This window comes from Simiduia sp. (genome assembly GCF_058345725.1).
The window spans coordinates 1-43066 of the sequence record NZ_JBTUOC010000022.1; the positions used below are offsets into that span (position 1 = coordinate 1).

Sequence of the window (43066 nt, forward strand, 5' to 3'; positions counted from 1 at the left end):
GGGCGTCTGCTGAAAGTTTTCTACCACGTAGCGGCCTCGATTAGCCGCCGCTAAATATGCGCCGCGCTTAAAGTAATAGTTGGCTACGTGAATCTCATAGCGCGCCAAATTATTGCGCAGGTGAATCATACGTTTGCGAGCATCTGGCGCGTACTGGCTGTCTGGGTAGCGGGCCAGCAGTTGGGCAAAATGGGCAAAGGATTCGCGCGCCGCACCTGGGTCGCGGTCGGTCATGTCTGTGGGAATAAAGCGCTCAAACAAACCCTGATTTTGTGTATAGGAGGTCAGCCCCTTCATGTAGTAGGCATAATCCGTATTGCGGTGCTGCGGGTGCAGACGAATAAAGCGATCCGCTGCCGCAATTGCTGCCTCGGGCTGATTGCTTTTGTAATAGGCGTAAATCAGCTCCAATTGCGCCTGCTCGGCATAGGCGCCGAAGGGGAAGTTTTCCTCCAGCAACTGCAAATTCCGGATTGCCACTTCCCACTGGCTGCTATTTAGCATGCGTTGGGCAACGTCGTAGAATTCTTTTTCTGTGGATTGCTTGGGCTGTTCGTCGGTACTTGAACAACCGGTCACCAACAGCGCTACCAGCAGCGCCAAAACGGGGGTAAGACGGAGGATCATGTTACTACTCTTGGGGGCTATTAGGGGTCTTAGAGGCCATGTCGTGTTGTTTGTTCCGTGATCTGCTGGGTTTTCTGGGCCGAAGGCCTGGTTAACCAACAGCGCGCCCGGCTCCGATTCACCAATGACTAGGGTTATCGAGCGCCAGCGCGTAAACTAGACGGCCATTTAAACACAGCCGCACAAGATACCAAACCCCCATGCCAACGGATAGCCAACAAATCCAGCTCGAAGCTCGAATCCCCCTAAACGCCGGCGGCGCGCGCGTCGACGCCCTGGCCAGCAACCTGTTTCCCGATTACTCGCGCGCCCGGCTGCAAAGCTGGATAAAGGAGGGTGCACTGCGGCTCGATGGCAAGCCCTGCAAACCAAAGGACAAGTGTTTTGGCGGCGAACTACTCAGCTTAAATGCGACCCTGGCGGCCGCCGGCGACTGGCAACCGCAAGCCATGGACCTGGACATCGTGTTTGAAGATGATCACCTGCTGGTGCTCAACAAACCTGCGGGCCTGGTGGTCCACCCCGGCGCCGGTAACAGCGATGGCACCCTGCTAAATGCCCTGCTGCACCACTGCCCACAACTGCAACAAGTCCCCAGGGCGGGTATTGTGCACCGGCTCGACAAAGACACCACCGGGTTGATGGTGGTGGCGAAAACCCTAACAGCGCAAACCCATCTGGTGGCGCAGCTGCAGGCTCGCACCGTCAAGCGCGAGTACGATGCCCTGGTGCTCGGTCGCCTGATCGCCGGTGGCACTGTGGCGCAACCCATTGGTCGCCACCCCACCCAACGGGTAAAAATGGCGGTGGTCGAACACGGCAAAGAGGCCATTACCCACTACAATATCCAGCAGCGCTTCTTGCACTACACACTGGTGCGCTGCCAACTGGCCACCGGTCGCACTCACCAAATCCGCGTACACATGGCCTGGCTGAAACACCCGCTGGTGGGCGACCAAACCTATGCGGGCGGACGGCAGCTGGCTGCGGGGCTAAGCGCAGATTTGCGTGCAACACTGCTAGCCTTTCCCCGTCAGGCATTGCACGCCACGCAACTGGGGCTGATACACCCGGTCATCGGCGAGCCCATGCAATGGCACGCCGGGCGCCCGGATGATTTCAACGATCTGCTGGCGAGACTTGCTCAGGAGGATGGCCTTGGCCAGTGAACTGCACATGCACCACCCAGAATGGCCGGCCCCGGCCAATGTTAAAGCTGTCATCACGACCCGGCTAGGCGGCGTCAGTGAGGGCCCCTATGGCCAGGCCAATCTGGCCTTGCACGTGGGCGACAATGCCGCCCATGTAAACGCAAACCGCCACCAACTAAAAAACCAGTTGAACGTCGGTCACATTCAATGGCTAGAACAGATTCACAGCACCGATGTGGTGGCCGCCAGCGAAGACGGCTTAACCCGCACCGCCGACGCCTGCACCACCCAGCAGAACAATCTGGCCTGCGCCATTCTCACCGCCGACTGTTTGCCCATACTGCTGTGCGATCAACAGGGGCAGCAGGTCGCCGCCGTTCACGCGGGCTGGCGCGGCCTGGCAAAAGGCATAGTTGCCCAATCCGTTGCTCAGTTCGACCAGCCACCCGGGCATTTGCTAGCTTACCTGGGCCCCGCCATCGGCCCGAACCATTTCGAAGTGGGCGTAGATGTGCTGGAGGCGTTCTTCGCCCTGGCCGCCACCGAAACCGCTGCCGACGCCATTGCCCAGGCATTTACTCCCGCGTCGCGGCCGCTTAAATTCTATGCAAACCTCACCCAGCTGGCTCGGTTGGCACTGCGACAAAGTGGTGTCGACAAAATTTATGGCGGCAACCTGTGCACCTATTCTGATAGCGAACACTTCTATTCCTACCGGCGCGACGGCGTTACCGGACGCATGGCCAGCGTCATCTGGCGCACCTGATTGCCAGTGTGCGCGGCGTGCACGCTTGAATTCGGCGCCTGCTACCCTTACCTAATCAGTGAAGCAATATTCACTTTGAGGTGTACGCATGCGTATCGATCGTCTGACCAACCAGCTGCAAATTGCCCTGTCTGACGCCCAGTCATTGGCCGTCGGACGCGATCACCCACAGCTGGAGCCCAGTCATCTATTGCTTGCGCTTTTGGATCAGCAAGGCGGCATGATACGGCCCCTGCTGGCACAGGCGGGCTTTGATGTCACCGGCTTGCGCAACGAACTGGCCAAGCGCCTCGATCACCTCGCCCGTATTCAAACGCCCACCGGCGACGTGCACATGTCGCCGGAACTCGGCCGGCTGCTCAACCTTGCCGATAAGCACGCGCAAAAAGTGGGCGATAAATTTATTTCCAGTGAGACACTGTTGCTGGCTGCCATGGAAGAAGGCACCAGCGAGCTGGCAAAAATGCTCGCCCAGTTTGGCGAGGTCAGCCGCTTGCGCACCGCAGTGGAAAAGGTGCGTGGCGGCGAAAAGGTCGAGAGCCCCGATGCAGAAGGCAACCGCCAGGCGCTGGAAAAATTTACTATTGATCTCACTGCCCGCGCCGAGGCCGGTAAGCTCGACCCCGTTATCGGCCGCGACGATGAAATCCGTCGCACTATTCAAGTGTTGCAGCGCCGCACCAAAAACAACCCCGTGCTGATCGGTGAGCCCGGGGTCGGTAAAACTGCCATCGTCGAGGGGCTGGCCCAGCGTATTATTAATGGCGAAGTGCCAGAGGGACTTAAAAACAAGCGACTGCTGTCATTAGATTTTGGCTCGCTGCTTGCCGGCGCAAAATTTCGCGGCGAGTTTGAAGAGCGCCTAAAAAATGTATTGAACGAGCTTGCCAAACAAGAAGGCCGCATCATTTTGTTCATTGACGAGTTGCACACCATGGTGGGCGCAGGTAAAGCGGAGGGCGCCATGGACGCCGGCAATATGCTGAAACCCGCCCTGGCGCGAGGTGAATTGCACTGCGTTGGCGCCACTACCCTGGATGAGTATCGACAGTTTATCGAGAAAGATGCCGCACTCGAACGCCGCTTCCAAAAAGTATTGGTCGACGAGCCCAGCGAAGAGGACACCATCGCCATATTACGGGGGCTGAAGGAGCGCTACGAGGTTCATCACGGCGTCGACATTACCGATTCGGCCATCATTGCCGCGGCAAAGTTATCCCAGCGCTACATTACCGATCGCCAGCTGCCCGACAAAGCCATCGACCTGGTAGATGAGGCCGCCAGCCGTATTCGCATGGAAATCGACTCCAAGCCCGAAGAAATGGACCGACTTGAACGCCGGTTGATTCAGCTAAAAATTGAGCGCGAAGCCGTTAAAAAAGATGAAACCGATGCTGCCAAAAAGCAACTGTCCATGCTCGACGGTGAAATTGACAAGGTAGAACGAGAGTTTGCCGACATGGAAGAAATCTGGCGCACGGAAAAAGCAGCGCTCAGCGGCTCGCAGGACATCAAAAGTAGCCTGGAACAGGCGCGCCAGGACATGGAATCCGCCCGTAGAGCGGGCGACTTGGCACGCATGTCTGAACTGCAGTACGGCATTATTCCGGAACTGGAAAAGCAGCTCGATATGGCCAGTCAGGCCGAAATGATGGAGATGAAGCTGCTGCGCAATAAAGTCACGGAAGAAGAAATTGCCGAAGTTGTGTCCAAATGGACAGGTATCCCCATCAGTAAAATGCTGGAGGGCGAGCGCGAAAAATTGCTGCAAATGGAAACGGCACTGCACAAAAAAGTCATCGGACAAACCGAGGCCGTACTGGCGGTTGCCAACGCCGTTCGACGCTCGCGCGCGGGCCTGTCAGACCCGAACCGCCCCAACGGCTCCTTCCTATTTTTGGGGCCAACCGGCGTCGGCAAAACCGAATTGTGCAAAACCCTAGCAGAATTTCTATTCGATACTGCCGACGCTATGGTGCGCATCGACATGTCAGAATTTATGGAAAAACATTCCGTCGCTCGCCTGATTGGTGCCCCGCCGGGCTACGTGGGCTATGAGGAAGGCGGCTACCTGACCGAGGCCGTTCGGCGTAAACCCTACTCGGTATTGCTGCTGGACGAAGTGGAAAAAGCCCACCCGGACGTATTCAATATTCTGCTGCAAGTGCTCGACGACGGCCGCCTGACCGACGGCCAAGGGCGCACGGTGGACTTCCGCAATACAGTTATCGTGATGACTTCCAACCTGGGCTCCGACCGCATTCAGGCGCTGTCGAGCGACGACAATGCCGAGAGTCGCTACGAAGCCATGAAAGCGGCGGTTATGGAGGTGGTCGGCCAGCACTTTCGTCCAGAGTTCGTCAACCGAATCGACGAGGCGGTGGTCTTCCACCCGCTCGGCCGCGAACAGATTCGGGGCATAGCCAAGTTGCAATTGGCGTTGCTGGAGAAGCGCTTGAAAGAGCGCGAACTCACCTTAACGCTGGCCGACCCGGTGATGGAAAAAATATTGGCCGCCGGCTACGACCCGGTGTACGGTGCGCGTCCGCTAAAGCGCGCCGTACAGCAGATCATTGAAAATCCCTTGGCGCAGGCAATTCTTGCCGGCGAATTTGCCCCCGGCGACAACATTAGTGCTACCCTCGACGGCGACAAGGTCCATTTCCAGCTCCGCTGAGCGACCTTCACCCGCGCACAACAAACAAAAAAAGGCGCCAGGGCGCCTTTTTTCACTTGTGGTATTGCGCTACTCGCAACTTTCGCGGATGGCAGCCTCCGCCTCCGCCATTTTTTCGTTGCGCTCCTCATCTGTTAAATAGCGAATACTGCCATCAGCATCCGTTACTTTGATACGTGCGTGGTTAGACAGCGTTTCAATGTTCGACTGCGCCACCGCACAGCGCTGTGGATCTACCGCCGTCATTTGCGGTGCTTGCTCCGGTTTTGCTTTAGCTTTTGCCTGTGGCGCGCTGCCGGTTTCATCGCCGGGTAGCGCCCTGCTCGCCGGAATTGCCCGGCTATTACCCTTAGTGGCACCCGCGCCTATTTGCGTGCGAATTAATGTAGAGGGACGATCCTTTGGTGCCGCCACGGTATAGTGGGTCACACCGTCGTCGTCGACCCACTTATAAAACTCTTTAGCCTCAACTAAACCTGAAATAGCGGTGCCAACTAAGAGAAAGCCGGCTAAAAACAAAGTACGCATGGCGAGGTCCATACTCCAAATTAGGTTATCAGCATAAGACTATACTACCTGAGAGCAATAAAACCTACCAAGTACCTCACAAATACGGGAGTAGGCGGTACGTTTGCCACTTTTTGGGCTAAGCACTTGACTTTATTTGCTAAATTGCCAGAATTGCTGGTTCGCTAGATGGCTATAGACATACTGGTAAACCCAGTTCTTTTCTACCCCGGCAGGTCAACCACCCGCCTCACCATCCAGAGTTGCGAAGATGCGTCCACCGACGCCATCTTGTTCCGGATCTCGCGGCGTTAAAAGCGCGCAGAACCGGTTAATCAAAAGCTAATTCAGCATTGAGTTAGGGCATACCTGTTTGGTTGGGTGCCCAGTGGCGCATTTAGCGTAGATTAATGCAAATTCTTCAAGGGGAAATAAGGTGGAACTGCTTTCCGGCGGCGACATGTTGATTCGCGCTTTACAAGACGAAGGCGTTGAACACATTTTTGGCTATCCAGGTGGATCAGCCCTGCATATATACGATGCAATTTTCAGACAACAAAAAATCAAGCATATTTTAGTGCGCCACGAACAGGCGGCGACCCATGCCGCCGACGGCTATGCCCGCGCCACCGGCAAAGTAGGTACCGTACTGGTAACCTCAGGCCCCGGCGCCACTAATGCCATTACGGGGATTGCCACAGCCTACATGGACTCCATTCCCATGGTGGTGATTTCAGGCCAGGTACCCTCCGAGAAAATCGGCGAAGACGCCTTCCAGGAAACCGACATGGTTGGGGTATCGCGCCCCATCGTAAAACACAGTTTTTTGGTAAAGAATCAGGCGGATATACCAGCAACCATTAAGAAAGCCTATTACATTGCTTCCACCGGTCGACCCGGCCCGGTGGTGGTGGATTTGCCCAAGGATGTCACCAATCCGCACGACAAATTTGAGTACAGCTACCCCAAAAAAATCAAGCTGCGCTCTTACACGCCCATCGAGAAAGGTCATAGCGGCCAGATTCGCAAGGCCGTTCAACTCTTGATGACTGCCCGTCGCCCGGTGATATACGCCGGTGGCGGTGTGGTACAGGGCAATGCCTCGGCGCTGGTGACTCAATTCGCCCGCAGCCTCAATTTTCCAGTGACCACGACGCTGATGGGCCTGGGCGGCTTTCCCGCGTCCGACCAGCGCTGGCTAGGCATGTTGGGCATGCACGGCACCTATGAAGCAAACACCGCCATGCACCATGCCGATGTCATCCTGGCGGTGGGCGCGCGCTTTGACGACCGAGTGACCAACACGCCCAACAAATTCTGCCCGCAGGCCAAGATCATTCATATCGATATTGACCCGGCCTCCATCTCAAAAACGGTATCCGCCGATATACCTATCGTGGGCTCGGTGGCCAGCGTCATGAAAGACATGCTGGGCCTGCTGTCAGAAATTAAAGAGCGACCAGACGAAAAAATGTTGGGCGATTGGTGGCAGCAAATTGAAGACTGGCGCGCGCGCCACGGTATTTACGCCGCTCCCCGCTACAATAGCGACAGCGAGCTCATCATGCCGCAGGACGTCATCAAGACACTGCATAAAGTCACCGGTGGCGATGCTTATGTGACCTCCGATGTGGGCCAACACCAGATGTTTGCCGCGCAATACTACGGCTTTGACAAACCGCGCCGCTGGATCAACTCGGGCGGTCTTGGCACCATGGGCTTTGGCCTGCCCGCAGCCATGGGTGTACAGATGGCTCACCGAGACGCCACCGTCGCCTGTGTAACCGGCGAAGGCTCTATTCAAATGTGTATCCAGGAGCTTTCGGCCTGCACCCAATATCACCTACCCGTAAAAATTATTTGCCTGAACAACCAGGCTCTGGGGATGGTGAAGCAGTGGCAGGATATGCAGTACAGCAGCCGCTATTCTGAATCGCTGTACGAAGATTCCCTGCCCGATTTCATCAAGCTCGCGGAGGCCTATGGTCACGTGGGCATGCGCGTAGACAGAAAAGAAGATTTACAAGCCAAAATGGAAGAGTGTTTTGCCCTGAAGGATCGCCTAGTGTTTATGGATATTCAGGTGGACCCTGCCGAGCATGTGTACCCCATGCAAATTGCACCGGGCACCATGCGTGACATGTGGCTGAGCAAGACGGAGCGCACCTGATGAGACGTATTATTTCTGTGCTGATGGAAAATGCACCGGGCGCCCTCTCGCGCGTTGTAGGCCTATTTTCACAGCGGGGCTACAATATTGAAAGCCTGACTGTGGCGCCGACGGAAGACGCAACCCTGTCGCGCCTGACGCTGACAACCATTGGCGACGATCACAAGATTGAGCAAATTACTAAGCACCTGAATAAGCTTATCGACGTGGTTAAATTGGTAGACCTCACCGAGGGCGCCCACATCGAACGCGAATTAATGCTTATCAAAGTTAAAGCCATTGGCAACCAGCGCGAAGAGATTAAACGCTGTGTTGACATCTTTCGCGGTCAAATTGTCGATGTCACACCCAGTGTGTACATCGTCCAAGTCGCAGGCACTTCCGACAAACTGGACGCCTTTGTTCAGTCCGTAGGTGAAAGCGCAATTTTGGAAGTGGTACGCACCGGCGTATCGGGTATTGCACGCGGTGAAAAAGTATTAAGCCTTTAATACTTGCACCCAATCAACTTTGAACGACAAACATAGGATTTAGCCATGCAAGTTTACTACGACAAAGACTGCGACCTTTCCATCATCAAAGGAAAGAACGTTGCGATCGTGGGTTACGGCTCACAGGGTCACGCCCACGCGCAAAACCTGAAAGACTCTGGCGTTGCTAACGTTGTGGTAGCACTGCGCAAAGGGTCTTCAAGCTGGGCCAAGGCCGAGAAAGCCGGCCTGAAAGTTGCCGAAATTGCCGACGCCGTGAAAGATGCCGACGTCACCATGATTCTGTGCCCGGACGAGCATCAGGCCAGCATCTACGCCAAGGACATCGGCCCGAACCTGAAGCCGGGCTCTGCTCTGGCCTTCGCTCACGGCCTGAACATTCACTTCCAACTGATTCAGCCACCAGCCGATGTCGATGTCATCATGGTCGCCCCCAAGGGCCCAGGCCACACCGTTCGCTCGACTTACCTCGAGGGCGGCGGCGTGCCTACACTGATCGCCATCTATCAAGATGCCACCGGCAAAGCCAAAGATCTGGCACTGTCTTACGCGTCTGCCAACGGCGGCGGCCGCTCGGGCATCATTGAAACCAACTTCCGCGAGGAAACGGAAACCGATTTGTTTGGCGAGCAAGCCGTATTGTGCGGCGGGGCCTCGGCACTGGTTGAGGCCGGTTTTGAAACGCTGGTTGAAGCCGGTTACGCGCCCGAAATGGCGTACTTTGAGTGCTTGCACGAACTGAAGTTGATCGTCGACCTGATGTACCAGGGCGGCATCGCCGACATGCGCTACTCCATCTCCAACACGGCGGAGTACGGCGACTACGCCACCGGCCCACGCATCATCACCGAAGAAACCAAAGCGGAGATGAAACGCGTACTGAAAGATATTCAGGAAGGCCGTTTCGTGCGCGATTTCATTCTGGAATGCCAGGCGGGCTATCCGGTAATGAAGGCCAAGCGTCGTATCGCCGGCGAACACGGTATCGAGCAGGTGGGCCACAAGTTGCGCGCCATGATGCCTTGGATCAAAGCCAATAAGATCATCGATAAGACTGAAGGCAACAGCTAATTTGGCCAGCCTTCTAGCGCCATAAAAAAACCCCGCTTAGCGGGGTTTTTTTATGGCTGCAATCTAACAGCTTCGTCAATCCACGTAGACGGGGCCAACACCCATTCCCCAGACGATGACGGTGCCCACACGCACGATGACCAGCATCACCAAGCCCACTGTCACCACCGATGTGGCGTACATAAAGGCGCGCTCTTTATCGATATTCATGAGGATGGGAATGCCCTCATACACCAGATAAACCGCGTAGCAACCCGCGATTATCGTTGCTGCAGCGTTGAGCCACAGCTCGGGGTAAACCCCCACAATGCCAGCCAGAAAAACCGGGGTTGTGACATACACGGCCAGCGCCGTGCCCTCGTAGTGGCGCTGCTCGGCAGAATCGGTGACGCCGTAAGTTTTGGCCATCCAGTTTATGAATTCGCCCAGCACATAAACGCCCGCCATGAGCGCGAAATACGTCATAATACAAAGCGACAGTGCCGATTCGGCGGTCAGCTTTACCACCTCGCCGTCGCCGACAGTCCAACCCACTTGGGTCACACCAAAATAGGCAGCCACCGGGGGAATCAGTGCAAGGAATGGGACGTGACTTAAAAAAACTTGCGCAAATGAGTGGCGCTCATTGCGAATCGCCTTCCACTCACTATCGGGGTGTAGCAGAATGCCGAGTGTATGCTCCAAAATGGCCATAGAGCCTCCTTCTGTATTATTTTAGGCTACTTCTCTGGTTTACTGGCCCGCTCTAAGGCCGGTCCTGCATAACCAGAAGCACCCTCAGTATTATGGAGCCAGATGTTGATCACCAATAAGAATTCGCTATGTAAATAGTCATTATAATGCGGCAGTGATATAAGCGACTGAGAATATCGCTAGATAACAGAACTTCGCCGCCGTTAGGCACCGTTTTCCATTAAGACTGCTCTATCGCTCAGTTAAACGCATTATCAACGCGAAATTTGCTCGCCCCCTTAAACCACAGGAACAGGACGCCATGAGTAATATCTACACAGACAACTCGCTCACGATTGGAAAGACCCCTCTGGTGCAGCTCAACCGGCTTTCAAAGCATAAAATTCTGGCCAAGTTAGAGTCTAGAAATCCGGCCGGCTCGGTGAAATGCCGTATCGGCGCCAACATGATTTGGGAAGCTGAAAAGCAGGGTTTACTCAAGCAGGGCATGACAGTGGTCGAGCCCACCAGTGGCAACACCGGAATCGCCCTAGCCTACGTCTGCGCCGCCCGCGGCTATCGGTTGGTACTCACCATGCCCAATACCATGAGCCTGGAGCGCCGGCAGTTGATCAAAGCGCTAGGTGCCGAGCTGGTATTGACGCCCGGCGAAAAAGGTATGAAAGGTGCGATTGAAAAGGCGCAGGAAATCGCCGCACAAAACCCGGCCGCACACTTCATGCCGCAACAGTTTTCAAATCCGGCCAACCCGGCCGTACACGAAGCGACAACCGGCCCGGAGATCTGGAACGATACCGACGGCAATGTCGATATTCTGGTGGCCGGCGTGGGCACCGGTGGCACCATCAGCGGTATCGCGCGCTACTTTAAACACACGCGTGGAAAAATGATTCAAGCGCTCGCCGTGGAACCCCAGCACAGCCCAGTAATCAGCCAAACCATGGCCGGTTCAGAAGTGACGCCGGCTCCGCACAAAATTCAGGGTATAGGCGCAGGCTTCGTGCCAGACAATTTGGACCTTAGCCTGGTGGATGGCACAGTGCAGGTCACTAACGAGGAAGCCATAGCCACGGCCCACCGATTGATGAAAGAAGAAGGGATTCTGGCGGGAATTTCGTGCGGTGCTGCCACGGCAGCGGCACTAAAAGTTGCAGAAAAGCCAGAAAATGCCGGCAAAACCATCGTGGTCATTTTGCCAGATTCCGGCGAGCGCTACCTCTCAAGTGCACTCTTTGCCGGCGAATTCTCCGCCCAGGAAACACAACAATAGCCGCCTGTGGGGCACGGGTTCGCCCTGCCCCAACCCGGGCCGTTTTACTTCAAGCGGATGCCATCGGACTCCAATTCCAGCACACCCGCCTTGTAGAGACTGCCAATGGTGCGCTTAAACGCCGCCTTGCTCATACCCAACGCCTGAGTAATCGCCTCTGGCGCCGATTTGTCGTGCAGCGGGGCATAGCCTCCTTGGCGCGTCAGATAATCGATTACTTTCTGGGCCAGCAAATCGCGATTTTGCGCACCGCTGTGCAAACTTAGGTCGATCTTTCCGTCCGGCCGCACCCGCTTGATAAACCCGGAAACCTGCTGCCCAAAGCTCAGTCGCTGGTGCACGTCAGAGGCATAGAGCACGCCCCAGTGGCTGTGGTTGACGATGGCCTTGAAGCCCAGGTCCGTAGAGCTGCCGATGATCAAGTCGACCGCCTGTCCAGGGGTAAAGCGCGGCTTGAAGTTATCGAGAAATTTATCGAGCTTGGAGCTGGCGACAATACGCCCATCCTGCTCATTTACAAAGACCCGCACCAAATACTGCTTGCCCTCCTCCATGGGCCGCTGCTGCTCGGCAAAGGGCACCAGCAATTCCTTGCCCAGGCCCCAGTCGAGAAAGGCGCCAAATCGGGTGATAGCTGTAGCCTTTAGCAATGCAAATTGCCCCACTAGCACCTTAGGTGTTTCGGTGGTGGCCACGGGCCTATCTTCTGAATCCAAGTAAACAAATACCCGCACAAACGCACCGGGGGTGACGGCATCGGACACAAAGCGCTTGGGCAATAAAATCTGGTTGCCTTCTGGCGTTTCTAAAAATGCGCCAAAATCCGTCAATTTGGCCACTGGTAGCGTATGAAACTGGCCCAATCCAAGCATAGCGTTACTCACAAAATGTCTATCAATGGCGACAGCGCCACGAAAAAGGGGGCCAAGGCCCCCGATGCTTATTTAACAACGCGCAAGCTAGGCCTGCCACCCGAGTCTTTCACCGCTTTGGGCGGAGCCTTTTTCGGTGTCGGCTCCGGCGGTGTTGGCTCTGGCTCTAATTCGGGTTCAAATACCATGCCCTGACCGTTTTCGCGCGCATATATTCCGAGTACCGCGCGCGACGGCACATAGATATCCGTCGGAATGCCGCCAAAGCGGGCGTTAAAGCGAATCGCTTGGTTTTCCAAACTCAAACCCATCACAGCAGAGGGCGAAATATTCAGGACAATCTGGCCGTCTTTATTGACGTGTTGCTGCGGCACTTCCACGTCTGCTGCCTGCGCATCCACCAAAATATATGGCGTGCAGTTGTTATCGACAATCCACTCGTACAGAGCTCGGATCATATAGGGGCGACTGGACGTCATGGGCATGGTGGAGGAACTCCTACAGCGTTGCGCTTGCTTTGGGGCAATACCCCGATAGTACAAAGGGGGACAAGCCCCCTTCACTTACTTCTTCTTACCGGACCGCATGTCTTTTTCAAGCTCTGTCAGGCTCTCGCGAAAAGAGTCGCGGGCAAACAGACGGTCCATGTAATCAAACAATGGTTTAGTGGCCTTGGTCTGCGGAATATTAATTTCCAAGCTATCGAGGCGCCAGAAAATGGGCGCTAAACAGCAATCTACCAAAGTGAACTCTTCGCTCATGAAAAACGGCATTTCGGAAAAGATGGGCGCAATTGCAGTAAAGCTTTCGCGCAATTCTTTGCGAGCCTTGGTCACCGCGTCTTTGCTGCTGTTTTCCAAGATCACGTCAATTAGCGGGCACCAATCGCGCTCAATGCGATACATCCACAGCCTGCTTTGGGCACGTGCAACGGGGTACACCGGCAGCAATGGCGGGTGCGGGAATCGCTCGTCCAAATACTCCATCATGACCTTGGTCTCGTAGAGTGCCAAATCGCGATCGACCAGAGTTGGAAGGGAATTATAGGGATTCAGGTCTGCAAGCTCGGCAGGTTTGGCCTCTGGATCTATGTCCTCAACATCTACGGTGACCCCCTTCTCCGCCAAGACAATGCGGACCCGGTGGCTGTAGTGGTCACTCGCGTCAGAAAAATAGGTCATAGATGATCGCTTCGCGACTGCACCCATTGGATTCACCTCAGTATTATCAATTCAGTAATAAACAAGGGCGGCACTGCGTTTCCACAGGCCGCCCGAGCAAGCATTGGTATCAGTGTATGTCTTTCCAATACTCGCGGTTGAGCAAGTAAACAAAGACAAACAGCACCAATAAAAACAGCAACACGTAGATACCTATGCGCTCGCGATCGAGAGCATAAGGTTCGGCAACGTATTCCAAGAAGTTCACGAGATCGTAAATGGCCTGATCAAACTCCTCGGCATTCATAGTGCCCTTGTGCTCACCCACTTTCAGGCTGCCACAGGGGTCGTCGGCGATAACCGCACCGCTTACTGGATCGCGCACCGGCCGACCGTGCTCAAATCGCGGGCCAGGGGCACACTCTGCCAGACCCTGCAGTTCGATCATGGCGTGGGGCATCGCGACACTTTCGAATACGCGGTTGTTCACGCCCGTGGGGCGGGTGTCATCTTTATAAAAATTGCGCAGATAAGTATAGAGCCACTCGGGATTGCGCGCGCGCGCCACCAGCGTCAAATCTGGCGGCGCGGCACCAAACCAGGCCTTGGATTTGGCCGGGTCCATGGATATGGTCATCAGTTCGCCGATGCGGCGATCGCCAAACACCAGATTTTCCTGCATCACGTCATGGGGAATACCTAAATCGTCCGCCACACGCTCAAAACGCGAAAAACTGGCAGCGTGGCAACCCATGCAATAGTTGGTAAACAACTGGGCACCGCGCTGCAAAGACTCTTTATTCTCCAGATCCGGCACCATTACATCGCACTCGATGCTGCCACAGGCGTACTGCCCTTCGGCACCTACAGCTTTGATGGGCACGATAGTCAGTGCTAAGAACAGGAAGAAACCGCCCCACACTAAACCTGGACTCAAGCCTTTAGCCTGGGTGCGCGCTGGCTCAGGCAACACCTTGTCTTTACTCGTCAACCAGGGGGACAAGAGTACAAACCCACCCAGCGCAATGCCGAACAATACGATAAACACCGGCACTTTCGCCGCTGCGGCGATAGACATGTATATCATCATGCCGCCCAGCACCGCCGCGATGAGCCAGTTCAAGAAAGTGCTTGAAGGCTTGATCGGGTTGGTGAACATAGGCATCTGGATAAAATAGGCAAAGTAGTAAACCGTTGCCAACTGCGCCAACAGCGTACGACCATCGGTGGGAGACTTAACACCCAAGTAACCCAAGACCACGAACATAGCGGCAAAAATCATCAGCGACACACGCGGCATAAAGCCTTTGTAGCGCATGGACTTCACTGGACTCTTATCCAGCCACGGCAACACGAACAGGATCGCAATGGCGCCACCCATGGCCACCAGGCCAAGGAACTTGGAGCTCAGCGGGCCAATATCAATGGTGACTGCGCGCAATACCGCATAGAAAGGCGTGAAGTACCACACTGGCGCAATATGCGGCGGGGTCTTCAGGTTGTTGGCCTCTTCAAAGTTGGCGTACTCCAGGAAGAAGCCACCCATTTCTGGCATGAAGAAGATTACAAAGCAGAAGGCGAACAAGAATACTGTGACACCCACCAGATCGTGCACGGTATAGAAAGGATGGAAAGGTACGCCGTCGAGCGGTACACCGTTTTCATCTTTGGTCTTTTTAATTTCAACGCCATCGGGGTTGTTGGAACCCACTTCGTGCAGCGCCAGAATATGTAGCACCACCAGCGCCAACAACACGATGGGCAGTGCCACCACGTGCAAGGCAAAGAAGCGGTTCAGCGTAATGCCGGAAATCAGGTAGTCACCGCGAATCCACTGCACCAGGTCATCGCCCACCACAGGGATGGCACCAAACAGCGATACGATTACCTGCGCACCCCAGTAGGACATCTGCCCCCAGGGCAGCACGTAACCCATGAAGGCCTCGGCCATCAGCGCCACGTAGATCGTCATACCAAAGATCCACACCAGCTCGCGGGGCGCTTTATAAGAGCCATACATCAAGCCGCGGAACATATGCAGGTAAACCACAAGGAAAAATGCCGAGGCACCGGTGGAGTGCATGTAGCGAATAATCCAGCCAAAATCCACGTCGCGCATGATGTACTCAACGGACGCGAAGGCACCTTCAGCGGTGGGGGTATAGCTCATGGTGAGCCAGATACCGGTCAATAACTGGTTAACCAGGACTAAAATGGACAAGACGCCAAAGAAGTACCAGAAGTTAAAGTTTTTGGGCGCATAATACTTCGCCATGTGGGTGTCCCACGCGCGCTGTACAGGTAAGCGCTCGTCAACCCAACCCCATAGACCTGTGAGCCAATTCATCATTGTTTACGCCTCCTGATCTACGCCGATCAGCACAACTGATTCGGTTTCAAAGGTATAGGGTGGAACTTCTAAGTTAATCGGTGCAGGCACGCCTTTAAATACGCGACCGGCCAAATCGAACTTAGAGCCATGGCAAGGACAGAAGAAACCACCCAGCCACTCGTCACCCCCCAAATCCGCGGCACCCACATCCGGGCGGTACATTGGCGCACAGCCCAGGTGTGTACACAGGCCTAGCAAAACTAAGAATTCGGGTTTAATAGAGCGAAATTCATTCTTCGCATAGGCGGGCTGTTGTTCTTCTACGGACTCCGGATCGCGCAAGCGCTCCGCCATACCCGGCAATGCATTCAATGATTCTTCGGTTCGACGGACGATGTAAACCGGCTTACCACGCCACTCGACAACGATCATCTGACCAGGTTCAAGCTTTGATACGTTTGCCCGAACCGGGGCACCAGCGGCTTTAGCCTTGGCGCTCGGATTCCAGGACCCAACAAAAGGTACCGCTACACCGACGGCGCCCACAGCGCCAACAACAGAGGTGGCTGCAGTCAAAAAACGACGACGCCCCTCGTTTACACCGTCATTGCTCATGACGTTTCTCTCCCATCACAGCTACAAGAGCCAGTAAATGACTGAAATAAAAAAAGAAATAGCTTAATTTATGCACCCCAAAAAGTCGCACAATCTTAAAGAAAATGACCACAACTGACAAGGATAACCACGGATCACGCCTCGTTTAGGGGCAAATGGGTAGGTTAGAAACAAAAAAGGCGCGCCCGGAGGGCACGCCTTTCGTTTCCACCTGCCAGGCAGGCTGCGAATTAACGCTTGGAGAACTGTGGTTTCTTACGCGCTTTGCGCAAGCCCACTTTCTTACGCTCAACTTCACGTGAGTCACGGGTAACATAACCCGCTTCGCGCAGTGAAGGACGCAACGCTTCGTCGTAAGCCATCAGCGCACGGGTCAAACCGTGACGGATTGCACCGGCCTGACCGAAGCTACCACCGCCTTTAACGGTAACAGTCACGTCAAACTTTTCTGCGTTGTCAGTCAGCTCGAGCGGCTGACGAACGATCATACGGGCTACTTCGCGACCGAAATAGGCCTCAATGGAGCGCTCGTTGATAGTGATGTTGCCACTGCCCGGCTTGATAAATACACGCGCAGTTGAGGTCTTGCGGCGACCCGTACCGTAGTATTGAGTATCTGCCATTTTCAGCTTCCTTAGATATTCAGTTCTTTAGGTTGCTGTGCAGTGTGCGGGTGAGCACTACCAGCGTACACTTTCAGCTTGCGGAACATGGCGCGTCCAAGAGGGCCTTTGGGCAGCATGCCCTTAACAGCACTCTGGATAATGCGCTCGGGGGCATGATCACGCAGCTTTTCAAAGCTCATGGTCTTCAGGCCGCCAGGAAACTCGGTGTGACGGTGGTACAACTTGTCCGTCTCTTTGTTTCCAGTAACACGCACTTTCTCTGCGTTGACTACAACAATGTAGTCGCCAGTGTCCACATGCGGGGTGTACTCAGGCTTGTGCTTGCCACGCAGACGACTAGCGATCTCTGTAGCCATACGGCCGAGAGTCTTGCCATCAGCATCGACAATGAACCAGTCACGCTGGACTGTTTCGGGTTTAGCACTGTAAGTCTTCATGTTATATCGCCTTTAACGAGGGTCTTCCCACAAAAAGAGCGCGCATACTACAGACTCGGCATAGCCTTTTCAAGCGCTTTTTCACCCTGACATCAGGGTTTGTGGGGCTTGGCCAGGTAGTCTTTGCTTTGCATCTCCAGCAGGCGGCTGCTGGTGCGCTCGAACTCGAAGTTTAGCCGGCCGCCGCTATAGAGCTCGGTCAAGGGCACTTCGGCGGAGATGACCAGCTTGACATTCCGGTCATAAAACTCATCTACCATATTAATGAAGCGCCGAGCCTGATCATCCTTCTGACCACCGAGTACAGGCACATCGGTGACCAGCACCGCATGGTAAATCTTGGCCAACTCAATATAGTCGTTCTGCGAACGTGGGCCATCGCACAACACCTTGAAATCAAACCAGACGACGTCTTCGCCCTCAAACCGGGCCCGCAGTATGCGCCCCTCCACTTCCAGGTCCACATCCTGTTCGATTTCTTCGTGATCGGGCACCAGGGCCTCAAAGCTTTGCTTCATGGCCACCTCGGCCTCCGGCCCCAGCGGCGAATGATAGAGTTCAGCCTGCTCCAGGGCGCGCAGCCGATAGTCCACCCCGCCATCCACATTGACCACCTGCGTGTGCTCGTTGAGCATGGCGATGGCCGGCAAAAAGCGGGCGCGCTGCAGGCCGTCTTTATAGAGGCCATCGGGCACAATATTGGAGGTAGCCACCAGGGTTACCCCACGGTTAAACAGCGCTTGCAGCAAGGTGCCCAGAATCATGGCATCGGTAATGTCGCTGACAAAAAACTCATCGAAGCAGATTACTCGGGTTTCGCTAGCCAGCCGGTCTGCCACTTTTTCTAGGGGGTTTTTCTCACCGCCCAAGCCTTTTAGCTCTTGGTGAACCCGCTTCATAAAACGATGAAAATGCACCCGCATTTTTTGCTCGAAGGGCAGCGAGTCGTAGAACACATCCATTAAATAGGTCTTTCCGCGCCCGACCCCACCCCAAAAGTACAACCCCTTCTCCGGGGTTATCGGGCGCTGAGCGCCAATGAGTCGTGTCCACCAGCCGGGCCTAGCGGGCCGAGGCGCAGCCAGCAATCGCTCGTAGAGATCTTGCAGCAACTCAATCGCCCGCTGTTGCGCGGCATCAACTTTAAAGCCGCCGGCGATATCCTGCTGATAACGCGCCAAAGGAGTGAGATCAGAAACGTTCATACAAACTCATACTATCCAAATTACACCGTTAGTTGGGCGGGCAACACGTGCTGCAGCCACTGCTTAAGTGCGTGGAGCTGGCCGTGAAAAAAGTGCCCCGCCTCGGGCAAACTCGTAAATACGCAAGGACTGCCAAGCTCCGCCGCCCAGCGTTCAACACCGGCCACGTCAACCAACTCATCCGCCGCCCCAATGAGCACGGCAACCGGACACGAAAACCGGCCTCCCTGGTCGTAAGCGTAGCGCTCGACGGGCAGCGCAATCAGTGTCAAGTGCGCCGGCGCCAGGCGCCAGCTAGCGGTTGCCGCCATCGCCGAACCAAAGGAAAAGCCCGCTAACAACAACTGCACCTGCGGCAATTGCGCAAGCACCCATTGCGCAACTGCCACCAAATCGTCGCTTTCGCCGCGCCCTTGATCATAACAACCATCGCTTGCACCTACGCCGCGAAAATTAAATCGAACCGTAGCTACACCCAACTGCTGGTAAGCCCGGGCCAAGGTGGCGACAACTTTGTTGGTCATGGTGCCGCCGTGTTCTGGGTGCGGATGGCCAATCACGACCGCGGCCTGGCGCGACGCCAAATCACCCGTGGGGTCGCCGGCTTGTACGCGCGCCTCAAGTTGACCAGCCGGGCCGGCAATTAACACCGACCGCTCTTGCACATCGAAAACCTGCACCCTTACACTCCTTCAATCATTTGCGCATAAGATAGTGATCCATTCACCGGTATAACAGCATATAATAGATACTAGAGCTGCCGCCCAGCGGCTCGGGGCGCGCATTATGGCACGGAGCAAGGCGCGCTTTAAGCCACACGTTGTGAATTTGGCACCCTGAAGGAGAGCCCTGTGTTTTCGCTAAGTACTTTGATCCTGACCGTTTTAACCTGCCTATTACTAGGCGGTGTGATTGGCGCCTTTTTAATGTTTGCTTTGCGCCCGCAAGAAAAAATCAACCGCGAACTGGAATCGCAACTGCTGGAAGCCGAGACGCAGCTGCGCGAATATCAGCAAGAAGTCACACAACATTTTGTCGACACCTCGCAACTTATCAACAATCTGACGCGCTCTTACCGCGACGTGCACGAACACTTGGCCGCATCGGCTCTCAAGTTGGGCAATGCAGACCTCAGCCGCCAAATCACTCAGGCCGGCGATGGCAAGTTGCTGGAAAAGTCGCCCGATCAAGACCCAGAGAGCATTCGCCCGCCCACCGACTGGGCACCGAAAGTCCCCGGCAAACACGGCACTTTGAGCGAATCCTACGGGCTGGACGACGAGCCTGCCGAAGAAGACGACACGCTGATACTGCAACGCCAAGCCTAACCGTCGCCTCCGGCACACTGCGGCCGGGGGCAAATTCCACCCAATGCACGCCAATTGTGCGGCCCATGCCTTATAATTGTCACTTTTGCGCAGCGACCGCACGGTCAGCGCGCTGACACAACGACAAATTCGGGCGGTATGGGTGAAAAAAATACTCGATTATTTAGCGTGGCCAGTGGCCTGCGGCCTGCTGATAGCGCTGGCAGTGCTATTGGCGACACCACAACTGCGCCCACTTTTGCAGTGGCCTGCAAGCACTGACGCGCCCACCCAAGTCGCCCGCCACTCCTACGCTGAAGCCGTCAGCCGAGCAGCGCCGTCAGTGGTCAACATATTCACCCAGCGCAAAGTACAAAATCAGCGCCACCCCTTGATAGATGACCCGCTGTTCCGGCACTTTTTTAACAACGCCAACATTCCCCAACAGGAGCGACTGCAGAGCTCGTTGGGCTCGGGCGTCATCATGAATCCCGAGGGGTATGTACTTACAAACCATCACGTCATTAACGGCGCCGATCAGATTGTCGTACTGCTCAACGACGGGCGCGAGGCACAAGCGCGCCTAATTGGCACCGACCCAGACACCGATCTGGCGGTACTGAAAATCAATCTGGACAACTTGCATGCCATACCCATCGGCGACCCAACAAAAGCCCGCGTGGGCGATGTGGTGCTCGCCATCGGCAATCCCTTTGGTGTGGGCCAGACTGTCACCCAGGGCATAATCAGTGCCGTGGGGCGCTATGGTCTGGGCATCAACACCTTTGAGAACTACCTGCAAACCGATGCCGCCATCAACCCCGGTAACTCGGGGGGCGCACTGGTTGACGCAGACGGTAATTTAATCGGAATCAATACCGCTATTTTGGACAAAACCGGGTTTTCGGTGGGCATCAGCTTTGCCGTGCCCATCGACATGGCCCTGCGCACCCTCAAAGACATTGCCGAACACGGCCATGTAATACGCGGCTGGATTGGCGTCGAAGCACAGCGCATTAGCCCGCAGCTGGCGCGCAATCTGGGAGTAGCCGCAGATATTGGCGTGATAGTTACCGGTGTTTACAAAGACAGCCCGGCGCATTTGGCGGGCATCAAAGCGGGCGACATTATCACCCACCTCAACGGCATAGCGCTCGGCGATGGTAGAAAAGGCGTGCAATTTATCGAGCAAAGCCGCCCCGGCGACAGCATTTCGCTGCGCATTCAGCGTGGGCTGCAGTCGGCCGAGGTGCAGCTGACCATGACCGCCCAACCCACCGCCTAACCGACCGCGGTCGCTATTCGCCTTTTAGAATTCGGTATTCCGCAGAGCGCGCATGCGCCTCCAGAGACTCGCCGCGCGCCAGCACGCTAGCACACTTACCCAATTCGCTAGCGCCCGCGGCCGAACACATAATTAGCGACGTTCGCTTCTGAAAGTCGTAGACGCCCAGGGGCGAGGAAAAGCGCGCAGTGCCCGATGTAGGTAGCACATGGTTGGGGCCCGCACAGTAATCACCCAGCGCCTCAGCTGTGTAGCGCCCCATAAAAATCGCACCTGCGTGGCGGATCTCTGGCAGCAGTGCCTGCGGATCTGCCACTGACAACTCAAGGTGCTCCGGGGCAATGCGATTCGTCAGCGCCACAGCTTCCGCCATGGACGCGACGTGAATCAAAGCGCCCCGCGCCGCCAGTGATTGCCGAGCAATATCCGCGCGACTGAGCGTGGGCAATAGACGCGCCATGGCAGTCTTCACCGCAACTAGAAACTCGGCATCCGGGCTGATGAGAATGGCCTGCGCCTGCTCGTCGTGCTCAGCCTGACTAAACAAATCCATCGCCACCCAATCGGGATCGGTTTGACCGTCGCACACCACCAGAATTTCGGAAGGGCCGGCGATCATATCGATGGCAACGGTGCCGAATACCGCGCGCTTGGCGGTGGCCACATAAATATTGCCCGGCCCAACAATTTTATCCACCTTCGGCACGGTATCTGTGCCATAGGCCAAGGCCGCGATAGCCTGGGCACCGCCCACGGTGAACACCCGATCCACCCCCGCTATATGGGCTGCCGCCAATACCATTGGGTTGAGTACACCCTTGGGCGCCGGCACCACCATAATCACTTCGTCAACACCCGCCACCTTGGCGGGAATCGCGTTCATCAATACCGATGAGGGATAGGACGCCTTGCCGCCAGGTACGTAAATACCCACGCGCTCCATGGCTGTGATCTGCTGCCCCAGCAGGGTGCCATCGGCCTCTTGGTACTGCCAAGACGCTTGCAGCTGGCGCTGGTGATAGTCGCGCACCCGCTGTGCTGCAAGCTCCAAAGCACTGCGCTGATCTTCGGGCAGGGCGTCGTGGGCCGCCGCCAAATCTGCTTTGGCGACTTCCAGCGCCGCGGCATTCGCCACTGTCAACTGGTCAAACTGCGCAGTGTACTCAAGCAGGGCGGCATCGCCCCGAATGCGCACTGCCTGCAGTATCTCGCCGACAACTCTGCCAACGCCGGCATCGCTAATGGACTCAAAGGCCAACAAACGGGCGAGCTGAGCGTCAAACTGGGGGTCGCGGGTAGTTAACTCGGTAATCATGGAAGACATCGTTGGACCAAGGTTATACCGCCACGGCGGCGGCAATGTCGTCGATAATGCGCTGTATCAGCGCGTGCTTCATCTTCATGGACGCCTTATTGACGATCAGCCGCGAGCTGATATCGGCAATATGGTCCCGCGCCTCCAACCCATTGGCCTTGAGCGTATTGCCGGTATCGACGATATCGACGATTTCATCCGCCAAATCCATCAGGGGCGCCAGCTCCATGCCGCCGTATAACTTGATAATATCGGCCTGCCGACCCTGGGCGGCATAGTAGCGCTTTGCCACATTCACGTATTTGGTGGCCACCCGCAGGCGGCCACTGGGAGCCTGAGCCCCTTTAATCGCCGCCGTCATTAAACGACACCGGGCGATATTTAAATCCAAGGGCTCGTAGAGCCCCTCGGCGCCGTTTTCCAGTAGAGTATCCTTGCCGGAAACGCCGATATCAGCCGCGCCAAACTGCACGTAGGTAGGCACATCGGAACCCCGCAGTACCACCAGGTGCACATCTTTGTGATTGGTTCCAAAAATCAGCTTGCGCGATTTGCTGATATCCTCTTCCGGCTCAATACCGGCAGCGGCTAGCAGCGGCAGTGTTTCCTCGAGAATGCGGCCCTTGGTCAGGGCAATGGTCAGCTTGGTCATCAGCCTGGCACCCTCCGGATATTCGCACCCAACAACTGCAGTTTTTCTTCAATACACTCGTAACCGCGATCGATGTGGTAAATACGGTCCACCAGGGTATCGCCCTCGGCCACCAGACCCGCAATGACCAGGCTTGCAGAAGCTCGCAAATCCGATGCCATCACCGGCGCGGCCTTTAGCTTTTGCACGCCGGTAATCAGGGCGGTATTGCCCTCCAAAGAAATATTGGCACCCATGCGATTGAGTTCGTGCACTTGGATCAGCCGATTTTCGAAAATGGTCTCGGTGACCGCGCCCACGCCCTCGGCGATGGCATTCATGGCCGTAAACTGGGCTTGCATCTCGGTGGGAAAAGCCGGGTAAGGTGCGGTTTTCAGGTTGACAGATTTTGGCCTGCGCCCTTTCATATCGAGCTCGATCCAATCCTCGCCACAGGTAATTTCTGCACCGGCCTCTTCAAGCTTCAAAATGACCGACTCGAGAATATCCGCCCGGGTATCCTTCAGTTTTACTCGGCCACCTGTCGCCGCCGCCGCCACTAGGTAGGTACCCGTTTCAATACGGTCTGGCATGACTTTATAGGTGCAGCCGGCGAGTTCTTCGACGCCGTCAATGGTTAAGGTCGCTGTGCCGATGCCGCTGATTTTCGCCCCCATGGCCACTAAGCATTGGCACAGATCCACCACTTCGGGTTCGCGCGCGGCATTCTCAAGAACCGTCCTGCCCTCGGCCAGCGCCGCTGCCATCACCAAGTTTTCCGTGCCGCCCACGGTGACCATGTCCATGAAGAAGTGCGCACCTTTCAAGCGGCCATCGCAGCGGGCGCGAATGTAGCCCTGGTCGACCTCTACGGTGGCGCCCATGGCCTCGAGACCGCGCAAGTGAATATCCACGGGTCGGCTGCCAATGGCGCAGCCTCCAGGAAAGGACACATTGGCCTCACCAAAGCGCGCCAACATTGGCCCGAGCACCAATATCGAGGCGCGCATGGTTTTCACCAGCTCATAGGGCGCGGTAAATTCGCGCATGGGCTCAGTGTTGGTTTCGACGCACATCTTTTCGTCGATGGTGATTTCCACCCCCATGCAACGCAGCAGCGCCAACATAGTGGTGATGTCATTCAAGTGTGGCAAATTGCAAATATGCATTGGCCCCTTGGCTAACAATGTGGCCGCCAAAATGGGCAGGCCGGAGTTTTTAGCCCCTGAAATGCGGATTTCTCCGTCGAGGCGGGCGCCACCTTGGATGAGCAATTTATCCATATCGATCTCTTAACTTGTAACAGGAGTACCGGCCAAACCGGTCGTGCAGTTGCTAGCCAGCCTCGGCGGGCGTCAAGGTTTTCATGTTCACTGCGTGGAGTACACCACTGGCAATCTGGTCAGCCAGCGCTTTGTACACCAGCTGCTGTTTCTGCACGGCGCGCATACCTTCAAATACCGGGCTCACTACCACCAAATTGACGTGACTGCCGTCTATCTGCACTTCAACTTGACTGTCGGCGATACTGGACTCCAACAGCGCTTTAATTTCCTGTGCCTGCATGATCAACTCTCTATATACGTCTGTGGCCTGTACACGCCAACGGCGCCCAGCCGGAAAACAAAACACCCCCATTTCAGGGGGTGCTAAGTCTACTGGTTTATGGCGTTTTTTGCACGGACAGCAGGGCCTCAGGGCTTGGCTTCGGGCGCCTGCGCCCAGTACTCGATCACTTTGTCTAGATCGCCCTGGTGCTGCTTGTAGGATTGGGCAAACTGGCTTCGAAAGGTTTTGCCCAAATTGATGCCATTCAGCACTACGTTGATCAGCTTCCAGCTGCCCGTAGTACGATTTTTGGCCATGGTGTAGTCAATCACCTGTACACCGGACGCTGTCGTCACCTCCTGACGCACCGCCACGCGATTCTGGCCAGCCGCCTCGGGCGCCAAGGGCGGAATATTCATCTGCGCCTGCACATAGCCACTCATACCCTTTGCATAGGTAGACACCAAGCTATTGCGGAACACCTCCTCAAAGCGGGCAACCTGATCCTTGCTGGCTTTTTTAGCAGCATCGCCCATCACCACTCGGGCAATGAAGCCAAAATCCACCACCGGTTCGAGGATGGCGCGCATCTCGCTCAGCAGCAATTGCGCCTCAGGGTCCTGCTCGGCATTGTGCTTATTCACTGCCGTTTTCAAATCGTCCACGACTTTGACCACAACCTCGCGCGGCCCCACTTCGGCGGCCGCAAATACACTGACAGAAAACCCCAATACGGCGCCTAACACAACGCCTAGCACGCGAGAAACCATACCCAACACCTCTCCTTTAAAAATCGTTACGCGCACACCTGGCAGCCCCGTAGGCCACCGGCAGCGCGGCGCGGCAATTCTACCCCAACTCGCCCCATTGCGATGGATGCTTTTAAGACAATTTACGAATTTCCATAAGCCTTCGGCCCCGGCAGCCATACCTTGGTACAAGGTCACGCGAACAATAGGCAAGCGCCAAACGTGACCGGCTGCTGACATTCGATAGTGGGCACTATACCATTACGCCCCTTAACCCAACCTTAACCCGCTGTGAGTAGAGTTCATGAGCCAACATCAAGCCTTCATTGAAGCTGGCAAGCGCACCGTAAAAATAGAGTTGGACGCCATCGCCGCATTACAAACACGGATTGACGCGGACTTTGCCCGGGCCTGCGCCTTAATTATGGCTTGCCAGGGGCGCACTATCGTCACAGGTATGGGAAAGTCTGGCCACATTGGGGGTAAAATTGCCGCCACACTGGCCAGCACCGGAACGCCGTCGTTCTTTGTACACCCGGGCGAGGCCAGCCACGGCGATTTGGGCATGGTCACTCGCCAGGATGTCGTCATCGCTATCTCTAATTCCGGTAGCTCTGCGGAAGTACTGACGCTGATTCCGCTGTTCAAACGTATGCAGATCCCGATCATCAGCATGACCGGCAACCCCAAATCACCCCTGGCCCAGGCGGCCGATGTCAATTTGGACATCAGCATCCAGGCCGAAGCCTGCCCGCTAGACCTGGCACCCACCTCCTCGACCACTGTCACCTTGGTAATGGGCGACGCCCTTGCTGTGGCACTGCTGGAGGCTCGGGGCTTTACCAAAGAAGACTTTGCCTTTTCTCACCCCGGTGGCGCACTGGGCCGCCGCCTGCTCATCCGCGCCAGCGATCTGATGCATTCGGGCGGGGAGCTGCCAAAGGTTGCACCCGGCACCTTGCTCTCGGCAGCGCTGGTGGAAATGACGCGCAAGGGGTTCGGGATGACTACTGTCGTCGACACTGAAGACCAACTCATTGGGGTGTTTACCGATGGCGATTTGCGGCGCTGCGTCGACCAGGGAAAGGACCTTGCGACCGCTACCATGGCTGAGGTTATGACCCGCAACCCCCTTACCGTGAAGACCCAATTGCTCGCGGCCGAAGCCCTCACACTCATGGAAACACGCAAGGTAACCGCCCTGGTGGTGGAGGACGACAAGAACCACCCGGTTGGCCTACTGCACATGCACGATATTCTGCGTGCAGGCATTGTATAACCCACTCATCATTATTGGCGGAACTCCTCAGGCAATGACCCAAACACTGGCAACGGCAAAGCAAATTAAATTGTTACTACTGGATGTCGACGGTGTACTCACCGATGGCAAGCTCTACTTCGACAACCAAGGTAACGAAATGAAGGCCTTTAATACGCAAGATGGGCACGGCATTAAATTACTGCAAAAAACTGGCGTCCAGGTGGGCATAATCACCGGGCGCAAAAGCGACCTGGTGGCTCGCCGCGCCGGCGACCTGGGTATTCAGATTCTTGTGCAAGGGCGCGAAGATAAGTTCGAGGCACTGCAGGAAATTTTGACCAAACACCCCGTGGAACTGGAACAGATTGCTTTCATGGGCGACGACCACCCAGACCTCACCTGCATGGTGAAGGTGGGGCTGGCTATGACCACGGCAAATGCCCACCCCGATGTGATTGCGCAAGCTCACTGGCAGAGTGGCCGCAATGGTGGCGACGGCGCTGTGCGCGAAGCCTGCGATTACTTGATGCGCGCCCAGGGGACTCATCAGGCTATGCTCGACTTTTACCTAGGCCGCGCCTAAGTGCTGCCTCTGACGAGAACGCGGAACTAGCCTATGGCGCTCGTAAAAAAACTGCTGCCGCTGGTGGTCGCCCTAATTGTGTTTGTCTATTTGTTTTTGGTCGACAATCCATCCAGCCGGCTCTTTGAAAAGCCCAGCGAAAAAACCATGCAACAGGCCCCGGCCTTTTTCATGACCCATTTCGTGAGTAGCCACTACGACGAAACCGGCAAACTCAGCCAGTTGCTGCGGGGCGATCGCGCGGATCACTACCAGCCCAAGGGCAAGGCAAGTCCCGACGACTACACCTTAGTGAGCGCCTTTAACGCCGAGATCTACCAGGAAGACGGCGCCCCCTGGTACATCACCGCGCAAGAGGGCCGCGCCACCCATAAGGGTGAACGCATCGAGTTAAGCGGCAACGTCCACATGCACCAAACGCACCCCAGCAAAGGGGTCACGGAACTCTTCACCGACAAATTGATCTACTTTACACAGCGCCAATTTGCAGAAACCCAAGCCCCGGTAAAGATCATTACCCCCAGCGGCGTAACCACCGCAGTGGGCCTAACCGCAGACATCAAGGCCGAGCTGTTTACCCTGAAAAAGAACGTGAAAGGCATCTATGAACCCGATTAAGACATTCGCACTGCTCATCGCGGCCCATTGCATTTCGGCCACCGGTGCACTCGCCCTGCCCACCGATCGCGACCAGCCCATTCACGTGGACGCCGACAGCGCAGACCTGAATCAAAAGGCCGGTATTCTCACCTACACAGGTAACGTCGTCATCGATCAGGGCAGCATCCATATCGAAGCCGACAAAGCTGTGATCTACAGTAAAAACAATCAGGTGTATAAGGTATTGGCCACCGGCGTTCCGGCCCACTTCCAACAGCGGCCAGAAGCCAACAAAGAGCTGGTAAAAGCGCGCGGCAACTCGCTGGAATACGATGTGGGTAACGAGCGACTAACAATCACTGACAATGCCCGCGTTGAACAAAACGGCTCGGTAATTACCGGCGGCCTTATCAATTACGACATTCACCTCGCCATCGTTGAAGCGGGTAGCCGCTCCGATAAAAGTGAGCGCGTCAAAGTGATCCTCCAGCCGCAGCCGAAAAAGCCCTCCCGCGAGGACGCAGAATGACTCAATTGCGCGCACTTAACCTGGCCAAAAGTTACAAAGGCCGCCGGGTCGTCATCGACGTCTCCCTTGAAGTTAATAGCGGCCAGATTGTTGGCCTATTGGGCCCTAACGGCGCGGGCAAGACCACCTGCTTTTACATGATTGCCGGGCTGGTGGAAAGCGACGCCGGACGAGTGCTCATCGACCAGCAGAACCTGACCCCTTTGCCCATCCACGGACGCGCGCGCGCAGGCATTGGCTACCTCCCCCAAGAGGCCTCAGTGTTTCGCAAGCTGACTGTAGCCAATAACATTCTGGCCATTTTGGAAACCCGCAAGGAGTTGAACCGCAAGCAGCGTCTCGCGCGCATGGAAGACCTTCTGGAGGAGTTCCACATTACCCACATTCGCGACAGCCTGGGCATGGCGCTGTCTGGCGGCGAGCGCCGGCGAGTGGAAATCGCCCGCGCACTGGCCACCGAACCCCGTTTTATCCTGCTGGACGAACCCTTTGCCGGCGTTGACCCCATCTCTGTGGGCGACATCAAGAACATTATTAAACACCTGAAAGACCGAGGCATCGGCGTCCTGATTACCGACCACAATGTGCGCGAAACCCTGAGCATTTGCGAAAAAGCTTATATCGTGAGCGAGGGCCATATCATTGCCGAGGGCGACGCCAGCACAGTGCTGGCCAACCAGCGGGTGCGCGAGGTCTACCTGGGCGACCAATTCACCCTGTAAATAATTCGGCTTCTCATAAAGGCATGGAGCTTGCTTGTCAATATTGCCTCGCTACGGGCGGATGACTACACTTAGCCTGCGCCCTAACCGTTGTCGCTGGGCTGCTACCAAGAGGATGTAAGCCATCAACCCATGAAGCCATCTCTACAGCTTAAGCTCGGTCAACAGCTGACCATGACACCCCAGTTGCAACAAGCCATTCGGCTATTGCAGCTGTCTACGCTGGATCTGCAAGCAGAAATCCAGGAGGCACTGGAGTCTAACCCCATGCTAGAGGTGGCCGAGGGCGAGGATGGCGGTGCCGATGCTACGCTTGAGGGCCAGGACGACAAACCCGATTACGACCTGCAAACCGACTTTAAAAAAGAACAAGACAGCACACCCGAACCCGCCGTAGACGCAGCACCTGAACCCAAAACCGACAACGAGATGGACGCCGACTGGAACAGCGACATTCCAGACGACCTGCCGGTGGACACCAATTGGGACGACATTTACACCTCAGGGCCCGCCAGTAGCGGCAGTGGCGGCGATGACGACCGGGATTTCGAGCGCGACGACAGTGGCGGCGAAACACTGCAAGAACACCTGCTTTGGCAACTGAATCTCACCCCCATGTCAGACCGCGACCGGGTGATCGCCATGGCCATTATCGATGCCATAGAACCGAGCGGACTGCTGGCCGCCCCGCTCACCGACATTGCCGAAGGGCTCCACCACGAGACAGAACTGCTCGATGACGACCTCGAACTAGGCGAAGTTTACGCGGTTCTGCACCGCATTCAGCAATTCGATCCAGCCGGTGTGGCCGCGCAAGATCTCGCCGAGTGCCTTTTGATTCAACTGCGGATGCTGCCGGCCACTACACCTTTCCTGGATGCTGCTAAACTGGTTGTAAAGGATCACTTGGCTCTGCTTGGCAGCCGCGATTACAAACAGATCATGCGCCGCTGCAAGCTTAAAGAGGCCGAGCTCGCCCAGGTTATCGGGCTGATTCAAACCCTAAACCCGCGCCCCGGCGAGCAAATCAGCCGGGCCGAAACTGAGTATGTTGTCCCGGATGTCTTTGTCAGTAAAAAACAGGATCGATGGCTAGTGGAGCTCAATCCCGATATTGCGCCGAAGATTCGCATCAACTCCAACTATGCCTCACTGGTTAAGCGCGCCGACACCAGCCGCGATAACAACTTCCTACGCGACAACCTCCAAGAGGCGCGCTGGTTTCTGAAAAGCCTGCAAAGCCGCAATGAAACGCTGCTCAAGGTCGCCAGCTGCATTGTGGAGAAACAAGTGGGCTTTTTCGAGCACGGCCCGGAAGCTATGAAACCCATGGTACTGCACGATATCGCCGAAGAAGTGGGCATGCACGAGTCCACCATCTCGCGGGTAACAACACAAAAATACATGCATACCCCCCAGGGTATCTTTGAGCTCAAATACTTCTTCTCCAGTCATGTCAGCACCGACTCCGGCGGCGAGTGCTCATCGACGGCTATTCGCGCCATCATCAAAAAACTGGTGGCCGCAGAGAATCCCAAGAAGCCTCTGAGCGACAGCAAGATCACCACCTTGCTGGAAGAACAAGGTATTCAAGTGGCGCGCCGCACCATTGCCAAGTACCGCGAGTCCTTGGGTATTGCCGCGTCCAATGAACGCAAACGATTGATTTAGCAAGCGAGTTTTAGGTGCCCTGTGGCGGTATCGCACCAATACAGGGCAGGTGACACGCAAACGCAGCGACAAACGAGGAGCAGCCGAATGCAAATTAACATCAGCGGACACCATTTAGACCTGACCGACGCCATCAAAAACTACGTCAACACCAAGCTAGAAAAACTCGAACGCCACCACGACCGAATAACCAGTATCAACGCCATTCTGAGCGTTGATAAATTGCAACAAAAAGCCGAGGCCACGGTACATGTCAGCGGCGCGGAGTTTTTCGCTGACTCCGAGTCCGAAGACCTGTATGCTGCCATCGATCTACTCACCGATAAACTGGATCGCCAGCTTATCAAGCACAAAGAAAAGCTTCGAAGCCACCGTTGAATTTATGCAGTTTGAAACCATCCTAGCCCCACGCCGTGTTCAGCACGGCGTGGACGGCGTCAGCAAAAAACGCGCTCTGGAAATCCTGGCCGACCTTATCTCTCACGACATGCCCTCCCTGTCTGCCGACGACCTGTTTCGCAGCCTGGTCGCGCGCGAGCGCCTGGGCAGCACCGGGCTTGGGCACGGCATTGCCATACCCCACTGCCGGGTGGCCAATTGCGAAGCCACCATCGGCGCGTTGATCATACTTTCCAAACCCATTGATTTTGACGCCATCGACGGCGAGCCCGTGGATGTTATCTTTTCCCTGCTGGTGCCGGAAGACGCCGACGGCGAGCATTTGCAAACACTGGCCAAACTGGCTGAGATGTTTCAGAGTGAATCCTTTCGCGCCGAGTTGCGCAGTGCTAGCTCTGACCAGCTGCTCTATAGTAGGGTAATGCAACACCTCACCGCCGCTTAAGGAACCCCTGTACCATGACCACCGACACTACCCCCGCCCGGTTAATCGTCGTCAGTGGCCGCTCAGGTGCCGGTAAGAGTACCGCGCTGCACGTACTGGAGGACTTGGGGTTTAATTGCATCGACAACCTCCCCCTACGCCTGCTGCCCGAACTGGTAAACCAATTGGTGGCCGATCCAACCGACCAGCAAACCTTTGCCATTAGCATCGACGCCCGCAACGCCTGGCGCGAGCTAACCAAGTTTCCACAAATCATTGCCCACGCCAAAGATCGGGGTATTCCCATCGAGGTAATGTACTTAGATGCGCGCTCACCCGCGCTGATTCAGCGCTTTAGCGAAAACCGCCGCAAGCACCCCCTCAGCAAAGCTGGCGTCGCTTTGCGCGAGGCACTCGACAAAGAGCGAGAACTACTGCAACCGGTGATGGACTTGGCCGATCTGGTGATCGATAGCACCACCCTCACCCTGCACCAGCTGCGCGACCTCGTCAAAACCCGGGTGCGCCAGAATGACGAGGGGGGCATGGCAGTACAACTGATGTCCTTCGGCTTTAAACGCGGCGTGCCCGTGGATGCCGACTTCGTATTTGACGTGCGCTGCTTACCCAACCCCTACTGGAAGCCCGCCCTGCGCGCGCTTACCGGCAGAGACCAAGGGGTGGCAGAGTTCTTGGAAGCCCAGGAAGACACCGGGCAAATGTTGGCAGATATTCTGCTACACCTGCACAAGTGGCTGCCCAAATTTGAAGCCAGCAATCGCAGTTACATGACCGTTGCCATAGGCTGCACCGGCGGTCAGCACCGCTCTGTCTACATAGCCGAACAACTGCATAAACGCCTGGCCAACGACTACCCTAAGGCCCAATTGCGGCACCGGGAAATTGTGGCCAACCTGGCGGAGCACTAGCGGCATGGAGCGTCAACTTGAGATCATTAACAAGCTGGGGCTCCACGCCCGGGCAGCCGCCAAAATGGCAACTCTGGCGGCGCGCTACGGCTGCAAAATTCAAGCGGGCGTGGGCGACAAGCGAGTTGACGCCAAAAGCGTTATGTCGCTGATGCTGCTGGCCGCCAGCAAAGGCACTCAGCTGACTCTGATCACCGAGGGCGACGATGCCGCCGAGGCCATGGACGCGCTGGTGGCGCTCATTGAAGACCGCTTCGGCGAAGGCGAATAAAACTCGCCGCCCCTCGCGAGTTTGGCGCGCATGTGTGAAACACTAGGGCTTTGGGCCGAAGTTAGTTACCATGCGCGCCCCTGTCACCCAAATTCAGGCCCAGCGGGCCAATACACCGGCGCCCGGCCAAGAGCGGGCCCCTAGCAGTTGGAATGCACCATGGTTCAAGATACCCACCCAGACGATTTGCCCGAAGAAGAACAGCCCAAAAGCCGCACCCAGATTAAGAACGAAATGCTGGCGTTGCAGGTGCTGGGCGGCAAATTGTGCGAGCTGAACAAAGACCAGCTGGCCAAAATTCCACTGCCCGATCTGCTCCGCAATGCGATTGTGGAAATGGGCCGCATCAAAACCCACAACGCCAAGCGCCGACACATGCAGTTTATTGGCCGATTAATGCGCGAAGCCGATCACGAGGCCATCGCCGAGGCCTACGAGCGGCTCATGCAAGTGTCCGAACAACACGTGCAACAGCATCACCTGGCCGAGCGCTGGCGGGATCGGGTCATTGCCGAAGGCGATGCCGCTATCAACGCATTTATGCAGGACTTTCCGCAGGCCGATCGCCAACAATTGCGGCAACTGGCGCGCGGCGCGCAACAAGAGGCCGCCAAGGGCAAGCCGCCGGCCAGCGCACGTAAACTGTTTCGCTGTATTCGCGATTATTTGGTGACTTAAAGCCATGGTGGTCGACGACGCCATTTTTGTAGCGGGATTGATCGGCTGCGCGGTGTTTGCCATTTCCGGCGCACTGGCGGCAGCTGAGAAAAAACAAGACATAATGAGTTTTATACTGCTGGGGGTAGTCACGGGCCTGGGTGGGGGCACGGTGCGCGACCTGATCCTCAATAAGCCCGAAATATTTTGGCTGAACGAGCCGCTGTACTTGTACGTATGCGTAGGCGCCGCAGCGGGCACTTACTTTCTCGCCCCTATCCTGGCCTCTAAACACACCACCTTGGTATGGATGGACGCAGCAGGTATGTCGCTGTTTAGTGTCACCGCCGCTCACTCGACACTGGCGTGGCACGATGCCTGGCTAATTGCCATGGCCATGGCCATGATCACCGCGTCCTTCGGCGGCGTCATGCGCGACGTATTGCTCGATCAGATGCCGGTGTTATTAGAGCCCGAAATTTATGTGTCGGCCAGCCTGCTGGGCGCCTTGGTCTTTCTGATAGTCCACAGCCTAACCGCCGAACTTTACTGGGCCATTGGACTCGGTACCGCGGCGGCATTCAGCCTGCGCGGCGCGGCTATTATTTGGGACCTGCGACTTCCAAAATACAGCGATTAATCGCAATTAGGGAACCGTATCGGGTACAAACGCCAGCGCCGCCGAATTAATGCAATAGCGCAAACCGGTGGGTGCGGGGCCATCCTCAAACACATGGCCCAGGTGCTCACCGCAGCGCGACAGCACCTCTGTTCTGCGCATACCCCAACTGTAATCTTTTTTCAGTACCACATTGTCGGCATTAAACACATCCCAAAAACTCGGCCAACCAGAACCCGACTCGTACTTATGGCGGGCATGGAAGACGGGCAGTCGACAGCCCGCCGTGACATACACCCCACTGCGCTTTTCCGCCAGCAATGGGCCGGTAAACGGTCGCTCGGTCGCTCCCTGCCACAACACGTCAAACTGCGCCGGTGACAGCATCGCCCGCCAGGTGGCTTTAGGAATACTTTCCAACTGCTGCTGTGTGGCAATCAGCTGCTGTGCCTGCGCCACCGGCATTGACTCGCCGTCGCCACCGGCATCTGAGGCACAGGCCGCCAAACCCGTCCCGAGTACAAGCACTGCCGCAATTTGACGCAATTTGGCGTTAACAACCATGACGACTCCCAGGCAAAGCTTTCAATAGAAGCCTTTAGAGCAGGCTGCTGGCGGGATGTTACACGCTCAGGTTTCCGTATCCGCGGCATTGGCGGGCGCAGCACCGGGCGTTGTCACAGGCGCTGGTTGTGCGGACGGATTAGTAGTCGCGGCCGGTTGCACCGGCGGGCGCGTGCTGGCGTCCGAAATTTGCACAAACTGCATCACGGGATTATCGAGCGGGCCAGTCACCCGGTAATTAACACTGGTCATTTGATCGAATTGCTTTTCAAACAACCGGCTGGCTACGAATACGCCCGCGGCCACTGGCAAACCCGCCGATACCGCGGCTAAAAACGTGAGGTTATCCAGCACTGGTAAATTCACTGTCAGGCGCGTGTCGAGCGTATTGGCGATGATGTCCACCCGCCCTGCCATTTGCATTTTGCTGGAGGGCGTACGCACCGCAACCGGCGTAGCCAGCGTCAATTGACCGCTGTCAAACGCCAGCCCTCCTTTGACCTCGTCGTAGGCCATACCGCTGGCATACACATCGGAAAAGTCCAATTGTAACCGGCGAATCCAGGTATCGAAGTTCAGAATACCCATCAGCCGCATTAGGGCGTTGCTGGCAGAGGCCTCGGCCCGTAAAAAGCGCCCCTCGGCAATGGAAAAATCCACCGCCCCGGCTAGGCCAGCCATCTGCAATTGGCTGGGATCGCCCGGCCAACCCACATCCAACACAAACCGCGCACGGCGGCTTTCAATACTTTTCTCCATGGCCAGTGCGGTCATCACTTGACCGAGGTCATCGGCCAGCAAGACTCCCTTAAACGCACTTTGACCGAGGCCTTTGCGCCACGCCAGTTGCGCACCTAGCCCTGTCGTACCGTCCACCTCGAAACGCAAACCGTACAAGCTGCCTTTGATATCGCTCAGCGTCAATGTGTCGTCGTGCAGCCGAGAATCAAAGCGCAATTGCCCCAGGTTACTACCGCGCTGGTACAAACTGGCGATAGACACGCGCAGCGGAGGTAGTGGCTTGATCGCCGCCCACAGGGCCTCTGAGCGATTGTTTTCCACAGATTGGGGCGACGGCGCAACAGTGGTATCGGCCGCTTGATCCTTGGACTCGGGTTCCGGCCACAGGGGCAAGCGAAGGTAGTTCAGGCTCAAATCAATTGGCGCCTTAACGTCAAAGGGCATATCCAGGTCGCCGGCAATACGCTCATTGCGAACATTAACCCGCCACCCATTAACGCTTTGAATCGCCTCCAATTGGGTTTCGCCCACGTCGTGCGTGCCGTCTAAAAGTACCTGCTGAGCACCTAGCACGAGGTAGAGGGGCAGGTTTACCGGCTCCTCGCGCTGAGCGGGGGCAGTCGTCTGGCTGCCCTCTGCACTCGGCTCGATCGGGTGCGTATCGGCGACTGCCGACGATTCGCGCAGCCCGGACCACTGACCGCGAAAGGCCGCCATCCATGCTGCAACATCGACTTGATCTAACTGTCCGCGCACTCTGAGCATGGGCTGTTTGGGTAGACGCGCCTGCCCCAACAAATGAATGTCACCCCGCTCAAACCGCAACCCAGCCCCGGATTCTCGCCGTACCCAGCGCAATTGGGCATCCACCAACTCGCCCAGATCGGCGGCCAATGTCAGGTCCGTACTCGTCAATGGCAGCGAGACGTTCAAAGGCAGCCGGGTCTTGGCCTCCTTGCCAAAAGGGGCGGGCAAATTAATGTGTAAGCCCGCCAGGTTACTGTGCACTTTCAACCGCACGGGTGGTTTGGGTTCGCTGGCAGCACCCAGTCGCCAGGGCACTAAAATGTTGGCTTGGTAGTGAGACAAGCCAGCCAGTTGCGGCTGTGGCGGCGCACCGGCCCAAGCCAGCAGGTCCTGGATATCGGCCTGTGTCTGCACGGCGAAATCGATGGTTTCGCCCTTTAACGCCGACTGGAGATTTAAGGGTTTGCCCCATAACTGGCCCGTCATCTCCGCGATGCTTACGCCCGTCGCGGCGTGCACGCGCACATCGCCATGCAACTGCTCGGCCTGCAAATTGATAAAGGGCAAGGTCAACTGTGCATCAGCCAGCGCCAAGCGCACATCGAAATCCAGAGGTGCGCCCGCCGCTGACAAGGGAATATCTAATTGAACATCAGCGCGGTAAGCGCCAGCCAATTCCCATTGGCTAAAGGTGTGCTCTGTGGCATCCGCCAGCGGCGATGCCCGCAGCAGCTGTTCTGCATCCTGCAAGGGACCCGCCAACTGCGCCTGAATCTTCAAACGCATTGCCTGTTCGGCGCCAGCCATCAGTTCCACCCGAGCTTGCTGTAACTCAGAGCCGTACAATTGACCCTCTGTGGCCGTCACTTGCAAAGCGGTTTGATCCAACAACAACTGCGCTCGTACGTCGGTAATTTTTGGCCACGGGGGCTGGTAATCGAGGGTTGCCTGATTGATATCCAACCACAATTGCACGTTGGGTGTACGCTTTTGCTCGCCGCCCAGAAAGCCGTGAAATAAAAAACCGCCCTGTGCCACTTGGCCCGTGCCCACCGATTTGTCTAACCATCGGCGCAACTTTTTTGACACCACAAAGGGCACGTACTTTTTATGAAATTCGGCCGCCGAGTTTTCGATGCCGATTTGCAACAGTAACTCCAGCGTCTTGTCGTCGCGCCCCATGGGTGCATCGATATACACAAACCCCGTGGCATCGCCATCCTCACCGGTTAGGTGCACAGGCCCACTATTGATAAATACCGACTGCAAATCCGGCCTCAAGCTCCAGGCCACCTGGCCCTTTGCGCGACTGTAGGCCATTGGCTTTTTATACACGGTGGTGTAGTGCATGCTAAAACCCTGCCGGCTGTCCAGATCCACAAACCCGCCCTGGGCATCGGCAAATACGTACCCGTCCACCTGTGTTACCGCAGGCGCGCCCTGCCAGGCTTGAGCAGACACCTGGTCCAGATTGGCCGCAAAGGTAAAGCCCGAGGGATTGTCTAATGGCCAGCGCAGGCGTGCGTTGTGCAGCTCGCCTTTAGGTGCCAGGGTGTTCATGACCTCTTGTAGTTTTTCCGGCAGCAGCGCCGTGTCCGATAACCAGTGGTGCCACAATGGCAGCTGCAATTTATCGGTTTTCACGGTGAGCAGTTTATTGGTGTCGACGCTGGCTTTAACGGCAAAAGGCGGGTGCTGCGTATCGCCCCACTGCAGCAACACATTTTGCATTTGCAGGGCCCAACTGCCGTCGAAACGCCAGCTGCCGATCAGCTCGCTGGCAATGGTGCGAAACGGAATTTCGCGATCAGCCAATTCGAAGGGCAGCCCCGACAGCGCAATTTTGCCAACACCTTCTATCCCTTCGCTCGGCGTTAGCGTAAGCCAGGCATCCACCGAGGCTTTGCCTTCCCGACGCCATTCTCCCTCGGGCAGACCCTGCCAAAAATCCCGAGCCGCCAGCGCCAGCAGTCGCTCGGTGGGAAAATCCACAATCTGTAAGTGCGCACGGGAGCCAAATTCGGAGATATCGAAGGGATCGCCGCTGCCTTCCATGGTGATACGCACAGCTTCGGCGCGGTCTTCCAGCTGCAGACTTGCGCTCAGTCGATGGCGACCATTACCGTGCTCCAGCAATAACCGATTCACCACCACGGCGATTTCATGCCCACTCTGGAGCGTGACCTGGGTGCGCAAATCGATAAGATTGATGTTCTGACCCACCAGGAAAATACCGCGTAGATCGTCCAGGCTGTAATTGGTTGCCGCGGGCTTGTCGTCGCGGGCGCGCAATCCTTCTAGTCGCAATCGGCCGTCGCCGGCCTGCACAAAATTGCTGCGCACCCCTAAGAATTCCACATCGGTAAAGCGCAGTTGGCGCTCCCAAAGGCTGGCCAGTAAGTCTACTTCGGCCAGCGCACTTTCTACCTCCAGCACCGCCTTACCCGAAGGCGTAGAGACCACCAGCCCCTCCAGAGCCAACACCGGCACCAGGCTTTCCCAACGCGCCGCTAACGCGTCAATTTTGACTTGTAGCGACAACTGACCCGACAAATACTGCACCAACGGCTCGCGGTAATCGGCCACCAGGGGGGTGGCCATACGACCCAACTGCACCACCAGCGCACAAAGTATTAGCAGCAATGCTGTCAGCTGCCAAAAATAGCGCCAGAGCCGGGTAAACAGTCTTGCCAAAGGTTGCATAGGTTGTGACTACACCAAAATGATGTCGTACTGCTCCTGACTGTAAAGGGTTTCCACCTGAAATTTTACGGGCCGGCCGATGAATTCTTCCAGGTCGGCCACATTGGCGGACTCCTCGTCCAGCAATCGATCGATCACGGCCTGGGCGCCTAACACCAGAAAGCTTTCGTTTTCGTACGAGCGCGCCTCGCGCAGGATTTCGCGAAACAATTCGTAACACACCGTTTCCACCGATTTCAGCTTGCCGCGCCCCTGGCACACAGGACAAGGCTCGCACATGACCTGCCCCAGCGATTCGCGGGTGCGTTTGCGGGTCATTTCCACCAGCCCCAGCTCCGACACCCCGGTGATGCTGGTCTTGGCGTGGTCGCGCTCCATCATTTTTTCCAAGGTGCGCAGCACTTGCCGCTGATGCTCGGCATCCTTCATGTCGATGAAATCGAGAATGATAATGCCGCCCAAATTGCGCAACCGCAGCTGGCGGGCAATCATAGTGGCAGCTTCGAGGTTGGTTTTGAAAATGGTCTCCTCTAGGTTGCGATGACCCACAAAGGCACCGGTATTGACATCGATGGTGGTCATGGCTTCAGTCTGCTCAATCACTAGATAGCCGCCGGACTTTAAGGGCACCTTGGTTTCCAGCGCCCGCTGCAATTCGTCCTCCACACCGTATAAATCAAATAGTGGTCGCTCGCCCGGATAGTGCTCTAATAGGTTGGCAATTTCCGGGGAGTACTGGGTGGCGAACTCGGTCATTCGGCCAAATACCTCGCGCGAATCCACCCGGATTTTTTCCAGGTTAGGTTTAACCAGATCGCGCAAAGTTCGCAAAAATAGCGGTAGATCTTCGTGTAACACCGAGGGCACAGCCGCGCCCGCAATGGCCGCGTTCAAGTTGTCCCAAAGCTGATACAAAAACGGGACATCGGCCATAATTTCCGCTTCAGTGGCAACCTCTGCCACCGTGCGTACGATAAAGCCCCCCCTGCCCTCGCCGGCATTCTCCGCTATAGCGCGTTCAACCAGTTGCTTTAAGCGCTCGCGCTCGGATTCTTCTTCGATGCGTGTAGAGATTCCAATATGCGCCGTTTTGGGCATATACACCAGATAGCGCGAAGAAATAGAGAGATGGGTGGTTAAGCGGGCACCCTTGGTGCCAATTGGGTCTTTGGTCACCTGCACTACCAGAGTCTGCCCCTCGTGCACCAGGTTGCGTATATCCGGCACCTCTAGCTGGCGCGCCTCCATGCCATTTTCGTCGAGGGGGGCTATGTCGGCCGCGTGAATAAAACCCGCGCGCTCTAGGCCAATATTGACAAACGCAGCCTGCATGCCCGGTAGCACGCGCACCACCTTGCCCTTGTAAATGTTGCCCACTAGCCCTCGACGCTGTGGCCGCTCAATGTAGACTTCCTGTAATACGCCGTTTTCAACCAAGGCCACTCGGGACTCGGTGGGCGCCACATTGATCAGTAATTCCTCACTCATACACTCTGCTCTGTGGTGTGCCAATAGGGGATATTTACCTGCGCCAGCATGGGCACCAGTTTTTCGATGGGCAATCCCACCACACCGGAATAACTGCCCGACAAGCTTTTTACAAAAACTGCCCCCAAGCCTTGAATAGCGTAGCCGCCCGCTTTGTCCTGCCCCTCACCGGTCGCCCAATAGGCCGCGAGCTGCGCGTCAGATAATGGCCAAAACTGCACCTCGGTTACCGAAAGCTCTAGCGTGCAATCTGCGCCATTCAATAGACACAGGGCCGTCATCACCTGATGGGTGCGACCCGATAACCGGCGCCACATGGCAAAGGCGTGTTCGCGATCGCGCGGCTTTTCCAGGATATCGTCATCGCAGACAACCACTGTATCGGCGCCCAATACGACAGTCCCGCTGCCCAGTGCACCGGCACCGGCCCGGGCCTTGGCCTCGGCCAGCCGACTGGCATAGGCCGCCGGCAGTTCGCCCGGCCGCGGGATCTCTTCAACGGCCACGCGCAGCGCGGTAAACGGCACGCCGATCTGCTGCAATATTTCCCGGCGCCTGGGAGATTGTGACGCCAATACCAGTGCTGCGGTTTCCATGGAGCTACCTTCCTAGTCGCATAAATATCAATACCATAGACACAATTAAGCGATGGCCGTAAGACTTTAACATTATATCGGGGGATGCACCGAGCCGTGCGGCGCGACGCTAGACAACCCGGTAGCGACGGCGGATATTTTGCTGAAATTTATAGACCAGTGGCCAGCACAGCGCGCTCGTCAGCGCCGGCCACAAAAAGCTCAAGCCCGTATACTCGTGCCCCGAGAGGGAGTTGACCCAGTTGCCCACCACCTGGTGCATGCCGACCAATACGAACAGCCAACCCGCTTGCTGCCAGGGCGCATAGTTTCTAAGCCGCTGGTACGACAGCAGGCAAACATAGCCAATGAATACCAATGCCAGTGCGTGGTGCCCCAGTAGGCTGCCTTGCACAATATCCTGGATAAGGCCAACCACACACAAACTGCCCAGACCCACTCGATAGGGCAGTGCCAAAACCCAGTAGACACACACCAGTACCACCCAGGCGGGCCGGTAGTGGCTCCAGGCTCCCATGGGCCAAACCGCCAGCAATAACGCTAGTACCAGCAGTAGGGCAATCACCCACAGATTATTGGCTTTCGGCGCCTGCATCGACATTCTCGTTATCAAACACCAGCAACACGTGGCGGCTGCGGTTCAGCTGCGCCTTGGGCCGCGCGAGCACATCGGCAAAAGGTTTGCCGGGCGACATGGAAACAGAAATGACTTCGGCTACGGGATAGCCCACGGGAAAGCGCTGTCCCAACCCCGACGACACCAGCAAGTCGCCGACCCGTATGTCCACCGTGCTGGACACGTGCCGTAACTTCAGCGTATAGAGGTCGCCCACACCTTCTGCGATGGCCCGCACGCCGTTGCGATTCACTTGCACAGGCAGTGCGTGGGTGGGATCGGTCAGCAGCATCACTCGGCTGCTAATGGGCGTTAAATCAATGACCTGCCCCATTAAACCCTGGGCATCCAACAGCGGTTGGCCCACGTAGACGCCGTCGCGACTGCCTTTGTTAACCACTACCACATGCGATTGTGGATCGGGCGATACGCCGATTAACTCGGCCACCAACACCCGATCTTCCAGTAGGTCGGCCGAATTTAACAGTTGACGCAGACGCACATTTTCGGCGGCCAGCGAGGCCATTTGCTGCAGCTTGCGCTTTAACACCAGCATTTCGCTCTTGAGCGCAGCATTTTGTTGCTCCAATTCGGCGCGCGAGCTGGTGCTGCCTTCGAGCCATTCGCCCAATCGTGCGGGCACATTGGTGAGCCAGTAGAAAGGTACCGCCAGCTGGCCCACCTGCGCGCGCACCGGGTCCAGCCAGGGGGTGTAGCGATTGATCAACAACAGCGCCAGCATGGCGGCAAGCAGCACGCCGGCGCGGGATGCGGGAGAGGGGCCTTTGGTAAACAGCGGTTTGATCGTCAAACCTCCAACTTAGCGAAATTAAGAGGAGAGTAAATCGATATTGCGCTTGTCCATCAAATCCATGGCTTTACCGCCGCCGCGGGCGACACAGGTCAAAGGATCGTCGGCCACGATGACAGGCAGACCCGTTTCCTCAGACAGCAGGCGATCGATATCGCGCAACAGGGCACCGCCACCGGTGAGCACTATACCGCTCTCGGCGATGTCCGAAGCCAATTCCGGTGGCGATTGCTCAAGCGCGCTTTTCACCGCCTGCACAATGCCCGCTAAGGGCTCTTGTAAAGCCTCGAGGATTTCGTCGGAATTCAAGGTAAAGCTGCGCGGTACCCCCTCGGCCAGATTGCGACCGCGCACATCAATTTCGCGCACTTCGCTGCCTGGGAAGGCACAGCCGATTTCCTGCTTGATGCGCTCAGCCGTGGCATCGCCAATCACCGAGCCGTAGTTGCGCCGCACATAGTTGACGATGGCTTCGTCGAACCGATCGCCGCCAATGCGCACCGAGTCCGAATAAACCACGCCGTTCAGTGAAATAATGGCAATTTCCGTGGTGCCGCCACCGATATCTACCACCATTGATCCCGTGGCCTCTTCGACGCGCAGACCGGCGCCTATGGCCGCGGCCATAGG

At 56.4% G+C, this 43066-nt stretch carries 45 protein-coding genes; 21 read left to right on the forward strand and 24 right to left on the reverse strand.

Going from position 1 to position 43066, the window contains the following annotated elements; translation table 11 throughout:
• On the reverse strand, positions 1-624 hold a 624-nt coding region (locus ACW8F6_RS05140; RefSeq protein ID WP_491574820.1), incomplete at its 3' end, for an outer membrane protein assembly factor BamD.
• Positions 625-827: 203 nt separating this feature from the next.
• Here ACW8F6_RS05140 and rluD point away from each other — a divergent pair.
• The 3 genes from rluD (at position 828) to clpB (ending at position 5221) form a co-directional block, all read left to right on the forward strand.
• On the forward strand, positions 828-1796 hold the full coding sequence (gene rluD, locus ACW8F6_RS05145; RefSeq protein ID WP_491574778.1) for a 23S rRNA pseudouridine(1911/1915/1917) synthase RluD: 969 nt from the start codon (positions 828-830) through the stop codon (positions 1794-1796).
• Positions 1780-2544, forward strand: coding sequence for a peptidoglycan editing factor PgeF (pgeF, locus tag ACW8F6_RS05150; protein ID WP_491574779.1), 765 nt, complete (start codon positions 1780-1782; stop codon positions 2542-2544). Before rluD ends, pgeF begins: the two co-directional genes overlap by 17 nt.
• An 88-nt stretch (positions 2545-2632) precedes the next feature.
• A complete protein-coding gene (clpB, locus tag ACW8F6_RS05155; RefSeq protein ID WP_491574780.1) occupies positions 2633-5221 on the forward strand; it encodes an ATP-dependent chaperone ClpB in 2589 nt (862 codons plus the stop codon).
• A 69-nt stretch (positions 5222-5290) separates the two neighbouring features.
• Here the strand turns inward: clpB and ACW8F6_RS05160 are convergent, their stop codons facing one another.
• A complete protein-coding gene (locus ACW8F6_RS05160; RefSeq protein ID WP_491574781.1) occupies positions 5291-5749 on the reverse strand; it encodes a hypothetical protein in 459 nt (152 codons plus the stop codon).
• Between the two features lie 415 nt (positions 5750-6164).
• Between ACW8F6_RS05160 and ACW8F6_RS05165 the strand changes: the two genes are divergently transcribed.
• The 3 genes from ACW8F6_RS05165 to ilvC are packed head-to-tail and all read left to right on the forward strand — an operon-like array spanning position 6165 to position 9460.
• Complete coding sequence (locus ACW8F6_RS05165; protein WP_491574782.1) at positions 6165-7898, forward strand: acetolactate synthase 3 large subunit; 1734 nt, start codon at positions 6165-6167, stop codon at positions 7896-7898.
• Positions 7898-8389, forward strand: coding sequence for an acetolactate synthase small subunit (gene ilvN, locus ACW8F6_RS05170; protein WP_491574783.1), 492 nt, complete (start codon positions 7898-7900; stop codon positions 8387-8389). Before ACW8F6_RS05165 ends, ilvN begins: the two co-directional genes overlap by 1 nt.
• A 45-nt stretch (positions 8390-8434) precedes the next feature.
• Complete coding sequence (ilvC, locus tag ACW8F6_RS05175) at positions 8435-9460, forward strand: ketol-acid reductoisomerase (RefSeq protein WP_491574784.1); 1026 nt, start codon at positions 8435-8437, stop codon at positions 9458-9460.
• Positions 9461-9535: 75 nt separating this feature from the next.
• Here the strand turns inward: ilvC and ACW8F6_RS05180 are convergent, their stop codons facing one another.
• Positions 9536-10153 carry a Yip1 family protein gene (locus ACW8F6_RS05180; protein WP_491574785.1) on the reverse strand — a complete coding sequence of 206 codons (618 nt, stop codon included), beginning with the start codon at positions 10151-10153 and terminating at the stop codon, positions 9536-9538.
• A 301-nt stretch (positions 10154-10454) separates the two neighbouring features.
• Between ACW8F6_RS05180 and cysK the strand changes: the two genes are divergently transcribed.
• The gene (cysK, locus tag ACW8F6_RS05185) at positions 10455-11423 is read left to right on the forward strand and encodes a cysteine synthase A (protein WP_491574786.1); all 969 of its coding nucleotides are present in this window, start codon (positions 10455-10457) and stop codon (positions 11421-11423) included.
• 44 nt (positions 11424-11467) lie between these two features.
• On the opposite strand, the gene ACW8F6_RS05190 is transcribed toward cysK, so the two are convergent.
• From ACW8F6_RS05190 to ACW8F6_RS05230, 9 genes are all read right to left on the reverse strand, one after another.
• On the reverse strand, positions 11468-12307 hold the full coding sequence (locus ACW8F6_RS05190) for a CvfB family protein (RefSeq protein ID WP_491574787.1): 840 nt from the start codon (positions 12305-12307) through the stop codon (positions 11468-11470).
• Between the two features lie 56 nt (positions 12308-12363).
• Positions 12364-12780, reverse strand: coding sequence for a ClpXP protease specificity-enhancing factor (locus ACW8F6_RS05195; RefSeq protein ID WP_491574788.1), 417 nt, complete (start codon positions 12778-12780; stop codon positions 12364-12366).
• Positions 12781-12858: 78 nt separating this feature from the next.
• Entirely contained in the window at positions 12859-13503 is a 645-nt protein-coding gene (locus ACW8F6_RS05200; protein ID WP_491574789.1) for a glutathione S-transferase N-terminal domain-containing protein, read from the reverse strand.
• Between the two features lie 82 nt (positions 13504-13585).
• The gene (locus tag ACW8F6_RS05205; protein ID WP_491574790.1) at positions 13586-15805 is read right to left on the reverse strand and encodes a ubiquinol-cytochrome c reductase; all 2220 of its coding nucleotides are present in this window, start codon (positions 15803-15805) and stop codon (positions 13586-13588) included.
• Positions 15806-15808: 3 nt separating this feature from the next.
• Positions 15809-16402, reverse strand: coding sequence for a ubiquinol-cytochrome c reductase iron-sulfur subunit (petA, locus tag ACW8F6_RS05210; RefSeq protein ID WP_491574791.1), 594 nt, complete (start codon positions 16400-16402; stop codon positions 15809-15811).
• Positions 16403-16632: 230 nt separating this feature from the next.
• Positions 16633-17025, reverse strand: coding sequence for a 30S ribosomal protein S9 (rpsI, locus tag ACW8F6_RS05215; RefSeq protein ID WP_491574792.1), 393 nt, complete (start codon positions 17023-17025; stop codon positions 16633-16635).
• 11 nt (positions 17026-17036) lie between these two features.
• Positions 17037-17465 (reverse strand): 50S ribosomal protein L13, encoded by a 429-nt coding sequence (gene rplM / locus ACW8F6_RS05220; protein ID WP_183910629.1) that lies wholly within the window; start codon positions 17463-17465, stop codon positions 17037-17039.
• A gap of 92 nt (positions 17466-17557) precedes the next feature.
• Positions 17558-18670: a cell division protein ZapE gene (gene zapE, locus ACW8F6_RS05225; protein ID WP_491574793.1), complete on the reverse strand. Its 1113-nt coding sequence runs from the start codon at positions 18668-18670 to the stop codon at positions 17558-17560.
• Between the two features lie 20 nt (positions 18671-18690).
• Complete coding sequence (locus tag ACW8F6_RS05230) at positions 18691-19350, reverse strand: alpha/beta hydrolase (protein WP_491574794.1); 660 nt, start codon at positions 19348-19350, stop codon at positions 18691-18693.
• A 171-nt stretch (positions 19351-19521) separates the two neighbouring features.
• Here ACW8F6_RS05230 and ACW8F6_RS05235 point away from each other — a divergent pair, with 171 nt between their 5' ends.
• Both ACW8F6_RS05235 and ACW8F6_RS05240 read left to right on the forward strand, forming a co-directional pair.
• Positions 19522-19998, forward strand: coding sequence for a Z-ring associated ZapG family protein (locus tag ACW8F6_RS05235; protein WP_491574795.1), 477 nt, complete (start codon positions 19522-19524; stop codon positions 19996-19998).
• A gap of 142 nt (positions 19999-20140) precedes the next feature.
• A complete protein-coding gene (locus tag ACW8F6_RS05240; RefSeq protein ID WP_491574796.1) occupies positions 20141-21262 on the forward strand; it encodes a trypsin-like peptidase domain-containing protein in 1122 nt (373 codons plus the stop codon).
• Positions 21263-21275: 13 nt separating this feature from the next.
• Here ACW8F6_RS05240 and hisD read toward each other — a convergent pair whose 3' ends face one another.
• The 5 genes from hisD to ACW8F6_RS05265 all read right to left on the reverse strand — a co-directional run bounded on the left by hisD (position 21276) and on the right by ACW8F6_RS05265 (position 25526).
• A complete protein-coding gene (gene hisD, locus ACW8F6_RS05245) occupies positions 21276-22586 on the reverse strand; it encodes a histidinol dehydrogenase (RefSeq protein WP_491574797.1) in 1311 nt (436 codons plus the stop codon).
• A 13-nt stretch (positions 22587-22599) separates the two neighbouring features.
• Positions 22600-23229, reverse strand: a complete 630-nt coding sequence (gene hisG, locus ACW8F6_RS05250) for an ATP phosphoribosyltransferase (RefSeq protein ID WP_491574798.1) — start codon at positions 23227-23229, stop codon at positions 22600-22602.
• Positions 23229-24491 (reverse strand): UDP-N-acetylglucosamine 1-carboxyvinyltransferase, encoded by a 1263-nt coding sequence (gene murA / locus ACW8F6_RS05255; RefSeq protein ID WP_491574799.1) that lies wholly within the window; start codon positions 24489-24491, stop codon positions 23229-23231. The genes hisG and murA overlap by 1 nt, the downstream gene beginning before the upstream one ends.
• Positions 24492-24543: 52 nt before the next feature.
• The gene (locus tag ACW8F6_RS05260) at positions 24544-24774 is read right to left on the reverse strand and encodes a BolA family protein (protein ID WP_491574800.1); all 231 of its coding nucleotides are present in this window, start codon (positions 24772-24774) and stop codon (positions 24544-24546) included.
• 128 nt (positions 24775-24902) lie between these two features.
• Positions 24903-25526 (reverse strand): MlaC/ttg2D family ABC transporter substrate-binding protein, encoded by a 624-nt coding sequence (locus ACW8F6_RS05265; protein WP_491574801.1) that lies wholly within the window; start codon positions 25524-25526, stop codon positions 24903-24905.
• Between the two features lie 283 nt (positions 25527-25809).
• Here ACW8F6_RS05265 and ACW8F6_RS05270 point away from each other — a divergent pair, with 283 nt between their 5' ends.
• The 12 genes from ACW8F6_RS05270 to ACW8F6_RS05325 all read left to right on the forward strand — a co-directional run bounded on the left by ACW8F6_RS05270 (position 25810) and on the right by ACW8F6_RS05325 (position 34191).
• Complete coding sequence (locus ACW8F6_RS05270) at positions 25810-26784, forward strand: KpsF/GutQ family sugar-phosphate isomerase (RefSeq protein ID WP_491574802.1); 975 nt, start codon at positions 25810-25812, stop codon at positions 26782-26784.
• A gap of 34 nt (positions 26785-26818) precedes the next feature.
• Positions 26819-27349, forward strand: a complete 531-nt coding sequence (locus tag ACW8F6_RS05275) for a KdsC family phosphatase (RefSeq protein ID WP_491574803.1) — start codon at positions 26819-26821, stop codon at positions 27347-27349.
• A gap of 33 nt (positions 27350-27382) precedes the next feature.
• Positions 27383-27967, forward strand: coding sequence for an LPS export ABC transporter periplasmic protein LptC (gene lptC, locus ACW8F6_RS05280; protein ID WP_491574804.1), 585 nt, complete (start codon positions 27383-27385; stop codon positions 27965-27967).
• Positions 27954-28478 (forward strand): lipopolysaccharide transport periplasmic protein LptA, encoded by a 525-nt coding sequence (lptA, locus tag ACW8F6_RS05285; RefSeq protein WP_491574805.1) that lies wholly within the window; start codon positions 27954-27956, stop codon positions 28476-28478. The genes lptC and lptA overlap by 14 nt, the downstream gene beginning before the upstream one ends.
• On the forward strand, positions 28475-29200 hold the full coding sequence (gene lptB / locus ACW8F6_RS05290; RefSeq protein ID WP_491574806.1) for an LPS export ABC transporter ATP-binding protein: 726 nt from the start codon (positions 28475-28477) through the stop codon (positions 29198-29200). Before lptA ends, lptB begins: the two co-directional genes overlap by 4 nt.
• Before the next feature lie 132 nt (positions 29201-29332).
• Positions 29333-30871, forward strand: a complete 1539-nt coding sequence (locus ACW8F6_RS05295; RefSeq protein ID WP_491574807.1) for an RNA polymerase factor sigma-54 — start codon at positions 29333-29335, stop codon at positions 30869-30871.
• 87 nt (positions 30872-30958) lie between these two features.
• The gene (hpf, locus tag ACW8F6_RS05300; protein ID WP_491574808.1) at positions 30959-31249 is read left to right on the forward strand and encodes a ribosome hibernation-promoting factor, HPF/YfiA family; all 291 of its coding nucleotides are present in this window, start codon (positions 30959-30961) and stop codon (positions 31247-31249) included.
• 4 nt (positions 31250-31253) lie between these two features.
• A complete protein-coding gene (locus tag ACW8F6_RS05305) occupies positions 31254-31715 on the forward strand; it encodes a PTS sugar transporter subunit IIA (protein ID WP_491574809.1) in 462 nt (153 codons plus the stop codon).
• Positions 31716-31729: 14 nt separating this feature from the next.
• Positions 31730-32623 (forward strand): RNase adapter RapZ, encoded by an 894-nt coding sequence (gene rapZ, locus ACW8F6_RS05310; protein WP_491574810.1) that lies wholly within the window; start codon positions 31730-31732, stop codon positions 32621-32623.
• 4 nt (positions 32624-32627) lie between these two features.
• On the forward strand, positions 32628-32894 hold the full coding sequence (locus ACW8F6_RS05315; protein ID WP_491574811.1) for an HPr family phosphocarrier protein: 267 nt from the start codon (positions 32628-32630) through the stop codon (positions 32892-32894).
• Positions 32895-33053: 159 nt separating this feature from the next.
• Positions 33054-33572 (forward strand): ribosome biogenesis factor YjgA, encoded by a 519-nt coding sequence (gene yjgA / locus ACW8F6_RS05320; RefSeq protein ID WP_491574812.1) that lies wholly within the window; start codon positions 33054-33056, stop codon positions 33570-33572.
• Between the two features lie 4 nt (positions 33573-33576).
• Complete coding sequence (locus ACW8F6_RS05325; RefSeq protein ID WP_491574813.1) at positions 33577-34191, forward strand: trimeric intracellular cation channel family protein; 615 nt, start codon at positions 33577-33579, stop codon at positions 34189-34191.
• Between the two features lie 6 nt (positions 34192-34197).
• Here the strand turns inward: ACW8F6_RS05325 and msrB are convergent, their stop codons facing one another.
• The 7 genes from msrB to ACW8F6_RS05360 form a co-directional block, all read right to left on the reverse strand.
• Positions 34198-34734, reverse strand: coding sequence for a peptide-methionine (R)-S-oxide reductase MsrB (gene msrB, locus ACW8F6_RS05330; protein ID WP_491574814.1), 537 nt, complete (start codon positions 34732-34734; stop codon positions 34198-34200).
• Positions 34735-34800: 66 nt separating this feature from the next.
• The gene (locus ACW8F6_RS05335; RefSeq protein ID WP_491574815.1) at positions 34801-38925 is read right to left on the reverse strand and encodes a YhdP family protein; all 4125 of its coding nucleotides are present in this window, start codon (positions 38923-38925) and stop codon (positions 34801-34803) included.
• Positions 38926-38934: 9 nt separating this feature from the next.
• On the reverse strand, positions 38935-40413 hold the full coding sequence (rng, locus tag ACW8F6_RS05340; protein ID WP_491574816.1) for a ribonuclease G: 1479 nt from the start codon (positions 40411-40413) through the stop codon (positions 38935-38937).
• Positions 40410-41009 (reverse strand): Maf family protein, encoded by a 600-nt coding sequence (locus tag ACW8F6_RS05345; protein WP_491574817.1) that lies wholly within the window; start codon positions 41007-41009, stop codon positions 40410-40412. Before ACW8F6_RS05345 ends, rng begins: the two co-directional genes overlap by 4 nt.
• 109 nt (positions 41010-41118) lie before the next feature.
• Positions 41119-41604: a rod shape-determining protein MreD gene (mreD, locus tag ACW8F6_RS05350; protein ID WP_491574818.1), complete on the reverse strand. Its 486-nt coding sequence runs from the start codon at positions 41602-41604 to the stop codon at positions 41119-41121.
• Positions 41582-42367, reverse strand: a complete 786-nt coding sequence (mreC, locus tag ACW8F6_RS05355; RefSeq protein WP_491574821.1) for a rod shape-determining protein MreC — start codon at positions 42365-42367, stop codon at positions 41582-41584. Before mreC ends, mreD begins: the two co-directional genes overlap by 23 nt.
• Before the next feature lie 87 nt (positions 42368-42454).
• The coding region (locus ACW8F6_RS05360; RefSeq protein WP_491574819.1) for a rod shape-determining protein at positions 42455-43066 on the reverse strand (612 nt) is incomplete at its 5' end.

What these genes read in the sequence shown, in the direction of transcription:
- rluD (WP_491574778.1), top strand. Translation starts at nt 828, where the DNA reads ATGCCAACGGATAGCCAACAAATCCAGCTCGAAGCTCGAATCCCCCTA.
- pgeF (WP_491574779.1), top strand. Translation starts at nt 1,780, where the DNA reads ATGGCCTTGGCCAGTGAACTGCACATGCACCACCCAGAATGGCCGGCC.
- clpB (WP_491574780.1), top strand. Translation starts at nt 2,633, where the DNA reads ATGCGTATCGATCGTCTGACCAACCAGCTGCAAATTGCCCTGTCTGAC.
- ACW8F6_RS05160 (WP_491574781.1), bottom strand. Translation starts at nt 5,749, where the DNA reads ATGCGTACTTTGTTTTTAGCCGGCTTTCTCTTAGTTGGCACCGCTATT.
- ilvN (WP_491574783.1), top strand. Translation starts at nt 7,898, where the DNA reads ATGAGACGTATTATTTCTGTGCTGATGGAAAATGCACCGGGCGCCCTC.
- ilvC (WP_491574784.1), top strand. Translation starts at nt 8,435, where the DNA reads ATGCAAGTTTACTACGACAAAGACTGCGACCTTTCCATCATCAAAGGA.
- ACW8F6_RS05180 (WP_491574785.1), bottom strand. Translation starts at nt 10,153, where the DNA reads ATGGCCATTTTGGAGCATACACTCGGCATTCTGCTACACCCCGATAGT.
- cysK (WP_491574786.1), top strand. Translation starts at nt 10,455, where the DNA reads ATGAGTAATATCTACACAGACAACTCGCTCACGATTGGAAAGACCCCT.
- ACW8F6_RS05195 (WP_491574788.1), bottom strand. Translation starts at nt 12,780, where the DNA reads ATGCCCATGACGTCCAGTCGCCCCTATATGATCCGAGCTCTGTACGAG.
- ACW8F6_RS05200 (WP_491574789.1), bottom strand. Translation starts at nt 13,503, where the DNA reads ATGGGTGCAGTCGCGAAGCGATCATCTATGACCTATTTTTCTGACGCG.
- ACW8F6_RS05205 (WP_491574790.1), bottom strand. Translation starts at nt 15,805, where the DNA reads ATGATGAATTGGCTCACAGGTCTATGGGGTTGGGTTGACGAGCGCTTA.
- petA (WP_491574791.1), bottom strand. Translation starts at nt 16,402, where the DNA reads ATGAGCAATGACGGTGTAAACGAGGGGCGTCGTCGTTTTTTGACTGCA.
- rpsI (WP_491574792.1), bottom strand. Translation starts at nt 17,025, where the DNA reads ATGGCAGATACTCAATACTACGGTACGGGTCGCCGCAAGACCTCAACT.
- rplM (WP_183910629.1), bottom strand. Translation starts at nt 17,465, where the DNA reads ATGAAGACTTACAGTGCTAAACCCGAAACAGTCCAGCGTGACTGGTTC.
- zapE (WP_491574793.1), bottom strand. Translation starts at nt 18,670, where the DNA reads ATGAACGTTTCTGATCTCACTCCTTTGGCGCGTTATCAGCAGGATATC.
- hisD (WP_491574797.1), bottom strand. Translation starts at nt 22,586, where the DNA reads ATGTCTTCCATGATTACCGAGTTAACTACCCGCGACCCCCAGTTTGAC.
- hisG (WP_491574798.1), bottom strand. Translation starts at nt 23,229, where the DNA reads ATGACCAAGCTGACCATTGCCCTGACCAAGGGCCGCATTCTCGAGGAA.
- murA (WP_491574799.1), bottom strand. Translation starts at nt 24,491, where the DNA reads ATGGATAAATTGCTCATCCAAGGTGGCGCCCGCCTCGACGGAGAAATC.
- ACW8F6_RS05260 (WP_491574800.1), bottom strand. Translation starts at nt 24,774, where the DNA reads ATGCAGGCACAGGAAATTAAAGCGCTGTTGGAGTCCAGTATCGCCGAC.
- ACW8F6_RS05265 (WP_491574801.1), bottom strand. Translation starts at nt 25,526, where the DNA reads ATGGTTTCTCGCGTGCTAGGCGTTGTGTTAGGCGCCGTATTGGGGTTT.
- ACW8F6_RS05270 (WP_491574802.1), top strand. Translation starts at nt 25,810, where the DNA reads ATGAGCCAACATCAAGCCTTCATTGAAGCTGGCAAGCGCACCGTAAAA.
- ACW8F6_RS05275 (WP_491574803.1), top strand. Translation starts at nt 26,819, where the DNA reads ATGACCCAAACACTGGCAACGGCAAAGCAAATTAAATTGTTACTACTG.
- lptC (WP_491574804.1), top strand. Translation starts at nt 27,383, where the DNA reads ATGGCGCTCGTAAAAAAACTGCTGCCGCTGGTGGTCGCCCTAATTGTG.
- lptA (WP_491574805.1), top strand. Translation starts at nt 27,954, where the DNA reads ATGAACCCGATTAAGACATTCGCACTGCTCATCGCGGCCCATTGCATT.
- lptB (WP_491574806.1), top strand. Translation starts at nt 28,475, where the DNA reads ATGACTCAATTGCGCGCACTTAACCTGGCCAAAAGTTACAAAGGCCGC.
- ACW8F6_RS05295 (WP_491574807.1), top strand. Translation starts at nt 29,333, where the DNA reads ATGAAGCCATCTCTACAGCTTAAGCTCGGTCAACAGCTGACCATGACA.
- hpf (WP_491574808.1), top strand. Translation starts at nt 30,959, where the DNA reads ATGCAAATTAACATCAGCGGACACCATTTAGACCTGACCGACGCCATC.
- ACW8F6_RS05305 (WP_491574809.1), top strand. Translation starts at nt 31,254, where the DNA reads ATGCAGTTTGAAACCATCCTAGCCCCACGCCGTGTTCAGCACGGCGTG.
- rapZ (WP_491574810.1), top strand. Translation starts at nt 31,730, where the DNA reads ATGACCACCGACACTACCCCCGCCCGGTTAATCGTCGTCAGTGGCCGC.
- ACW8F6_RS05315 (WP_491574811.1), top strand. Translation starts at nt 32,628, where the DNA reads ATGGAGCGTCAACTTGAGATCATTAACAAGCTGGGGCTCCACGCCCGG.
- yjgA (WP_491574812.1), top strand. Translation starts at nt 33,054, where the DNA reads ATGGTTCAAGATACCCACCCAGACGATTTGCCCGAAGAAGAACAGCCC.
- ACW8F6_RS05325 (WP_491574813.1), top strand. Translation starts at nt 33,577, where the DNA reads ATGGTGGTCGACGACGCCATTTTTGTAGCGGGATTGATCGGCTGCGCG.
- msrB (WP_491574814.1), bottom strand. Translation starts at nt 34,734, where the DNA reads ATGGTTGTTAACGCCAAATTGCGTCAAATTGCGGCAGTGCTTGTACTC.
- ACW8F6_RS05335 (WP_491574815.1), bottom strand. Translation starts at nt 38,925, where the DNA reads ATGCAACCTTTGGCAAGACTGTTTACCCGGCTCTGGCGCTATTTTTGG.
- rng (WP_491574816.1), bottom strand. Translation starts at nt 40,413, where the DNA reads ATGAGTGAGGAATTACTGATCAATGTGGCGCCCACCGAGTCCCGAGTG.
- ACW8F6_RS05345 (WP_491574817.1), bottom strand. Translation starts at nt 41,009, where the DNA reads ATGGAAACCGCAGCACTGGTATTGGCGTCACAATCTCCCAGGCGCCGG.
- mreD (WP_491574818.1), bottom strand. Translation starts at nt 41,604, where the DNA reads ATGCAGGCGCCGAAAGCCAATAATCTGTGGGTGATTGCCCTACTGCTG.
- mreC (WP_491574821.1), bottom strand. Translation starts at nt 42,367, where the DNA reads ATGCTGGCGCTGTTGTTGATCAATCGCTACACCCCCTGGCTGGACCCG.